This window comes from Pseudomonas sp. B21-059 (genome assembly GCF_026016285.1).
GTDB classification, from domain to species: Bacteria; Pseudomonadota; Gammaproteobacteria; order Pseudomonadales; family Pseudomonadaceae; genus Aquipseudomonas; species Aquipseudomonas danubii.
The window spans coordinates 636,263-693,933 of sequence record NZ_CP087201.1; the positions used below are offsets into that span (position 1 = coordinate 636,263).

The 57,671-nt window shown below is 63.0% G+C and carries 44 protein-coding genes and 2 tRNA genes (1 of these 46 cut by a window edge); 29 read left to right on the forward strand and 17 right to left on the reverse strand.

Annotated features, from left to right (window positions below; genetic code table 11):
* Positions 1–142: 142 nt before the first annotated feature.
* Positions 143–229: transfer RNA gene (locus LOY69_RS02840), tRNA-Leu, on the reverse strand.
* 165 nt (positions 230–394) lie between these two features.
* Positions 395–481: transfer RNA gene (locus tag LOY69_RS02845), tRNA-Leu, on the reverse strand.
* Positions 482–707: 226 nt separating this feature from the next.
* Between LOY69_RS02845 and rnr the strand changes: the two genes are divergently transcribed.
* The 11 genes from rnr to LOY69_RS02900 all read left to right on the forward strand — a co-directional run bounded on the left by rnr (position 708) and on the right by LOY69_RS02900 (position 17,481).
* The gene (rnr, locus tag LOY69_RS02850) at positions 708–3,335 is read left to right on the forward strand and encodes a ribonuclease R (protein ID WP_110595444.1); all 2,628 of its coding nucleotides are present in this window, start codon (positions 708–710) and stop codon (positions 3,333–3,335) included.
* Entirely contained in the window at positions 3,332–4,099 is a 768-nt protein-coding gene (rlmB, locus tag LOY69_RS02855) for a 23S rRNA (guanosine(2251)-2'-O)-methyltransferase RlmB (protein WP_016964328.1), read from the forward strand. Before rnr ends, rlmB begins: the two co-directional genes overlap by 4 nt.
* A gap of 249 nt (positions 4,100–4,348) precedes the next feature.
* On the forward strand, positions 4,349–4,774 hold the full coding sequence (gene rpsF / locus LOY69_RS02860) for a 30S ribosomal protein S6 (RefSeq protein ID WP_011058949.1): 426 nt from the start codon (positions 4,349–4,351) through the stop codon (positions 4,772–4,774).
* 28 nt (positions 4,775–4,802) lie between these two features.
* The gene (gene rpsR / locus LOY69_RS02865) at positions 4,803–5,033 is read left to right on the forward strand and encodes a 30S ribosomal protein S18 (RefSeq protein WP_002551829.1); all 231 of its coding nucleotides are present in this window, start codon (positions 4,803–4,805) and stop codon (positions 5,031–5,033) included.
* Between the two features lie 36 nt (positions 5,034–5,069).
* Positions 5,070–5,963: a hypothetical protein gene (locus LOY69_RS02870; protein WP_102862918.1), complete on the forward strand. Its 894-nt coding sequence runs from the start codon at positions 5,070–5,072 to the stop codon at positions 5,961–5,963.
* A 19-nt stretch (positions 5,964–5,982) separates the two neighbouring features.
* Positions 5,983–6,429, forward strand: a complete 447-nt coding sequence (rplI, locus tag LOY69_RS02875) for a 50S ribosomal protein L9 (protein WP_020299422.1) — start codon at positions 5,983–5,985, stop codon at positions 6,427–6,429.
* Between the two features lie 123 nt (positions 6,430–6,552).
* On the forward strand, positions 6,553–7,950 hold the full coding sequence (dnaB, locus tag LOY69_RS02880) for a replicative DNA helicase (RefSeq protein WP_007921486.1): 1,398 nt from the start codon (positions 6,553–6,555) through the stop codon (positions 7,948–7,950).
* 185 nt (positions 7,951–8,135) lie between these two features.
* Positions 8,136–10,433: a YgiQ family radical SAM protein gene (locus LOY69_RS02885; RefSeq protein WP_102862919.1), complete on the forward strand. Its 2,298-nt coding sequence runs from the start codon at positions 8,136–8,138 to the stop codon at positions 10,431–10,433.
* A gap of 308 nt (positions 10,434–10,741) precedes the next feature.
* The gene (locus LOY69_RS02890; RefSeq protein WP_265074111.1) at positions 10,742–14,017 is read left to right on the forward strand and encodes a DUF2126 domain-containing protein; all 3,276 of its coding nucleotides are present in this window, start codon (positions 10,742–10,744) and stop codon (positions 14,015–14,017) included.
* 87 nt (positions 14,018–14,104) lie between these two features.
* Positions 14,105–16,591 carry a circularly permuted type 2 ATP-grasp protein gene (locus tag LOY69_RS02895; protein ID WP_265074112.1) on the forward strand — a complete coding sequence of 829 codons (2,487 nt, stop codon included), beginning with the start codon at positions 14,105–14,107 and terminating at the stop codon, positions 16,589–16,591.
* A complete protein-coding gene (locus LOY69_RS02900; protein WP_123391295.1) occupies positions 16,591–17,481 on the forward strand; it encodes a transglutaminase family protein in 891 nt (296 codons plus the stop codon). Before LOY69_RS02895 ends, LOY69_RS02900 begins: the two co-directional genes overlap by 1 nt.
* Before the next feature lie 101 nt (positions 17,482–17,582).
* On the opposite strand, the gene LOY69_RS02905 is transcribed toward LOY69_RS02900, so the two are convergent.
* Both LOY69_RS02905 and LOY69_RS02910 read right to left on the reverse strand, forming a co-directional pair.
* Positions 17,583–17,759, reverse strand: coding sequence for a hypothetical protein (locus LOY69_RS02905; RefSeq protein ID WP_162884106.1), 177 nt, complete (start codon positions 17,757–17,759; stop codon positions 17,583–17,585).
* A 68-nt stretch (positions 17,760–17,827) separates the two neighbouring features.
* Positions 17,828–18,415 carry a TIGR00730 family Rossman fold protein gene (locus tag LOY69_RS02910; RefSeq protein WP_110650930.1) on the reverse strand — a complete coding sequence of 196 codons (588 nt, stop codon included), beginning with the start codon at positions 18,413–18,415 and terminating at the stop codon, positions 17,828–17,830.
* A 352-nt stretch (positions 18,416–18,767) separates the two neighbouring features.
* On the opposite strand from LOY69_RS02910, the gene azu reads away from it, so the two are divergent.
* Complete coding sequence (gene azu, locus LOY69_RS02915) at positions 18,768–19,214, forward strand: azurin (RefSeq protein ID WP_102862924.1); 447 nt, start codon at positions 18,768–18,770, stop codon at positions 19,212–19,214.
* 165 nt (positions 19,215–19,379) lie between these two features.
* Here azu and nadE read toward each other — a convergent pair whose 3' ends face one another.
* The 3 genes from nadE to LOY69_RS02930 form a co-directional block, all read right to left on the reverse strand.
* A complete protein-coding gene (gene nadE / locus LOY69_RS02920) occupies positions 19,380–20,207 on the reverse strand; it encodes an ammonia-dependent NAD(+) synthetase (protein WP_102862925.1) in 828 nt (275 codons plus the stop codon).
* 3 nt (positions 20,208–20,210) lie between these two features.
* On the reverse strand, positions 20,211–21,425 hold the full coding sequence (gene pncB, locus LOY69_RS02925; RefSeq protein WP_102882000.1) for a nicotinate phosphoribosyltransferase: 1,215 nt from the start codon (positions 21,423–21,425) through the stop codon (positions 20,211–20,213).
* Positions 21,426–21,618: 193 nt separating this feature from the next.
* Positions 21,619–22,521, reverse strand: a complete 903-nt coding sequence (locus LOY69_RS02930; RefSeq protein WP_102862927.1) for a LysR family transcriptional regulator — start codon at positions 22,519–22,521, stop codon at positions 21,619–21,621.
* Positions 22,522–22,692: 171 nt separating this feature from the next.
* On the opposite strand from LOY69_RS02930, the gene LOY69_RS02935 reads away from it, so the two are divergent.
* The 9 genes from LOY69_RS02935 (at position 22,693) to LOY69_RS02975 (ending at position 33,837) form a co-directional block, all read left to right on the forward strand.
* Entirely contained in the window at positions 22,693–24,183 is a 1,491-nt protein-coding gene (locus tag LOY69_RS02935) for an aldehyde dehydrogenase family protein (protein WP_110595448.1), read from the forward strand.
* A gap of 113 nt (positions 24,184–24,296) precedes the next feature.
* Positions 24,297–25,580, forward strand: a complete 1,284-nt coding sequence (locus tag LOY69_RS02940) for an NAD(P)/FAD-dependent oxidoreductase (protein WP_102862929.1) — start codon at positions 24,297–24,299, stop codon at positions 25,578–25,580.
* A gap of 365 nt (positions 25,581–25,945) precedes the next feature.
* Positions 25,946–27,082: a branched-chain amino acid ABC transporter substrate-binding protein gene (locus LOY69_RS02945; protein ID WP_102881998.1), complete on the forward strand. Its 1,137-nt coding sequence runs from the start codon at positions 25,946–25,948 to the stop codon at positions 27,080–27,082.
* Between the two features lie 161 nt (positions 27,083–27,243).
* Complete coding sequence (locus LOY69_RS02950; protein WP_102862931.1) at positions 27,244–28,158, forward strand: ABC transporter permease subunit; 915 nt, start codon at positions 27,244–27,246, stop codon at positions 28,156–28,158.
* A 2-nt stretch (positions 28,159–28,160) separates the two neighbouring features.
* Positions 28,161–29,456: a high-affinity branched-chain amino acid ABC transporter permease LivM gene (gene livM / locus LOY69_RS02955; protein WP_102862932.1), complete on the forward strand. Its 1,296-nt coding sequence runs from the start codon at positions 28,161–28,163 to the stop codon at positions 29,454–29,456.
* On the forward strand, positions 29,453–30,325 hold the full coding sequence (locus LOY69_RS02960; RefSeq protein WP_102862933.1) for an ATP-binding cassette domain-containing protein: 873 nt from the start codon (positions 29,453–29,455) through the stop codon (positions 30,323–30,325). Before livM ends, LOY69_RS02960 begins: the two co-directional genes overlap by 4 nt.
* Positions 30,322–31,038: an ABC transporter ATP-binding protein gene (locus LOY69_RS02965; protein WP_170001574.1), complete on the forward strand. Its 717-nt coding sequence runs from the start codon at positions 30,322–30,324 to the stop codon at positions 31,036–31,038. Before LOY69_RS02960 ends, LOY69_RS02965 begins: the two co-directional genes overlap by 4 nt.
* Positions 31,039–31,933: 895 nt before the next feature.
* Positions 31,934–32,695, forward strand: coding sequence for an SDR family oxidoreductase (locus LOY69_RS02970; protein ID WP_123391289.1), 762 nt, complete (start codon positions 31,934–31,936; stop codon positions 32,693–32,695).
* 236 nt (positions 32,696–32,931) lie between these two features.
* Positions 32,932–33,837, forward strand: coding sequence for a cation diffusion facilitator family transporter (locus LOY69_RS02975; RefSeq protein WP_102862935.1), 906 nt, complete (start codon positions 32,932–32,934; stop codon positions 33,835–33,837).
* 73 nt (positions 33,838–33,910) lie between these two features.
* Here the strand turns inward: LOY69_RS02975 and LOY69_RS02980 are convergent, their stop codons facing one another.
* From LOY69_RS02980 to LOY69_RS03010, 7 genes are all read right to left on the reverse strand, one after another.
* Positions 33,911–35,050, reverse strand: a complete 1,140-nt coding sequence (locus LOY69_RS02980) for an AGE family epimerase/isomerase (RefSeq protein WP_265074113.1) — start codon at positions 35,048–35,050, stop codon at positions 33,911–33,913.
* Positions 35,051–35,268: 218 nt separating this feature from the next.
* Entirely contained in the window at positions 35,269–35,841 is a 573-nt protein-coding gene (locus LOY69_RS02985; RefSeq protein ID WP_102862937.1) for a HupE/UreJ family protein, read from the reverse strand.
* Between the two features lie 37 nt (positions 35,842–35,878).
* Positions 35,879–36,493 carry an urease accessory protein UreG gene (ureG, locus tag LOY69_RS02990; RefSeq protein ID WP_047301379.1) on the reverse strand — a complete coding sequence of 205 codons (615 nt, stop codon included), beginning with the start codon at positions 36,491–36,493 and terminating at the stop codon, positions 35,879–35,881.
* A 9-nt stretch (positions 36,494–36,502) separates the two neighbouring features.
* Entirely contained in the window at positions 36,503–37,177 is a 675-nt protein-coding gene (locus LOY69_RS02995; RefSeq protein ID WP_213664648.1) for an urease accessory protein UreF, read from the reverse strand.
* On the reverse strand, positions 37,174–37,674 hold the full coding sequence (gene ureE / locus LOY69_RS03000) for an urease accessory protein UreE (RefSeq protein ID WP_170001570.1): 501 nt from the start codon (positions 37,672–37,674) through the stop codon (positions 37,174–37,176). Before ureE ends, LOY69_RS02995 begins: the two co-directional genes overlap by 4 nt.
* Before the next feature lie 283 nt (positions 37,675–37,957).
* Positions 37,958–38,590: a TetR family transcriptional regulator gene (locus LOY69_RS03005; protein WP_102862940.1), complete on the reverse strand. Its 633-nt coding sequence runs from the start codon at positions 38,588–38,590 to the stop codon at positions 37,958–37,960.
* Positions 38,591–38,758: 168 nt separating this feature from the next.
* Positions 38,759–39,226 (reverse strand): hypothetical protein, encoded by a 468-nt coding sequence (locus LOY69_RS03010; RefSeq protein ID WP_102881991.1) that lies wholly within the window; start codon positions 39,224–39,226, stop codon positions 38,759–38,761.
* A 384-nt stretch (positions 39,227–39,610) separates the two neighbouring features.
* Here LOY69_RS03010 and LOY69_RS03015 point away from each other — a divergent pair, with 384 nt between their 5' ends.
* Complete coding sequence (locus tag LOY69_RS03015) at positions 39,611–41,686, forward strand: AsmA family protein (protein ID WP_265074114.1); 2,076 nt, start codon at positions 39,611–39,613, stop codon at positions 41,684–41,686.
* A 66-nt stretch (positions 41,687–41,752) separates the two neighbouring features.
* Here the strand turns inward: LOY69_RS03015 and LOY69_RS03020 are convergent, their stop codons facing one another.
* Positions 41,753–42,283 carry a ferritin-like domain-containing protein gene (locus LOY69_RS03020; RefSeq protein WP_102881989.1) on the reverse strand — a complete coding sequence of 177 codons (531 nt, stop codon included), beginning with the start codon at positions 42,281–42,283 and terminating at the stop codon, positions 41,753–41,755.
* Positions 42,284–42,404: 121 nt separating this feature from the next.
* Positions 42,405–43,328 (reverse strand): LysR substrate-binding domain-containing protein, encoded by a 924-nt coding sequence (locus LOY69_RS03025; protein ID WP_185021119.1) that lies wholly within the window; start codon positions 43,326–43,328, stop codon positions 42,405–42,407.
* A gap of 125 nt (positions 43,329–43,453) precedes the next feature.
* Between LOY69_RS03025 and LOY69_RS03030 the strand changes: the two genes are divergently transcribed.
* The 3 genes from LOY69_RS03030 to LOY69_RS03040 all read left to right on the forward strand — a co-directional run bounded on the left by LOY69_RS03030 (position 43,454) and on the right by LOY69_RS03040 (position 45,419).
* Positions 43,454–44,092, forward strand: a complete 639-nt coding sequence (locus LOY69_RS03030; RefSeq protein ID WP_102881987.1) for an FMN-dependent NADH-azoreductase — start codon at positions 43,454–43,456, stop codon at positions 44,090–44,092.
* A gap of 12 nt (positions 44,093–44,104) precedes the next feature.
* The gene (locus tag LOY69_RS03035) at positions 44,105–44,410 is read left to right on the forward strand and encodes a DMT family transporter (RefSeq protein WP_265074115.1); all 306 of its coding nucleotides are present in this window, start codon (positions 44,105–44,107) and stop codon (positions 44,408–44,410) included.
* A 118-nt stretch (positions 44,411–44,528) separates the two neighbouring features.
* Positions 44,529–45,419, forward strand: a complete 891-nt coding sequence (locus LOY69_RS03040) for an esterase/lipase family protein (RefSeq protein ID WP_102881985.1) — start codon at positions 44,529–44,531, stop codon at positions 45,417–45,419.
* A 3-nt stretch (positions 45,420–45,422) separates the two neighbouring features.
* On the opposite strand, the gene LOY69_RS03045 is transcribed toward LOY69_RS03040, so the two are convergent.
* Positions 45,423–46,328 (reverse strand): DMT family transporter, encoded by a 906-nt coding sequence (locus LOY69_RS03045; protein WP_110595456.1) that lies wholly within the window; start codon positions 46,326–46,328, stop codon positions 45,423–45,425.
* 96 nt (positions 46,329–46,424) lie between these two features.
* Between LOY69_RS03045 and LOY69_RS03050 the strand changes: the two genes are divergently transcribed.
* The 4 genes from LOY69_RS03050 to LOY69_RS03065 form a co-directional block, all read left to right on the forward strand.
* Positions 46,425–47,213, forward strand: a complete 789-nt coding sequence (locus tag LOY69_RS03050; protein ID WP_102862949.1) for an AraC family transcriptional regulator — start codon at positions 46,425–46,427, stop codon at positions 47,211–47,213.
* A gap of 71 nt (positions 47,214–47,284) precedes the next feature.
* Entirely contained in the window at positions 47,285–47,584 is a 300-nt protein-coding gene (locus tag LOY69_RS03055; protein WP_102862950.1) for a PsiF family protein, read from the forward strand.
* Positions 47,585–47,828: 244 nt separating this feature from the next.
* Complete coding sequence (locus tag LOY69_RS03060; RefSeq protein ID WP_110595458.1) at positions 47,829–49,532, forward strand: ShlB/FhaC/HecB family hemolysin secretion/activation protein; 1,704 nt, start codon at positions 47,829–47,831, stop codon at positions 49,530–49,532.
* 35 nt (positions 49,533–49,567) lie between these two features.
* Positions 49,568–57,671 carry the 5' portion of a hemagglutinin repeat-containing protein gene (locus tag LOY69_RS03065; protein WP_265074116.1) on the forward strand. Its footprint extends 1,532 nt past the window's final position, so the window shows 8,104 of its 9,636 coding nt (coding positions 1–8,104); it begins with the start codon at positions 49,568–49,570; its stop codon lies beyond the right edge, outside the window.

Below are 57,671 nucleotides of genomic sequence, written 5' to 3' on the forward strand. Positions count from 1 at the left end.
CATAAACGATATCGTTTCTCATGTGCGCTTTGCGGGTACGACGGCGGGGCGATGAGGCGAGGGAATGCCTGGAGGCAGAAACGCAAAAACCCGCTTTCGCGGGTTTTTGAGAGGCTTGAAAGCGATGCTCTCAAGTTTGAATTGGTGCCCAGAAGAAGACTCGAACTTCCACGACCTTGCGGTCACCAGCACCTGAAGCTGGCGTGTCTACCAATTTCACCATCTGGGCAGTATCGACGTCGTCGCCGTGTCGATGGAGCGCACTATACGGACCGTGTTTTGATCTGTAAACCCCTGTTTTGGTTTTATTAAATCAAACACTTAGAATGCAAAAACCCGCTTTCGCGGGTTTTTGTTTGAGTCTTGAAATTGATCTAATCTCAAGCTCTTGAATTGGTGCCCAGAAGAAGACTCGAACTTCCACGACCTTGCGGTCACCAGCACCTGAAGCTGGCGTGTCTACCAATTTCACCATCTGGGCAGTATCGCTGACGTCTCCGTCGTCGATGGCGCGCACTATACGGAGGCTCTTTTAAGCTGTAAACCCCCGATTTCAAAAAAGTTTGAAAAAAGTCTCCGGTGGCAGGCGTGAGGATGTTTCTGAGGCGGCGATGAGGATTTTTCCAGCGTTGTCTGAGCCTGAAATTTCCCGTTTCAATACGCGTATGCCAAACTAACCCGCATATAGACAAGGTGAAATTTATCTAATGGCCGATTGGCAGTCCCTCGATCCCGAGGCCGCTCGTGAAGCGGAAAAATACGAAAACCCTATTCCTAGCCGCGAACTCATCCTCCAGCACCTTGCTGATCGGGGTTCGCCTGCTAGTCGCGAGCAGTTGGTAGAAGAGTTCGGTCTGACCACAGAGGACCAACTTGAAGCTTTGCGCCGCCGCCTACGCGCCATGGAGCGCGACGCTCAACTGATCTACACCCGCCGCGGCACTTATGCGCCGGTGGACAAGCTCGACCTGATCCTCGGTCGTATCAGCGGCCACCGCGACGGCTTCGGCTTTCTGGTGCCGGATGATGGCAGCGACGACCTGTTCATGAGCCCGGCGCAAATGCGCCTGGTATTCGATGGTGACCGCGCCTTGGCCAGAGTTTCCGGCCTGGATCGTCGTGGTCGCCGCGAAGGCGTGATCGTCGAAGTGGTATCTCGTGCCCATGAAAGCATCGTGGGGCGTTACTTTGAAGAGGGCGGTATTGGCTTTGTGGTAGCGGATAACCCGAAGATCCAGCAGGAAGTGCTGGTGACGCCGGGGCGTAATGCCAATGCCAAGGTCGGTCAGTTCGTTGAAGTGAAGATTACTCACTGGCCGACGCCGCGCTTCCAGCCACAAGGCGACGTAGTTGAAGTGGTAGGCAACTACATGGCGCCAGGCATGGAAATCGACGTTGCCCTGCGCACCTACGATATTCCCCATGTCTGGCCCGAGGCCGTGCTCAAGGAAGCTGCCAAGCTCAAGCCGGAAGTGGAGGAGAAGGACAAAGAGAAGCGCATCGATCTGCGCGACCTGCCTTTCGTCACTATCGACGGTGAAGACGCTCGCGACTTCGACGACGCGGTGTACTGCGAAGCCAAGCCCGGTAAGCTGCGCCTGTTCGGCGGCGGCTGGAAACTGTACGTGGCCATTGCCGACGTCTCCAGCTACGTGAAGATTGGTTCGGCTCTGGATGCTGAAGCCCAGGTGCGTGGCAACTCGGTGTATTTCCCCGAGCGGGTTATCCCGATGCTGCCTGAGCAGCTTTCCAATGGCCTGTGCTCGCTGAACCCGAAAGTTGATCGCCTGGCCATGGTTTGTGAGATGACCATCTCCAAGTCCGGCGAAATGACCGATTACCAGTTCTATGAAGCGGTGATCCACTCCAAGGCGCGACTGACCTACAACAAGGTCAGCGCCATGCTCGAGCAGCCGAAAACCACCGAAGCCAAGCAACTGCGCGGTGAGTACGCGGATGTCGTACCGCACCTTAAGCAATTGTATGCGCTGTACAAGGTCCTGCTCGGTGCTCGCCATACCCGTGGCGCCATCGACTTTGAAACCCAGGAAACCCGGATCATCTTCGGTTCCGAGCGCAAGATCGCCGAAATTCGTCCAACCACGCGCAACGATGCTCACAAACTGATTGAGGAGTGCATGCTGGCGGCCAACGTGGCCACCGCCGAGTTCCTCAAGAAGCACGAGATTCCGGCCCTGTACCGGGTGCACGACGGTCCGCCGCCGGAGCGTCTGGAGAAGCTGCGTGCCTTCCTTGGCGAGCTGGGCCTGTCCCTGCATAAAGGCAAGGATGGTCCTACGCCGAAGGACTACCAGGCGCTGCTGGAAACCATCAAGGATCGTCCGGATTACCACCTGATCCAGACCGTGATGCTGCGCTCGCTGAGCCAGGCGGTGTACAGCGCTGATAATCAGGGCCACTTCGGCCTGAATTACGAAGCCTATACCCACTTCACTTCGCCGATCCGTCGTTACCCGGACCTGCTGACCCACCGGGCCATTCGCAGTGTCATCCACTCCAAGCAAGACACGCCGCACGTGCGTCGAGCCGGAGCGATGAGTATTCCGAAAGCGCGTATCTATCCGTACGACGAGGCCATCCTCGAGCAGCTCGGCGAGCAGTGCTCGATGAGTGAGCGTCGCGCCGACGAAGCCACTCGTGACGTGGTGAACTGGCTCAAGTGCGAGTTCATGAAGGATCGCGTCGGCGAATCCTTCCCTGGCGTGATCACCGCGGTCACCGGTTTTGGTCTGTTCGTCGAACTCACCGATATCTACGTCGAAGGCCTGGTGCATGTGACTGCGCTGCCAGGTGACTACTACCACTTCGATCCTGTGCATCACCGCTTGGCGGGCGAGCGCACCGGTCGCAGCTTCCGCTTGGGCGACACCGTGGAAGTGCGAGTCATGCGCGTAGATCTGGACGAGCGCAAAATCGATTTCGAGATGGCCGAAAAGACCATTGCTGCACCTATTGGTCGCAAAAAGCGGGGGGCTGCGGACGTGCCGGCGAGCAAGGCAGTCGAAGAGCCAGCTCCAGCGAAGGCGGGGCGTCGCAGCTCTGCCAAGGAGAAAGCGGTCGAGGCTTACCGTCCGAGCGATGCGGCGGCAAAAAACGCCGAAGTACGCAAAAGTCGTGAAATGAAACAGGCGCTGCTGGCGGGAGCCAAAGGCGGTGGTAAAGCGGCGTCTGGGGGAAAGTCCGGCAAATCGGCTCCGGCCAGAGACAGCGACCGGCCAGCCAAACCGAGCAAACATCGTAAAGGTCCGCCCAAGGCGGGCTCCGCTTCCGGCGCGAAAAGCGGCGGCGCGCGCAAACCTAAGGCCAAGTCATGAGTCAGTTGGAAAAGATCTACGGCGTGCATGCTGTAGAAGCGTTGCTGCGTCACCATCCCAAGCGGGTCAAGCAGATCTGGTTGGCTGAAGGGCGCAGTGACCCACGGGTTCAGGTGCTGGTTGATCTGGCTGCGCAGAACCGTGTGTCGGTCGGCCAGGCCGAGCGTCGTGAGATGGACGCCTGGGTTGAAGGCGTGCATCAGGGGGTGGTGGCGGAAGTCAGCCCAAGCCAGGTGTGGGGCGAAGCCATGCTCGACGAACTGCTGGATCGCACCGAGGGCGCGCCGCTGTTGCTGGTGTTGGATGGCGTGACCGATCCACACAACCTCGGCGCCTGCCTGCGTACCGCCGATGCGGCGGGTGCCCTGGCGGTGCTGGTGCCCAAGGACAAGTCGGCCACTCTGACCCCGACCGTACGTAAGGTGGCTTGCGGCGCTGCCGAAGTGATTCCGCTGGTGGCGGTGACCAATCTGGCCCGTACCCTGGAAAAGCTTCAGCAGCGCGGCCTGTGGATCGTCGGTACCGCCGGCGAGGCCGAGCAGGAGTTGTACGATCAGGACCTGACCGGCCCGACCATCATCATCATGGGGGCCGAAGGCAAGGGCATGCGTCGCCTGACTCGCGAGCACTGCGACTATCTGGTGCGCCTGCCAATGGCCGGCAGCGTCAGCAGCCTCAACGTCTCCGTGGCCACGGGCGTCTGCCTGTTCGAAGCCATGCGCCAGCGCGGCGCCAAGGCCAAGGCCGTCGCCAAGAAAGCCTGATCTATCCCGTAGGAGCCGGCTTGCCGGCGAACCACGCCCTGCCGTCCATTGCCGGCTCGTTGGCTCCTGCAGGTGATTGTTCAAATAATCACCAATTGCCTTGCGCCGCTGTTCCCCCTTCTCTACAATTGCGCCCCTTGCCGTGACGGCAGGCGCATATGTGCCTACTAACAGGCAAGACACACCAGTGTCATTCACTCCTTGTCTGACCGCTTATAGGCGGCAGGCTACAACCCGTAAGGAGCATTCATGCGTCATTACGAAATCATCTTTTTGGTCCACCCGGATCAAAGCGAGCAAGTCGGCGGCATGGTTGAGCGTTACACCAAGCTGATCGAAGAAGACGGCGGCAAAATCCACCGTCTGGAAGACTGGGGCCGTCGTCAACTGGCCTACGCAATCAACAATGTTCACAAGGCTCACTACGTGATGCTGAACGTTGAGTGCACCGGTAAAGCCCTGGCTGAGCTGGAAGACAACTTCCGTTACAACGATGCTGTGATCCGTAACCTGGTCATCCGTCGCGAAGAAGCCATCACTGGCCAATCCGAGATGCTCAAGGCTGAAGAAAACCGCAGTGAGCGCCGTGAGCGTCGTGACCGTCCTGAGCATGCTGACAGCGCCGATGGCGATGACAGCGACAACAGCGACGCCAGCGATAACGCTGACGAGTAATCCACGGACCTTTTGAGGAGCCAATTACATGGCACGTTTCTTCCGTCGTCGTAAATTCTGCCGCTTCACCGCTGAAGACGTGAAAGAGATCGATTACAAAGATCTCAACACTCTGAAAGCCTACGTATCCGAGACCGGCAAAATCGTTCCAAGCCGCATCACCGGTACCAAAGCTCGTTATCAGCGTCAGCTGGCCACCGCTATCAAGCGCGCCCGCTTCCTGGCCCTGCTGGCCTACACCGACAGCCACGGCCGCTGAGACCGGGCAGTCGACAAGTAGTAAGGGATTGAATGCATGCGCGCCTTAGCTGAGTTCATCATGCGCGGTCGTATGCAGGCCACTCTGGTAGTGGCTGGCTGTTCGGCATTGCCGTTGTTGTATTGGTTGGGTGCTGCCGCGGGGAGCCTGGTGCTTCTGCGGCGCGGGTTGAAGGATGCCCTTGGTGTCCTCGCTCTGGGAATGCTGCCGGCTTTGTTCTGGTGGCTGGCGTTCGATGACCCGCGAGCATTTCTGGTGCTGGTGGGGTCTTCGAGTCTTGCGTTGGTTTTGCGCGCAGGCGAGTCCTGGAGCCGCGTGCTGCTGGTCAGCATAGCGATGGGATTGGTGTTTGCTGGAGTCCTGGGTGCGGCTTTCCGCCCTCAGATCGAAGCGTTGTCGCAGGAATTGATAAAGATCCTGCCGATGGCCTTGGGTGAGGTCTACCAGCAGTTATCGGTTGAAGAGCGAGCTCGTCTTGCCACACTGATTGCACCGATCCTGACCGGCCTGATAGCGGCCTTGTTGCAAGCCATCAGCGTGCTGAGCCTGATTCTTGGGCGTTACTGGCAGGCTGTGTTGTATAACCCGGGTGGTTTTGGTCGCGAGTTTCGCGCCATCAGAATCCCTCTTGGGCCAGCGATGTTGCTGCTGGCGTGCATGTTGGTGGGACCGAACTTCGGACCTCAACTGGCCATGCTCACGCCGATGTGCAGTGTCCCGCTGGCTTTTGCCGGGCTGGCCCTGATTCACGGGCTGGTGGCGCAAGGGCGACTGGCCAGATTCTGGCTGGTGGGGTTGTACGTCACGCTGTTGCCATTCATGCAGCTGATCTATCCGTTGCTAGTGGTCCTGGCCATTGTCGACAGTCTGGTTGATTTTCGCGGTCGTTTGGCGCCGAAAGACGCCGATAACGCGAACGGTGAAGGTTAAAAGTTAAGAGGATTTTCACATGCAACTGATCCTTCTGGAAAAAGTCGCCAACCTGGGCAACCTGGGCGACAAAGTGAACGTTAAGGCTGGTTACGGCCGTAACTACCTGCTGCCTTACGGCAAAGCCACCGCTGCTACCGCTGCCAACCTGGCTGCGTTCGAAGAGCGTCGTGCTGAGCTGGAAAAACTGGCTGCAGACCGTAAAGCTTCGGCTGAAAGCCGCGCTGCCCAACTGGCCGAGCTGGAAGTGACCATCACTGCCACCGCCGGTGACGAAGGCAAGCTGTTCGGTTCGATCGGCACCCACGACATCGCTGATGCACTGACCGCCTCCGGCGTTGAAGTTGCAAAAAGCGAAGTTCGTCTGCCGAACGGCACCATCCGCAACGTAGGTGAATTCGACGTAGCCGTGCACCTGCACGCTGAAGTTGAAGCAACCGTACGCGTTGTCGTGGTGGCTGCTTAAGCAGTACCAAATCGTCTGGCACCTTGTGTGGCTGACGGTTAACATCGGGCACGATCCTGTTTACAGGTCGTGCCCTTTGTCTTTCTGCTGATCCTGATTTTCACCCCCGAATTCCAAGTGGCCATGAACGATATTTCCGCTCCCGAGCAATACGATCTGCAAACCGCTGCCCTGAAGGTGCCGCCGCATTCCATCGAGGCCGAACAGGCCGTGCTCGGTGGTCTGATGCTGGACAACAACGCCTGGGAACGCGTGTTGGATCAAGTGTCCGACGGCGATTTCTATCGGCATGACCACCGTTTGATCTTCCGCGCCATCGCCAAGCTGGCCGATCAGAACATGCCCATCGACGTGGTCACGCTGTCCGAGCAGTTGGACAAGGAAGGCCAGACCTCCCAGGTCGGCGGCCTGGGCTATCTCGGCGAGCTGGCCAAGAACACCCCGTCGGTGGCCAACATCAAGGCCTATGCGCAGATCGTTCGCCAGCGGGCGACCCTGCGCCAACTGATCGGCATCAGTACCGAGATCGCTGACAGCGCCTTCAACCCTGAAGGTCGTACCGCTGAAGAGATCCTCGACGAGGCCGAACGGCAGATCTTCCAGATTGCCGAGGCGCGGCCCAAGACCGGCGGTCCGGTGGGCGTCAACGAGTTGCTGACCAAGGCCATCGACCGCATCGATACCCTGTTCAACACCGACAACGCCATCACTGGCCTGTCCACCGGCTACACCGACCTCGACGAGAAGACCAGCGGCCTGCAACCGGCCGACTTGATCATCGTCGCCGGCCGTCCGTCCATGGGTAAGACCACCTTCGCCATGAACCTGGTGGAGAACGCGGTGCTGCGCAGCGACAAGGCGGTGCTGGTGTACTCCCTGGAGATGCCAGGCGAATCGCTGATCATGCGTATGCTGTCCTCCCTGGGCCGCATCGACCAGACCAAGGTCCGTTCCGGCCAGCTGGAAGACGACGACTGGCCGCGCCTGACCTCGGCGGTCAACCTGCTCAACGACCGCAAGCTGTTCATCGACGACACCGCGGGTATCAGCCCTTCGGAGATGCGTGCGCGGACCCGTCGCCTGGTGCGTGAGCATGGCGACATCGCGCTGATCATGATCGACTACCTGCAGCTGATGCAGATCCCCGGTTCCAGCGGTGACAACCGGACCAACGAGATTTCCGAGATCTCCCGGTCCCTCAAAGCCCTGGCCAAGGAATTCAACTGCCCGGTGGTGGCCCTGTCCCAGCTCAACCGCTCTCTGGAACAACGCCCCAACAAGCGCCCGGTGAACTCCGACTTGCGGGAATCCGGAGCGATCGAGCAGGACGCCGACGTGATCATGTTCGTGTACCGGGATGAGGTGTATCACCCCGAGACCGAGCACAAGGGCATTGCCGAGATCATCATCGGCAAGCAGCGGAACGGCCCCATCGGCTTTATCCGCCTGGCGTTCATCGGCAAGTACACCCGCTTCGAGAACCTCGCGCCGGGCAGTTACAACTTCGACGACGACGAATAACCCGCCCGTTCGCAGGCAATTCGCTTGCCGGCGCCCAGCTGTAGGTGCCGGCTCGCCGGCGAATCGGGCTGCACCGAATTCCGACCATAATGGTCGGAATTGGTTATTTTTTGTGCTATATTCCGCGCCCGCGAATTTCCCTGTGAATCAACGCGTCCCTATCCAAGCCAACACCGGTCATCGACATGCAAGCAGCCAAGCCGTTATTTGACTATCCAAAGTACTGGGCCGAATGTTTCGGGCCAGCACCATTCCTGCCCATGAGCAGGGAGGAGATGGATCAGCTCGGCTGGGATTCCTGCGACATCATCATCGTCACCGGTGATGCCTACGTCGATCACCCCTCGTTCGGCATGGCGATCATCGGCCGGCTGCTGGAGTCCCAGGGCTTTCGCGTGGGGATCATCGCCCAACCCAACTGGCAGTCCAAAGACGACTTCATGAAGCTCGGCGAGCCGAACCTGTTCTTCGGTGTCGCCGCCGGCAACATGGACTCGATGATCAACCGCTACACCGCCGACAAGAAAGTCCGCTCCGACGACGCCTACACCCCGGGCGGCCTGGCGGGCAAGCGTCCGGACCGCGCCAGCCTGGTGTACAGCCAGCGCTGCAAGGAAGCCTACAAGCATGTGCCAATCGTCCTGGGCGGCATCGAGGCTTCCCTGCGCCGTATTGCTCACTACGACTACTGGCAGGATCGGGTGCGCAACTCGATCCTGATCGACGCCAGCGCCGACATCCTGCTGTACGGCAACGCCGAGCGGGCCATCGTTGAAGTGGCCCAGCGCCTGTCCTATGGCCACAAGATCGAAGACATCACCGACGTGCGCGGCACCGCCTTCATCCGCCGCGATACGCCCAAAGACTGGTACGAAGTGGACTCCACCCGTATCGACCGCCCGGGCAAGATCGACAAGATCATCAACCCCTACGTCAATACCCAGGACACCCAGGCCTGCGCCATCGAGCAGGAGAAGGGCCCGGTTGAAGATCCGAGCGAAGCCAAGGTGGTGCAGATCCTTGCCAGCCCGCGGATGACCCGGGACAAGACCGTGATCCGCCTGCCGTCCATGGAGAAGGTGCGCAACGACCCGGTCCTGTACGCCCACGCCAACCGCGTGCTGCACTTGGAAACCAACCCCGGTAACGCCCGTGCCCTGGTGCAGAAACATGGCGAAGTGGACGTGTGGTTCAACCCGCCGCCCATTCCCATGACCACCGAGGAAATGGACTACGTGTTCGGCATGCCTTACCAGCGCGTTCCGCACCCGGCCTATGGCAAGGAAAAAATTCCGGCCTACGACATGATCCGCTTCTCGGTGAACATCATGCGCGGCTGCTTCGGTGGCTGTACTTTCTGCTCCATCACCGAGCACGAAGGGCGGATCATCCAGAACCGTTCCGAAGAGTCGATCATTCGCGAGATCGAAGAAATCCGCGACAAGGTTCCCGGTTTTACCGGAGTGATCTCCGACCTTGGCGGCCCGACCGCGAACATGTACCGCATTGCCTGCAAGAGCCCGGAGATCGAATCCGCGTGCCGCAAGCCGTCCTGCGTGTTCCCCGGCATCTGCCCGAACCTGAACACCGACCATTCGTCGTTGATCCAGCTGTATCGCAGTGCTCGCGCCTTGCCCGGGGTGAAGAAGATCCTCATCGCTTCCGGCCTGCGCTATGACCTGGCGGTGGAATCGCCGGAGTACGTCAAGGAGCTGGTGACCCACCACGTGGGTGGCTACCTGAAGATTGCCCCGGAACACACCGAGGAAGGTCCGCTCAATCAGATGATGAAGCCGGGCATCGGTACCTACGACCGCTTCAAGCGGATGTTCGAGAAGTACTCCAAGGAAGCGGGCAAGGAGCAGTACCTGATTCCGTACTTCATCGCCGCCCACCCGGGGACCACCGACGAAGACATGATGAACCTGGCCCTGTGGCTCAAGGGCAACGGTTTCCGCGCCGACCAGGTGCAGGCGTTCTATCCGTCGCCGATGGCCACCGCCACCGCCATGTACCACTCGGGCAAGAACCCGCTGCGCAAGGTCACCTACAAGAGCGACGGCGTGACCATCGTCAAGAGCGAGGAGCAGCGTCGCCTGCACAAGGCATTCCTGCGCTACCACGATCCCAAGGGCTGGCCGATGCTGCGCGAGGCCCTGCTGCGCATGGGGCGTGGCGACCTGATCGGCCCGGGCAAGCACCAGCTGATTCCGACCCATCAGCCGGCCACCGACAGCTACCAGAGCGCCCGCCGCAAGAACTCGACACCGGCCGGCAGCCACAAGGTGGCCAAGGAAACCAAGATCCTGACCCAGCACACCGGCCTGCCGCCGCGTGGCAGTGACGGTGGCAATGCCTGGGACAAGCGTGAGCAGGCCAAGGCCGCCGCCTTCGCCCGCAACAAGCAGGCCGCCAAGGAGCGTGCCGATGCGGCCAAGGGCAAAGGCAAGAAGCCAACCCGCAAGCCGGTGGTACCGCGCTAGACAACAGAACGCCAGCTCCTCGGAGCTGGCGTTTTTGTTTTGGCTGCCGATCGCGGCGCAAGCCGGTCTTGTTGGCGATCCGCTGTCAGCGTTGGCGCATTGAGCTGGCGCTGCATTAACAGTGCGAGCGCAGCCGCTTCGGGTCATGCCGTCTGGCACATTTCTGTGCAGTGAGCTGCACAGGGATGCACCGGTTGCGCGGTTTTGGTGCTGTACTGCCCCGAGTCGTTGAACAACCCCCCGGACTTGGGCCCTGGCACAAGTCTTGCGCGGGTTCATCCACCGCTCAGGCTCGCAGGAGGCACGCCGTGTCGATTCATGTCGCATTGCACCATGTCACGCACTATCGCTACGACCGCGCCGTCGAACTTGGCCCGCAGATCGTCCGCCTGCGCCCGGCTGCCCACAGCCGCACGCGAATCCTCGCCTATGCGCTGAAGGTCCAGCCCGAGCAGCATTTCATCAACTGGCAGCAGGACCCCCAGGGCAATTATCTGGCGCGCCTGGTCTTTGCGGAGAAAACCACCGAGCTGCGGATCGAAGTGGATCTGCTGGCGGAGATGGCGGTGTTCAATCCGTTCGACTTCTTCCTTGAGCCCTACGCGCAGCAGATCCCTTTCGCCTACGCCGCCGATGAGCAGCGCGAGCTGGCGCCCTACCTGGAAACCCTGCCCCTGACGCCCAAGTTCCAGGCCTACCTGGACGGTATCTCACGTACGCCGTTGCCTGCGGTGGACTTCCTGGTGGCGTTGAATCAGCGGCTCAGCGCAGACATCGCCTACCTGATTCGCCTGGAACCGGGGGTGCAGAGCCCGGAGCAGACACTGGTCAATGCCTCCGGCTCCTGTCGCGATTCGGCCTGGCTGCTGGTGCAGCTGTTACGCCACCTGGGACTGGCGGCGCGTTTCGTCTCCGGCTACCTGATCCAGCTCACGGCCGACGTCAAATCCCTAGACGGTCCTTCGGGTACTGAGGTGGACTTCACCGACCTGCACGCCTGGTGCGAGGTCTACCTCCCCGGAGCCGGCTGGATCGGCCTGGACGCCACCTCAGGGCTGTTTGCCGGAGAAGGTCACATTCCCCTGGCCTGCAGCCCCGATCCCTCTTCAGCGGCGCCCATCACGGGTCTTGTGGAACCTTGCGAGTGTCAGTTCAGCCATGAAATGACTGTGGAGCGGATCTGGGAAGCGCCCCGGGTCACCAAGCCTTACACCGACGAGCAGTGGCTGGCCATCCAGGCCCTGGGCCGGCAGATCGATGTGGACCTGTCGCAGAACGATGTGCGCCTGACCATGGGCGGCGAACCGACCTTCGTGGCCATCGACGATCCCGACGGCGCCGAGTGGAACACCGCCGCCCTGGGCGCGAACAAGCGGCGTTTGGCCGCTGAGCTGTTCCAGCGCCTGCGCCAGCGCTACGGGCCTCAGGGGCTGGTGCATTTCGGCCAGGGCAAGTGGTACCCGGGGGAGCAATTGCCGCGCTGGTCGCTGAACTGCTATTGGCGAGTTGACGGTGTGCCGATCTGGCACAACAGCGCCTTGATTGCCGATGAGCACGAGGACTATGGCGCTGACGCATCATTGGCCGGGCGCTTTCTCGCCAGTGTCGCCGAGCGCCTGAAGCTGCCCGGGCGCTTTGTGTTTCCCGCCTACGAAGACCACTTCTATTACCTGTGGCGCGAGGGCCGCCTGCCCCCCAATGTCAGTGCCGAGGACTCGCGGCTGGAGGATGCCCTGGAGCGCCAGCGGTTGCGCAAGGTGTTCAGCCAGGGCCTGGATAAAGTCATTGGCCAGGTGCTGCCCCTGGCCCGCAGCGCCAAGGGTGATCAATGGCAGAGCGGCCGCTGGTACCTGCGAGACAGTCATTGCCGGCTGGTGCCCGGGGATTCCCCCCTGGGCTATCGCCTGCCCCTGGCGTCCCAACCCTGGGTGACAGCGGCGGAGTACCCCTTTATTCACCCCAACGATCCGAACCAGGATTTCCCTGAGCTGCCGGACCGGGCGCAGCTCGCAGAAGTCCCTGAGTCGGCGGTTGCGGATGAGCGCGTGCCAGAGATTGATCAGTCCGCGGATTGGCTGACCCGCACCGCGCTCTGCGCCGAGGCGCGAGAAGGGCGGCTGTACCTGTTCATGCCGCCCCTGGAGCGACTCGAGGATTACCTGCAACTGGTCAGCGTGATCGAAGCCACTGCGGCAGAGCTGCATTGCCCGGTGCTGCTGGAAGGCTACGAGCCGCCCGCCGACCCGCGCTTGAGCAACTTCCGGGTGACGCCGGACCCGGGCGTGATCGAGGTCAACGTGCAGCCTTCGGTCAGTTGGGATGAGCTGGTGGAGCGCACCGAGTTCCTGTACGAACAGGCCCGGCAGACCCGCCTGACCAGTGAGAAATTCATGATCGACGGGCGCCACACCGGTACTGGCGGCGGCAACCATTTCGTCCTCGGTGGCGCGACGCCGGCGGATTCGCCGTTCCTGCGCCGCCCCGACCTGCTGCGTAGCCTGATCAGCTATTGGCACAATCATCCGTCGTTGTCCTACCTGTTTTCCGGGTTGTTCATCGGCCCCACCTCCCAGGCACCCAGGGTCGATGAGGCGCGCAACGACTCGCTTTATGAACTGGAAATTGCCTTTGCACAGATGCCCGCGCCGGGCGAGGAGTGCCCGCCGTGGCGGGTGGATCGCCTGCTGCGCAACCTGCTGATCGATGTCACCGGCAATACCCATCGCGCCGAGTTCTGCATCGACAAGCTCTATGCGCCGGACGGCGCCACCGGGCGTCTCGGCCTGCTGGAACTGCGGGCCTTTGAAATGCCGCCCCATGGGCGCATGAGCCTGGTCCAGCAGTTGCTGCTGCGGGCGCTGGTGGCGCGGTTCTGGCGCGAGCCATATGCCCCGGCCAAGCTGGCGCGTTGGGGCACCGAGCTGCACGATCGTTTCCTGCTGCCGCATTTCATCGAGCAGGATTTTGCCGATGTGCTGGTGGAGCTCAATGCCGCCGGATATCCGCTGCGGGCCGAGTGGTTTGCCCCTCATCTGGAGTTTCGCTTTCCCAAGGTCGGCGATTACGCGGTCAGCGGTATCGAGCTGGAGTTGCGTCAGGCCCTGGAGCCCTGGCATGTGCTGGGGGAAGAGGGCGGGGCCGGGGGCACGGTGCGTTATGTCGACTCTTCTCTGGAGCGTTTGCAGGTCAAGGTCAGTGGGCTGACGCCGCAGCGCCATGTGCTGACCTGCAACGGTGTGGCGGTTCCTTTGCAGCCCACGGGGCGGGTAGGGGAGTTTGTCGCCGGAGTGCGCTATCGCGCCTGGCAGCCGGCCAACTGCCTGCAACCCGGGATCCCGGTACACGCACCGCTGGTGTTCGATCTGCTGGACAGCTGGATGCAGCGCTCCCTGGGGGGCTGCCAATACCATGTGGCCCATCCTGGGGGACGCAACTACGACAGTCTGCCGGTCAATGCCAATGAAGCGGAAAGCCGGCGCATGGCGCGTTTCTTTCGCCTCGGACACAGCCCCGGGAGCCTCGCGGTGCCGCCTTTGATCATCAATGACGAGCTGCCCATGACCCTGGATTTGCGACGCTTCTAATCCACCTGCGACGCCCGCGATATAGCCATATCCGGGCGTCGGGGCTGTGGGTTAATCTGACTTTCCCTGCCGTCTGCCGAGTGTTCCATGCCTGACTTGCTAGACCGTTACCCGCTGACGGCGGGTACCTACCACGAGCTGCTGGATGACCAGGGTGCGGTCCGGGCGCACTGGCAGCGCCTGCTTGAACAACTGCAACGCAGCAGCCCCGCGCAACTGGCCCAGCGCCAGGCGCTGCTGACCCGGCAGATCCACGAGAACGGTGTCACCTACAACGTCTATGCCGACCCCAAGGGCGCGGACCGGCCCTGGGAGCTGGATTTGCTGCCCCATGTGATCCCGGTGGAGGAGTGGCAACTGTTGTCCGCCGGGATCGCCCAGCGGGCGCGCCTGCTCAATGCCGTACTGGCGGACCTGTACGGCCCGCAGCGACTGATCAGCGAAGGGCTGTTGCCTGCTGAACTGGTGTTCGGGCACAACAACTTTCTCTGGCCATGCCAGGGCATCCAGCCGCCCGAGCAGACCTTTCTGCACCTCTATGCAGTAGACCTGGCGCGCACCCCCGATGGTCGCTGGTGGGTCACTGCCGATCGTACCCAGGCGCCGTCCGGGGCCGGCTATGCCCTGGAAAATCGCATGATCGTGTCCCGGGCCTTTCCGGATCTGTACCGCGACCTGCACGTGCAGCATCTGGCTGGCTTCTTCCGTGCCCTGCAGGAAACCCTGGCCCGGCAGGCGCCCCGGGATGCCGAAGCGCCGCTGATCGTGCTGCTGACTCCGGGGCGTTTCAACGAGAGTTATTTCGAGCATCTGTACCTGGCGCGCCAGCTGGGTTACCCGCTGGTTGAGGGCGGCGACCTGACGGTGCGCGATGCCACGGTCTATCTCAAGACCCTCAGTGGCCTGCGTCGGGTGCACGCCATTATGCGTCGCCTGGATGATGATTTCTGTGATCCTCTGGAGCTGCGTACCGATTCCGCTCTGGGGGTGCCCGGCCTGCTGGATGCGGTGCGTCAGGGCCGGGTGCTGGTGGCCAATGCCCTGGGCAGCGGGGTGCTGGAGTCTCCAGGGCTGCTGGGCTTCTTGCCGAAAATCAGCCAGTTCCTGTTGGGGGAGCCATTGCTCCTGCCTTCCATCGCCACCTGGTGGTGTGGCGAGGCGCCCGTGCTGCAACAGGCCCTGGAGAAACTCCCAGAGCTGCTGATCAAACCGGCGTTTCCATCCCAGAGTTTCACCCCGGTGCTGGGGCGCGACCTGAGTCCCGAACAGCGCGCCAGCCTCGCCGAGCGTATGCGTGCGCGGCCCTACGCTTATGTCGCCCAGGAGTTGCCGCAACTGTCCCAGGCGCCGGTCTGGCAGGCCGAGGACGGTCGCTTGCAGCCACGGGCCATCGGCATGCGGGTGTACGCGGTGGCCAGCGACGACGGCTATCGGGTGCTGCCCGGCGGCCTGACCCGGGTCGCCGCCGACGCCGACGCCGAAGTGGTGTCGATGCAGCGCGGTGGCGCCAGCAAGGACACTTGGGTGCTGGGGGAGCGCGCTCCCAGCGGCGAGCAATGGAAAACCCAGCGCACCATTGGTGTTTATGACTTGGTCCGTCGTGATCCCTACTTGCCGTCGCGGGTGGTGGAGAACCTGTTCTGGTTCGGTCGTTATTGTGAGCGCTGTGACGACAGCGCACGGCTGTTGCGGATCATGCTGGCCCGTTACGTCGATGGCGACGATCCGCGAGCTTTGCTGGCCGCAGTGGACCTGGGGGAAAGCCTGATGCTGCTGCCGGATGAGGGCGAGTTGCCCGAGCGTCTGCTGGCGGCCCTGTTGGGGGAGGACTGGTCGTTCAGCCTGCGCTCCAACCTACAGCGTCTGCAGTGGGCCGCCTCCCAGGTGCGCGGCAAGCTGTCCCGGGAAAACTGGCAGGCCCTGGTGGAGTTGCAGCGCGAAGCCCAGGAGCTGGACACCGCAGAGCCGGACTTCGGCGAGCTGCTGGATTTTCTCAACCGTCTGGTGATGTCCCTGGCAGCGCTCTCGGGATTCGCCCTGGACGACATGACCCGCGACGAAGGATGGCGCTTCCTGATGATTGGCCGGCGCATCGAGCGCCTGCAATTTCTCAGCAGCAGCCTGGCCGCCTTCCTGCGGGGCACTGCGGTGTTCGATCAGGCGGGCCTGGAGTGGCTGCTGGAGCTGGGCAACAGCAGCATCACCTATCGCTCCCGCTACCTGGCGGTGGCGCAGTTGATCCCGGTCCTCGACCTGTTGCTGCTGGATGAGCAGAACCCCCACGCGGTGCTGTTCCAGCTCAAGCTGGTGACCCGCACCCTCAAGCGCCTCAACGATGACTTCGGCGTGCCCCGCGAGGTGGCGTTGCCGAGGCTGGTGGAGCGCCTGGCCCATGTCGACCTGGGCTGCCTGGAGAACTCCCTGTTTGGTGAGGCCAGCGTGAGAGCCGCCGTGGCCGGGCTGGCGGACCTGTTGCAAGAGATCGCCGAGGTCAGCGGCCAGGTGTCCGATCGCCTGGCCTTGCGGCATTTCGCCCACGTGGATGATGTCAGCCAGCAAACGGTGTCGGTGTAATGAGCGCGCGCTACCAGATTTTCCATGACACCCATTATCGCTACGACAGCCCGGTGTCCCTGGCCCAGCAGTTGGCGCACCTGTGGCCCCGGGTTTGCGCCTGGCAACAGTGCAGCGAGCGGCAGTTGCTGATCAGTCCCGAGCCCACCTCCCGCCGTGACGAGCAGGATGTGTTTGGTAACCCTTTGACCCGTCTGGCCTTCGAGCGGCCCCATGATGAATTGCAGGTCAACGCCCAGCTTAGCGTCGAGGTGCTGGATCGGCCGCGTTTGGACTTTGCCGCGTCCATGGCGTGGGATGTCGCCCGCGGAGCCCTGACCTACAGCGGTCGGCCGTTGCCGGTGGATTTGCTGGAGGCCAGTCGTTATCGCTTCGAGTCACCCTATGTGCATCTCAAGCAGCGCTTCGTCGAGTTTTCCGCAAGCTGCTTTGCTTCGGGGCGGCCTCTGTTGCAGGGCGTCCAGGCCTTGATGGAGAAGATCTTCAGCGAGTTCACCTTCGATGCCGAAGCGACCCAAGTGGCGACACCTTTGGTGGAAGTCCTGGAGCGTCGACGGGGTGTGTGCCAGGACTTTGCCCACCTGATGCTGGCGTGCCTGCGTTCGCGAGGGTTGGCGGCGCGCTACATCAGCGGCTACCTGCTGACCCAGCCACCGCCGGGGCAGCCGCGGCTGATCGGTGCCGACGCTTCCCATGCCTGGGTTTCGGTGTTTTGCCCGGTGCTGGGCTGGGTGGATTTCGATCCGACCAACAACGTGCAGCCGGCACTGGAACACATCACCCTGGCCTGGGGCCGTGATTTTTCCGATGTCTCGCCGTTGCGTGGAGTGATTCTTGGCGGGGGCAGCCATGACCCGGAGGTCCGGGTCACCGTCATGCCTCTGGAATAAAGCTGGAGTCGGCTTGCCGGCGAAGAGGCCGGCGGATGCTGCGTGGGGCTTGGGGAAGCCTTCGCAGGCCCGCCAGCCCCTACTGTGCCAGGTCGGGTGTTTCAGGCTTGGGGGGCTTGAGGCTCGGCGTCATCGACGCTCACTTCACCTTCAGTATCCGGGGTCAGTGTGCTGGCTTCTTCTGCAGCAGCTTTCTTGCGTTGCAGCTTTTCCTCTTTCTTCTGTTCCTTGGCCAAGTCTCGTTGACGTTTGGCGAAGGAGTAGTTGGGTTTAGCCATGGGCGATCCTCTGGGGTCGAAGGTGAGGTTGAGCGGCGCGTATTCTGCCTGTTATCGGGTGCTGACGGTTAATTGGGTTTGCTCTCGGCCCACTTGTCCGCTACCGAAGGCTTCCAGGCGTCCAGGGCATCCAGCAGGCTGGCTGGCGATTCGCTCATTTGCAGCATGTCACGGTGCGGGGCCCGGACGAAGCCTTCGCCGACGATATGGTCGAGAAATCCGCTGAGTTTTTCGTAGAAGCCGTTCACTTCCAGCAGGCCCAGAGGCTTGTGGTGATAGCCCAGTTGGCCCCAGGTCCAGACTTCGAACAACTCTTCCAGGGTGCCCAGGCCCCCAGGCAGGGCAATGAAGGCATCGCTGAGTTCAGCCATGCGCGCCTTGCGCGCGTGCATGCCGTCCACCACTTCCAGGCGGGTCAGGCCGTTGTGGCCGATTTCCTTGTCTTTCAGGCTTTGCGGGATGATCCCGATGACTTCACCGCCGGCTGCCAGGGCCGCGTCGGCCACTATGCCCATCAGGCCCACCGCGCCGCCGCCATAGACTAGGGTCAGCTTGCGCTCGGCCAGGGCCCGGCCCAGGGCCTGGGCTGCTTCACGATAGAGGGGATGGCTGCCGGTACTGGCGCCACAAAATACACAGACAGAAGTTAACGACATGCCTTACTCCGCGGTCATTGATGACCTCAGAGTAAAGGCTGAAAGATCTGGCTCCAAGCATTAAACCTCGCGTTGAGGGGTTTCATGGGTGCCGCTGGCACCGCAGGCGTAGGCGGCGAGCAAGCTGCGAAACAGGCTGTTGAGAGGCATGGCCAAGGCTCCTAAAAGATGTTGATGGGCAGATCTTAGAGGGCGGTTTCGCAGGGGGCTGTTTGATTGTCTTGATCGGCCCGATAGCAGAGAGTTGTATACAGTTTTTTGATGCAAATCATAGGAACTTGGCAGAAATTCAGGCAGTCTTCGGTCCCATGGATTCAGATGGATTTTGTTAACCCTGCCTTGGAGATTCACCATGTTTGCCAAACTCGTTGCGGTATCCCTGTTGACACTGGCCAGCAGCCAACTGATGGCTGCCGAATGCAAGGTCGATGTCGACTCTACCGACCAGATGTCCTTCAACACTAAGGAAATCACCATCGACAAGAGCTGCAAGACCTTCACCGTGAACCTGACTCACTCCGGCAGCCTGCCGAAGAACGTCATGGGTCATAACTGGGTCCTGAGCAAAACCGCAGACATGGCTGGCATCGCCGCCGACGGCATGGCCGCTGGCATCGACAAGAGCTACCTGAAAGAAGGCGACACCCGCGTCATCGCCCACACCAAGATCATCGGTGCTGGCGAGAAAGACTCGGTGACCTTCGACGTATCGAAGCTGACTGCTGGCGAAAGCTACCAGTTCTTCTGCTCGTTCCCAGGCCACAACTCGATGATGAAAGGCGCTGTGATCCTGAAGTAAGCATCAGGTCCGGCTGCAACAAGAAAGCGCCCCGCGGGGCGCTTTTTTGTGCCTGACGTTTCACCCTCTGGTCGGAGCGGGCCTGCCCGCGAACAGGCCCTTGAACCTTGTGCAGCATCAAGCGGCCCTTTCGCCGGCAAGTCGGCTCCTACAGAACGTGGTGGGTCACGGGGCGAAGGGCATGACGCGTTTGTGATGGGTCTTGCGGTAGGTGTCGCAGATGATCTTGAAGGCTTCCTCGCGCACCGGCTGGCCATGCAGGAAGGCGTCGATCTCGGTGTAGGTGACGCCATGTGAGGCTTCATCCGGCTTGCCCGGGGACAGGTCCTCGAGGTCGGCGGTGGGCACCTTCTCTACCAGGGATTCCGGAGCGCCGAAGTAGCGGGCAATCGAACGCACCTGATTCTTCACCAGGCCGCTCAGTGGCGCCAGGTCGCAGGCGCCATCACCGAACTTGGTGAAGAAACCCATCACCGCTTCGGCGGCGTGGTCGGTGCCGATCACCAGGCCCTGGGCGGCGCCGGCGATGGTGTACTGGGCCACCATGCGCATCCGCGCCTTGGTGTTGCCCAGGACAAAGTCCCGGGACACCGCGTGCTGCCCCTCAAAGGCCGCCACTTCATTGGCCAGGGCCTTGACCGCCGGGCCGATGTTCACGGTGTGGCGTTCGTCGGGGTTGATGAAGTCCACCGAAGCCTGGGCGTCGTGTTCGTCGAACTGGGTCTCGTAGGGCAGGCGCACGGCGATGAAGCGGTAGCTGTCGTCACCGCTGCGCTCGCGCAGCTCACGCATGGCGCGTTGGGCCAGCAGGCCGGCGGTCAGCGAGTCGACACCGCCGCTGATACCCAGGACCAGGGACTTGAGACCGGAATTGACCAGGCAATCCTGGATGAAACGGACGCGCCGGGCGATTTCCGCCTCCAGGGCAGCTTGGTCGGGAAAAGGTGCTTGGACCTTCAGCTGCTGCGCAATCTCACGCTGTGCGGCTTGCATGATTCACTCCTTGCCAGGTTGGGCAGGTACTTGGAAAACGTGGCGCAAGTAAGCGACGAAGTTGGGATCCTTGCAATGGGTCTTGCCCGCTTCATCGGAGATCTTGGCGACGGGCTGGCCATTGCAGGCGGCCATTTTAAGCACGATGCTCATCGGCTCGACACCGGGAATATCACAGGTCAGGTTGGTGCCGATGCCAAAGCTGACGTTGATCCGCCCCCGCAGCGCACGGAATATTTCCAGGGAGCGCGGCAGGGTCAGGCTGTCGGAGAACACCAGGGTCTTGCTCATCGGGTCGATGCCCAGCTTGTGGTAATGGGCGATGGCTTTCTCCGCCCAGAGGATCGGGTCCCCGGAGTCGTGGCGCAGGCCGTCGAACAGCTTGGCGAAGAACAGATCGAAGTCACCGAGGAAGGCGTCGGTGGTGATGCAGTCGGTCAGGGCAATGCCCAACAGGCCGCGGTATTCGCGGACCCAGCAGTCGAGGGCGGCGATCTGGCTGTCGATCAGCCGCGGCCCCAACTGCTGGTGGGCCATGATCCATTCGTGGGCCATGGTGCCCAGGGGTTTCATGTTCAGCTCCCGGGACAGGTGCACGTTGCTGGTGCCGACAAAACGCCCGGGGAAGTCGTGCTTGAGCACGTTCACCACTTCTTCCTGGACCCGGTAGGAAAAGCGTCGGCGGGTGCCGAAATCCGCCACCTGCAGTTCAGACAACTCTTCGCTGCTGGCGTTGGCGCTGAGCCAGTCGAACTTGCGGTACAGCTGCTCCCGGGCCTGCACCAGCTGTATCTCGCGGTAGCGGTAGCGGTTACGCACTTCGCTGATGATGGCCAGCATCGGCACTTCGAACAGAATCACGTGCAGCCAGGGACCGCGCAGGCGGATGAACAGCTCGCCGTTCTCGATGCCGGTGTGCACGTAGCGCAGGTTGAAGCGAAACAGCCCGAGAAAGCGCAGGAAGTCCGGCTTGAGGAAGCTGATGCGTTCGAGAAAGCCCAGTTGGTCGGCGCTCAGGCTCAGTTCCGCCAGGCGCTCGAACTGATAGCGGATCTCCGCCAGGTACGGCTGCAGATCCTCGCTGTTACGGCAACGAAACTCCCATTCCACTTCCACGTTAGGGTAGTTGTGCAGCACCGCCTGCATCATGGTCAGTTTGTAGAAGTCGGTGTCGAGCAGGTTCTGCACGATGCGATCGGCAAACACACTCTCGCTCATAACGGGAATCTCCATGCTGGCCGCGACGGACAGCGGCGGCTTCAGCTCTTTCAATGAAGGCGCTAGTGGCGCATAGACGTCCTGCGCTTGACCAGCGATTTTTGCGGCGGGCCATTCTCCTGCGATAGGCGCTGGCTGGCCAGCGAATGGGGCTTCGGCCGTGCCTGGGCCCCATTCGCCGGCAAGCTGGCTCCTACGCGAGGGGAGCATCGTTGTGTTCGAGCATCCAGCGCACGAAGTCGCGGACCTTGGGCACTTCCGCTGAGTGTTCGGGGTAGGCCAGGTAGTAGGCATCCTGGCTGGGCATGGCGTACTTCCAGGCGATCACCAGCTTGCCCTCGGCCAGTTCCTCTTCCACCAGGAAGCGTGGCAGCAGCGCCACGCCACAACCGACCTGGGCGGCGCGGATGCACATATAGAAGGTTTCGAAGCGCGGGCCGTGATAGCTGTGTTCGGTCTGATAACCCTGCTGTTCGAACCATTCGTGCCAGCCCTGGGGGCGTGAGGCGTTTTGCAGCAATACCAGATCGGTCAGTTGCCTGGGGTCGGTCAAGGGTTCGGCGGGCAGGCTATCCGGGGCGCAGACCGCCACCAGTTCTTCGCTGAACAGTTTCAGGCTCTCGGTGCCGGGGCGCGAACCCTGGCCGAAGTAGAACGCCAGGTCGGCGTGGCCCTGGAGCAGTTCGTCCGGCTCCTGCTCGTTGCACAGGTCCAGGTGGATATGCGGATGGCGCAGGCGCCAGCCCTTGAGGCGCGGCACCAGCCAGCGGGCGCCGAAGGTGTAGGGCGTGGACACCCGCAGCACTTCGGTCTCGCCGCCGTAGGAGCGCAGGTAGTGGGTGGACATCTCCACCTGGGTAAGGATCTTGCGCACTTCCACCAGATACAGGTCGCCGGCCGGGGTCAGTTGCAGGCGGCGGCGGACCCGACGGAACAACAGGTGCTGCAGCAGCTCTTCCAGCTGCGCCACCTGCTTGCTGACCGCGCTCTGGGTCAGATTGAGTTCCTCGGCGGCGCGGGTGAAGCTCAGGTGCCGGGTCACGGCCTCGAAGCACTGCAGGGCAGTGATTGACGGCAGGTAGCGTTTGTTGAGCATGGGTGGTCCTTGTTCTTATCGGTGCTGGATGCCGGCTCAGCATGAATAAACGGAATGATATCTCGCTTAAAGGTCGTTTGTTGGCAAGTCTCAGGCCAGCTACAACTACAGGCCTTGATGGCCGTCGCAGCGGTCGGTTTTTTGGCTATTCATCTGTAAGGAGTGACCCCCATGGTTGCCGCATTGCTTGATCGTCTGGGTGTGAACCCGGCCCTGTACCAGTCGGGCACCCAGCCTGTGCATTCGCCGATCGACGGCAGCCGGATCGCCGCCGTGAACTGGCAGGGCGCCGCCGAAGTGGAGCAGCAGGTCAGTCGCGCAGAGCATGCATTCGCGCTATGGCGCAAAGTCCCGGCCCCCCGTCGTGGCGAGCTGGTACGGCAATTCGGTGAGGTGCTGCGCGAGTACAAGGCCGATCTGGGCGAACTGGTTTCCTGGGAAGCCGGCAAGATCACCCAGGAAGGGTTGGGGGAAGTGCAGGAGATGATCGATATCTGCGACTTCGCCGTCGGTCTGTCGCGCCAGCTCTATGGCTTGACCATCGCCTCCGAGCGTCCCGGTCACCACATGCGTGAAACCTGGCATCCGCTGGGTGTGGTGGGGGTGATCAGTGCCTTCAACTTCCCGGTGGCGGTCTGGGCCTGGAACACCGCCCTGGCGCTGGTCTGCGGCAACCCGGTGATCTGGAAACCCTCGGAGAAGACCCCGCTTACCGCCCTGGCTTGCCAGGCGTTGCTGGAGCGGGTGCTGAAGAATTTCCAGGACGCTCCCGAGTACCTGAGCCAGGTGATCATCGGTGGTCGCGACGCTGGCGCCGCCCTGGTGGACGATCCACGAGTGGCCCTGATCAGCGCCACCGGCAGCACCCGCATGGGCCGTGAAGTGGCGCCGAAAGTGGCCGCACGCTTTGCCCGCAGCATTCTCGAACTGGGTGGCAACAACGCCATGATCCTCGGCCCGAGCGCCGACCTGGACATGGCTGTGCGCGCCATCCTGTTCAGCGCCGTCGGCACCGCCGGCCAGCGTTGCACCACCTTGCGCCGGTTGATTGCCCACGAGTCGGTGAAGGAGGAAATCGTCACCCGTCTCAAGGCCGCCTACTCCAAAGTGCGCATCGGCCACCCCCTGCAGGGCAACCTGATCGGCCCGCTGATCGACAAGCACAGCTTCGACGCCATGCAGGATGCACTGGAACAGGCCCTGAGCGAGGGCGGCCGGGTGTTCGGTGGCCAACGCCAGTTGCAGGACCAGTTCCCCAATGCCTATTACGTGTCGCCGGCGATTGTCGAAATGCCGGAGCAGAGCGATGTGGTGTGCAGCGAAACCTTCGCCCCGATCCTCTATGTCATTGGCTACAACGACTTCGAAGAGGCCCTGCGCTTGAACAACGCCGTGCCCCAGGGCCTGTCGTCCTGCATCTTTACCACTGACGTGCGTGAAGCCGAGCAGTTCATGTCGGCGGTGGGCAGCGACTGCGGGATTGCCAACGTCAACATCGGTCCGAGTGGCGCGGAGATTGGCGGGGCCTTTGGTGGCGAGAAGGAAACCGGCGGCGGCCGCGAGTCCGGCTCCGATGCCTGGCGCGGTTACATGCGGCGCCAGACCAACACCGTCAACTACTCTCAGGAACTGCCGCTGGCCCAGGGCATTACCTTCGATTGAGTCTTTTCGCGAGCAGGCTCGCTCCTACGGGGAGGTTTGTAGGAGCCAGCTTGCTGGCGAACAGCGGTCAATGCGTTTCAGCGTCTGTGGTGGGTTGATTTCGGAGTCTGGCAATGGCGCTACAAGAACAATGTCTATGGGAAAAACTGACCCCACAAAGGCCTGACAATGCGCCGCTCAAGGGCGAGCTGACGGCGGATGTGTGCATCATCGGCGCCGGCTTCACCGGCTTGTCGGCGGCCGTGCATCTGCTGGAGCAAGGCAAACGAGTCTGTGTCGTCGAGGCCCACCGCGCCGGGCAGGGCGGTTCGGGGCGCAACGTCGGGCTGGTCAACGCCGGCCTGTGGATTCCACCGGACGAGATCGAGGCCGGTTTCGGCGAGCAGGTGGGCAGCCAGCTCAACCGCATGCTCGGGGCCGCGCCGTCCCTGGTGTTCAGCCTGGTGGACAAATACCAGATTGATTGCCAGTTACGCCGCGAAGGCACGTTGCACATGGCCCACAACGCGCGTGGTGAAGCTGACTTGCGCAGCCGCGAGGAGCAATGGAAGCGCCGTGGTGCGCCGGTGGAACTGTTGACCGGTGCCGCCTGTGAAACCGCCACCGGCACCCGGAAGATCGCCGCCGCCTTGCTCGACCGGCGCGCTGGTACCCTCAACCCGATGGCCTACACCACTGGGCTGGCCAAGGCCGCGATCAAGCTCGGCGGCCAGTTGTTCGATCATTCCCCCGTCACTCGCCTGGAACGCCAAGGCCAGCGCTGGTCGGTGCAGACCGATCAGGGTTCGGTGCTGGCCGAGCAGGTGGTGATCGCCTCCAACGCCTACACCGAAGGCGACTGGACCGAGCTGCGGCGCAACTTCTTCCCCGGCTACTACTACCAGGTGGCCTCGGCGCCGCTCACCGAAGAGGCCGCCCGGCAGATCCTGCCCGGAGGCCAGGGCTCCTGGGATACCCGCCAGGTGCTGAGCAGCATTCGCCGGGATGCCGATGGCCGCTTGTTGCTGGGCAGCCTGGGCAACGGCAACCAGAAACCCCTGTGGTTCCTCAAGGCCTGGGCCGATCGGGTGCAGCAGCATTACTTCCCCTACCTCAAACCGGTGGAGTGGGAATCCACCTGGACCGGCTGCATTGCCTTTACCCCCGATCACCTGATGCGCCTGTTTGAACCGGCGCCCGGCCTGGTGGCGGTCACCGGTTACAACGGCCGTGGCGTCACCACCGGCACCGTGGTCGGCAAGGCGTTCGCCGACTACCTGTGTAACGGCAATCCCCAGGCCCTGCCGATTCCTTTTGCCCCCATGCAGCCCTTGGTCGGAGTGGGGTTGCGCAGTTGTCTGTACGAGGCCGGATTCTCCCTCTACCACGCGGGCCAGTGCCTGCGGATCGTCATCTGAACAAGGAAATAAACAGTCGGGGACGACGCTTTTCGATGCAGCGACTAGCCTGTAATGGTGCGGCTCGTAGCAGTCTCGCACCAGCAGTGTGCAGTTCGGTGACGCGGGCTGTTACAGCAGGGTTGCACGTTGAATTGTGTCGCGGTTGCAATGATGGCACGCATGGGTTGCGCCCATTAAAAAGCAGGGTTTTACCTTCCGCGGTTTAGACGGTTGCACGCCCAATAAAAATGGGCTCGAAACAGTCGAAATAACAATAAGACAGCGACTTTTTTCAGAATAAAAAACCACTGGCACGGCGCTTGCTCTGAGCAATTCTAGTGAAGTCGCAGTGCCAACTAAAAAAAACCTTGGAGCACCACCTCATGTCCCAGACGTTTTACAAGAAAGGCTTTCTGGCCCTCGCAGTGGCAACTGCGCTGGGTGTTTCTGCGTTTGCTCAAGCCGACCTGAAGATCGGCGTAGCGGGTCCCATGACAGGCGCCAATGCGGCATTTGGCGAGCAGTACATGAAGGGTGCACAGGCAGCGGCTGACGAGATCAACGCCAAGGGCGGGGTCAACGGCGAGAAGATCGTCCTGGTCAAGGGCGACGACGCCTGCGAACCGAAGCAGGCCGTGGCCGTGGCCAACCGCCTGGTGGACCAGGACAAGGTGGCGGGCGTCGTGGGGCACTTCTGCTCCTCGTCGACCATTCCGGCTTCCGAGGTGTACAGCGACGCCGGTGTGATTGCCATCACCCCGGGCTCCACCAACCCCCAGGTCACCGAGCGTGGCCTGTCCGCGATGTTCCGTATGTGCGGGCGTGACGATCAGCAGGGCATCGTCGCTGGCGACTACATCGTTGACGTGCTCAAGGGCAAGAAAGTCGTGGTGCTGCACGACAAGGACACTTACGGCCAGGGCCTGGCGGACGCCACCAAGGCACAGCTGACCAAGCGCGGCGTGACCCCCGTGCTGTACGAGGGCCTGACCCGTGGCGAGAAGGACTTCAGCGCCGTGGTGACCAAGATCCGCGCTGCCGGTGCCGACGTGGTGTACTTCGGCGGCCTGCACCCGGAAGCCGGTCCGTTGGTACGCCAGCTGCGTGAGCAGGGCCTGAAGGACGTCAAGTTCATGTCCGACGACGGCATCGTTACCGACGAGCTGGTGACCACCGCCGGCGGCCCGCAATACGTCGACGGTGTGTACATGACCTTCGGCGCCGACCCACGCCTGCTGCCGGACAGCAAGGCCGTGGTGGATGCCTTCCGCAAGGCCGGCACCGAGCCTGAAGGCTACACCCTGTACGCCTACGCGTCGGTCCAGGCCCTGGCCGCCGGCTTCAATGGCGCCAAATCCAACAAAGGCGAAGACGCCGCCAAGTGGCTCAAGGCCAACCCGGTGAAAACCGTGATGGGCGAGAAGTCCTGGGATGGCAAGGGCGACCTGAAGATCTCCGACTACGTGGTCTATCAGTGGGACAAGGACGGCAAGTACCACCAGCTGGAAAAACAGAAGTGACATGAGTCCGAACGAACCGGTACTACCCCCTGGTACCGGTTCGTACTCGTGCAGTACTTGCCTTTTCTCGTAGAGCTGCACAACGGACGTGTTGCGCGGACCGGTGATCCCTGTCCGTCGCTGACGCCCTGTGCCGTCTCTCAAGTCCGTGAGATTGCGTTATGGATGGTATTTTCCTGCAGCAACTGATCAATGGACTGACCCTCGGGTCTGTCTATGGTCTGATCGCCATCGGCTACACAATGGTCTATGGCATCATCGGCATGATCAACTTCGCCCACGGCGAGGTTTACATGATTTCCGCTTACCTCGCGGCAATCAGTCTGGCTCTGCTGGCCTACTTCGGCATTGAATCCTTCCCGCTACTCATTCTCGGCACCCTGGTCTTCACCGTGGTGGTGACGGGGATCTATGGCTGGGTCATCGAGCGCGTGGCCTACAAACCCCTGCGCAACTCCACCCGCCTGGCACCGCTGATCAGCGCCATCGGTATCTCGCTGATCCTGCAGAACTACGCGCAGATCAGCCAGGGCGCCAAGCAGCAAGGGGTTCCGACCCTGTTGGCCGGCGCCTGGAAAGTCGATATCGGCACCGGCTTCGTGCAGCTCACCTACACCAAGATCTTCATCCTGGTGGCGGCGTTCGCCGGCATGGCGCTGCTCACCTACATCATCAAGTACACCAAGCTGGGGCGCATGTGCCGGGCCACCCAGCAAGACCGCAAGATGGCCTCGATTCTCGGCATCAACACTGATCGGGTGATCTCCTACGTGTTCGTCATCGGCGCGGCCATGGCGGCCCTGGCCGGTGTGCTGATCACCATGAACTACGGCACCTTCGACTTCTACGCCGGCTTCGTCATCGGCATCAAGGCGTTCACCGCAGCCGTGCTCGGCGGCATTGGCTCGCTGCCCGGAGCGATGCTCGGCGGGATCATCCTCGGGATCTCCGAGTCGCTGTTCTCCGGCTTGATCAACTCCGACTACAAAGACGTGTTCAGTTTCTCGCTGCTGGTGCTGATCCTGATTTTCCGTCCCCAAGGCCTGCTGGGTCGCCCACTCGTGGCGAAGGTATAAGTATGTCTGCTGCCAATAAACCGATTGATATCAAGAAGAGCGTCATCGACGCCGTACTGGCCGGGCTGATCTCGCTGATCGTGTTCGGCCCCATCGTGGGCGTGGTCCTGGATGGCTACAGCTTCAACCTGGAACCGACCCGGGTCGCCTGGCTGGTGGCGATCGTCATGGCCGGCCGCCTGGCCCTGAGCCTGTTCCTGCAAACCCCCAAGGGCCTGAAGATTCTCCAGGGCTTCGAGACCACAGGCTCCGGGGTGCATGTGCTGGCGCCGGACTACAAGTCGCGGTTGCGCTGGATCATTCCGGCGCTGATCGTGATCGCCATCGTGTTCCCGTTCTTCGCCAACAAGTACCTGCTGACCGTGGTCATCCTCGGCCTGATCTACGTGCTGCTGGGCCTGGGGCTGAACATCGTGGTGGGCCTGGCGGGGCTGTTGGACCTGGGCTACGTGGCGTTCTACGCCATCGGTGCCTACGGCCTGGCCCTGGGTTACCAGTACCTGGGCCTGGGCTTCTGGAGCGTGCTGCCCCTGGCGGCGATTGCCGCCGCGCTGGCGGGGTGCATATTGGGCTTCCCGGTGCTGCGAATGCATGGCGACTACCTGGCCATCGTGACCCTGGGCTTCGGCGAGATCATCCGCCTGGTGCTTAACAACTGGCTGTCCTTCACTGGCGGCCCCAACGGTATGCCGGTGCCATCGCCGACGTTCCTGGGCCTGGAGTTCGGTCGCAGGGCCAAGGACGGTGGGGTGCCGTTCCACGAGTTCTTCGGCCTGGAATACAACCCCAACCTGAAGTTCCTGTTCATCTACATCGTGCTGTTCCTGGTGGTGTTGCTGGTGCTCTACATCAAGCACCGGTTGACCCGCATGCCGGTGGGCCGGGCCTGGGAAGCCCTGCGTGAAGACGAGATCGCCTGCCGCGCCATGGGCTTGAACCACGTGCTGGTGAAACTCTCGGCCTTTACCATTGGTGCCTCCACCGCCGGTCTGGCCGGGGTGTTCTTCGCCAGCTATCAGGGCTTCGTCAACCCGTCCTCGTTCACCTTCTTCGAGTCGGCGCTGATCCTCGCCATCGTGGTGCTGGGGGGCATGGGCTCCACGGTGGGCGTGGTGATCGCGGCCTTCGTGCTGACCGTGGCGCCGGAGCTGCTGCGCAGCTTCTCCGAGTACCGGGTGCTGCTGTTCGGCATCCTCATGGTGTTGATGATGATCTGGCGACCGCGGGGGCTGATCCGCATCAGCCGTACCGGGGTGACGCCACGCAAAGGTGCTCTGACTGAGGGGAACGCGCCATGAGCGAATACATTCTTTCGGTCGAGAACCTGATGATGCACTTCGGTGGCATCAAGGCCCTCAGCGACGTCAGCCTCAAGGTCAAGCGCAACTCGATCTTCGCCCTGATCGGCCCCAACGGCGCCGGCAAGACCACGGTGTTCAACTGCCTGACCGGCTTCTACAAGGCCTCCGGCGGGCGCATCGAGCTCAATACCCGGGGCCAGCAGACCAATGTCATCAAGCTCTTGGGCGAGCCATTTCGTGCCACCGATTTGGTGTCACCGAAAAGCTTCGCCAGTCGCCTGTACTACAAGATGTTTGGCGGCACCCACCTGGTGAACCGCGCCGGGTTGGCGCGGACCTTCCAGAACATTCGCCTGTTCAAGGAAATGTCCGTGGTGGAAAACCTGCTGGTGGCCCAGCACATGTGGGTCAACCGCAACCTGCTGGCGGGCATCCTCAACACCAAGGGCTACCGCCAGGCGGAAAGCGCCGCCCTGGACCACGCCTTCTACTGGCTGGAAGTGGTGGACCTGGTGGACTGTGCCAACCGCCTGGCCGGCGAGCTGTCCTACGGCCAGCAGCGGCGCCTGGAGATCGCCCGCGCCATGTGCACCCGGCCGCAGATCATCTGCCTCGACGAACCGGCCGCCGGCCTCAACCCCCAGGAAACCGAAGCGCTGAGCGCGATGATCCGGCTGCTGCGCGACGAGCACGATCTGACCGTGGTGCTGATTGAACACGACATGGGCATGGTGATGAGTATTTCCGACCACATCGTGGTGCTCGACCACGGCAACGTGATCGCCGAAGGCGGACCGGAGGCCATCCGCAACGATCCGAAGGTGATCGCCGCCTACCTGGGTGCCGACGAAGAGGAGCTGGTATGAGTCAACCCATACTCGAACTCAAGGATCTAGATGTGTACTACGGCCCGATCCAGGCCCTGAAGAAAGTCTCGCTGTACATCAACGAAGGGGAAACCGTGAGCCTGATCGGCTCCAACGGTGCCGGCAAATCGACCCTGCTGATGTCGATCTTCGGCCAGCCCCGGGCGGAGTCCGGGCAGATCCTCTATCGCGGCGTGGACATCACCCACAAGTCGTCCCACTACATTGCCTCCAACGGCATCGCCCAGTCGCCGGAAGGGCGCCGGGTGTTCCCCGACATGACCGTGGAAGAGAACCTGCTGATGGGCACCATCCCGATTGGCGACAAGTACGCTAGCGAGGACATGCAGCGTATGTTCGAACTCTTTCCACGGCTCAAGGAGCGGCGTACCCAGCGGGCCATGACCATGTCTGGCGGTGAGCAGCAGATGCTGGCCATCGCTCGGGCGCTGATGAGCCGGCCCAAGCTGCTGTTGCTGGATGAACCGAGCCTGGGGCTGGCGCCGATCGTGGTGAAGCAGATATTCGCCACCCTGCGGGAGCTGGCGGCCACCGGCATGACCATCTTCCTGGTGGAGCAAAACGCCAACCATGCGCTGAAGCTGTCGGACCGCGCCTACGTGATGGTCAACGGCGAGATCCGCCTGAGCGGCACCGGCAAGGAGCTGCTGGTCAACGAGGAAGTGCGCAACGCTTACCTGGGCGGTCACTGACGGCCCGGTCTGTGGATAAACCATGCCCCGTCGGTTCACGCCGCCGGGGCATTTTTTATCCACAGTCCCCACCCGCCCCATAGGCGCTGGCTTGCCAGCGAAACGCCCCCTGCCTATGGCAGCTGTTCAGATTCCGTTGTGCGTCCGGGATTTGCCGGCAAGCCGGTTCCTGCGGACTGAGTGCGGGCATTGGCAACCGCGGGTGCGCAGAAGGGCAGTCGGCGTCCGACAATTGTGGAAAACATTATTCCCAAGCTGGCAAAGCGCGGCATAAAGACGCTGCAAACAGTTGTTTTTCCACCGTTTTGACTTGTCCCCGTTTGCTGTGGAGCGGGCTGTGGGTAACGTGGGAGTAGCTGGCTGGAAGCCTTTGTTTACGTGGTCTGCAAGCAATTGATTGTTTTTTGATCATGGCTTTTTGAGCAACTCGAAGACGCGCTTGTCAACCTTTTTATTGTCGCAGCCGTACCCGCAAAAGACTCTGGATAAGCCTGTGGATAAGTCTGTGACTAAACTCTGGAAAGACTGCTCTGGGCGGCGTAGTTACTGGCCTCTGGCCTTATACACTTTGACCGCTCGGTCATCTTTTTTGCGGCCACCTGCATGGACAGCCTCTGCGGGTCAAGCAAAAAACTTCCCATGATCCGCTGCAAGCCCTGTGTACAGCGGCTTTGCGCGATTTGCACTTGCCCCCAAAGACTGTGGACCGGCCTGTGGATAAGGTGCGGGCATGTGGCTGCAGGCCTTGTCGGCCATAGGTTTCAGCCATGTGAGCGTTTTTTGTACAGTGATAGCGGATATCCAGCGCTTCTGTTGCCGCCCAGAGCCGGGCCGGGCATGCTGCGAAACGCTTTTTTATCGTAACGGCGGCTCGCCACCCAGCAAGGAGAACACCATGACTTCCACACTGTTCATTACGGGCGCGACGTCCGGTTTTGGCGAAGCCTGCGCCCGGCGTTTTGCCGAGGCCGGCTGGTCGCTGGTGCTCACCGGCCGCCGCGAGGAGCGCCTCAACGCGCTGTGCGCAGAGCTCTCCAAGCAGACCGAAGTGCACGGCCTGGTACTTGATGTGCGGGACCGCAAGGCCATGGAAGCGGCCATCACCAACCTGCCGCCGTCCTTTGGCAAGTTGCGCGGCCTGATCAACAATGCCGGCCTGGCCCTGGGCGTCGACCCGGCGCCCAAGTGCGACCTGGATGACTGGGACACCATGGTCGACACCAACATCAAGGGCTTGATGTACAGCACCCGTCTGCTGCTGCCGCGGCTGATCGCCCATGGCCGGGGCGCCGGGATCGTCAACCTGGGCTCCATTGCCGGCAACTACCCGTACCCGGGCAGTCACGTTTATGGCGCGAGCAAGGCCTTCGTCAAACAGTTCTCCCTGAACCTGCGCTGCGACCTGCAGGGCACTGGCGTGCGGGTCACCAACATTGAGCCGGGCTTGTGCGAAAGCGAGTTCTCCCTGGTGCGTTTCGCCGGCGATCAGGCGCGCTACGACGCCACCTACGCCGGGGCCGAGCCGATCCAGCCCGAGGACATTGCCGATACCATCTTCTGGGTTCTCAACACGCCTGCCCACGTCAACATCAATAGCCTGGAGCTGATGCCGGTGAGTCAGACCTGGGCCGGCTTCGCCATCGAGCGCAAGGTGTAGCCGCTGCCGCAGGCTGCGACAGGGCCGCCAGACCCTCCAGCGGTTGCAAGACCTGGGCCTGCTACGCAGTTAGTCGCAGCCTCCGCCATGGCTCGGCAGTGACTACAGTTGTACTTGGAAACACATAAGCTGATTCGTTTCAGCTGAAGGTCAGCCTTGGCAGGGTAGAATTCCGCCCCGAAATTTCACTGCCGCCTCACTCAAGGCGGTGTTTTTGAAGTTCGATAGGAGGAGTTGTGAGTAACCGAGGTGAGCAGGTTCTGCTCAAACAATCGACTGTACTGATGTTCGCCGTGGCGATCGCCGGTATCGTCACGGGTTTTGTTTCTGGCGCCCAATCCATTTTGTTCGATGGGTTTTTTTCCCTGATCGCGACCTTCATCAAGGTCCTGATGCTGATCACTGCCAAGCTGATTGCCAAGGAAAGCAACCACCGTTTCCAGTTCGGCTTCTGGCACCTGGAACCCATGGTGCTGCTGATCGAAGGCAGCTTCCTGCTGTTGATCGCCATCTACGCCTTTCTTAACGGTGTGTTCGGCATCATCAATGGCGGCCGGGAGGTCGAGCTGGGGATGGTGATCTTCTACGCCGGGTTCTTTGCGGTAACGGAGTTTGCCTACTTCTTCTATGTGCGCCGGCGTAACCGCAAGCTCAAATCGTCGCTGATCCAGTTCGACAACATCAGCTGGCTGGTGGACGCAATGCTCTCGGTGGGGCTGCTGGTGAGTTTCATCATCGCCTTGCTGCTCAAGCAGTACGGGCATGGACAGTGGGCGGTGTATGTCGACCCGGCGATCCTGATCCTGCTGGCCCTGAGCATGCTGCCGCCGGCCTTGAAGATCCTGCGGCCGGCGTTGCGTGATGTGCTGGGCATCGCTCCGGACCAGCTGGATGAAAAGGTGCGCAGCGTGATGGAAGAGGCCATGGTTGCCTATGGCTTCCAGGAATACATTTCCTACGTGCAGAAGCACGGCCGGGCGCGTTTCATCGAGATCCATATCGTGCTGCCGGCGGACTATCCGCTGCAGGATGTGGCGACTTTGGACCGCTTGCGCGAGGAGATTTCCAGTGAGTTGGGAGAGGCCGACGCAGCGCGCTGGCTGACCATCAGCTTTACCGGGGATCGCAAGTGGATCGTTTGATGGGCGGTGCGCTTTTCGCCGACCAGCCGTCTCCTACAGGGGGCTTGCAGGAGCCGGCTGGCCGGCAGAGGCTTCAGGCAAAATATTCCGCCAGCCCGCGATAACAGGTCGCCAGGTGATAAGGCGTGGTCGATGGCATATCCCGCCGGCTGACCGCGCCACTGGCATCCAGGCATTCATTCCAGCCCCCGGCATGCAGGAAATGCGCGTGCAGCGCCTTGAGCTGACGCTGCAGGGGCGCCTGGCTGCCCGCACGCAAGGTCAGGGCACGCAAGTACTCGGCCTGGGCCCAGATGCGCTGGGTGGCGTCCTTGATGGGGGCACCCGGTTGCAGGTCGAGCATGGCGCACACCGCGCCGCTCTGCGGGTCGACACCAAGCTGCTCGGCAAACGCGAAGGCACGACTCAATGAGGCGTGCAGCGGGTTGCTGCGCAGCAAGGGCGAAGAGTCGAGGAGGAAGAACCACTCGAACTGATGCCCTGGCTCGAACCAGTTATCCACAGCCCCCAGGGGCTTCTCCAGCATCACTCCGTGCTGCGGGTCGATGAACTGCTGCTGCATGGCCTGGCACAGCTCCAGCAGTGCGGTTTGTACCGCGGCGTCTTCGCGCACTGCCAGGATTGCGAGAAAGGCTTCGGCCAGGTGCATCAGCGGATTCTGCAGGGGCCCGGAACCCAGTACGGACCAGTCCTCGGCGAGGCTGGCTTCGTAGAGTCCATCGCCCCGGGCAAAGCGCAGGGCTACCACTTCCAGGGCGGCATTGAGCACCGACTCCACCAGCGGCTCGCGGACCTTGGCCCAGTAATGAGCGCAGGCGAAGAGGATAAAGGCGTGGGTGTAGAGGTCCTTGCGCCGATCCAGCGGCGCGCCGTCGGCATCGATGCTGTAGAACCAGCCACCGTGCTCGGCATCGTGGAAGTGCCGCTGCAGCGAGCGGAACAGCGCGGCGGCCCGCTCCTCGGCAAAGGGGGCGGCGGCATCACCGATCAATTGGGAGAACAGGTACAGCTGCCGGGCGCAGGCCATGGCTCGATAGCGCTGCGGCGGCAATGGCCGCTGTTCGGCATCCAGCGCCTCATAGGGCAGTGCCAACTGCGGATTCCAGCCCGGACCTTGCCACAGCGGCACTATCACCTTGTGGAAATGCTGCTGCATGGCGTTGAACAGAGCGCTCGATTCAGGCGAGGTGGCGGAGCGGGATACATCGGGCATTGGCTGGCGTCGTCACGGCAGGTTTGAGTGCGCGACATGTTACCAGAGAAGCCCCACAAGGCGGCTGGCCCGCCGAGCAGGGCGTACTGATAGGAGCCGGCTTGCCAGCAAAGACGGCCGAAAGGTCACCTCAGCCTTGCAGGAGCTGGCTTGCCAGCGAATGAGGCCCGCAAGACCGCCTTCGCCGGCCAGCCGGCTCCTACAGAAGAGGGCAGGGATCAGCCTGCCAGCAACCACACGCCCGTTGCGGCCGAGGCGGCACCGGCCACGCGCACCAGCGGCGCTGCTGCCTGAGGCAGTACCCGCACCACGGCATAACCGGCGGCATGCAGGGCCGCGGTGGCTGCGACAAAACCGGCGGCATAGGCCCAAGGGCTGGACATGTCTGGCAGTTCCAGGCCATGGGCCACGCCATGGAACAGGGCAAACAGCGCAGTGGCGGCGAGCGCCAGGCTCAGTGGCGGGCGCACCGCCAGGGCCACGGCCAGGCCCAGGGCCAGTACCGAAGCGGCAATCCCGCTTTCCAGGGCCGGCAGGTTCAGCCCTTCGAAGCCCAGCAGGCCGCCAATCAGCATGGTGCCGACAAAGGTGCAGGGCAGTGCCCAGCGCGCCGCGCCTTGTTGCTGGGCGGCCCACAGGCCGACCGCAAGCATGGCCAGCAAGTGGTCGAGGCCACCGATGGGGTGGCTGATACCGGCCATCAGGCCGTTGTCGCCGTGGCCCGGGTGAGCGAAGGCCAGGGCCGGGGTCAGCAGCAGCGCCAGGGCGCCGAAGAGTGATTTCAGGGTCATGAGTGTCTTCCTTGTTGAGCGTTTTTCAGGTTCGGTTTCAGGCCGCGGTCAGCAGCCCTTGGCGTTCGATGAAGGCGATGATGTCTTCCAGGCCCTGGCCGGTCTTCTGGTTGCTGAAGACGAACGGCTTGCCGCCGCGCATGCGCTGGGTGTCGCTGTTCATCATCTCCAGAGAGGCGCCCACCAGCGGCGCCAGGTCGATCTTGTTGATCACCAGCAGGTCGGACTTACAGATGCCCGGGCCCCCTTTGCGCGGCAGCTTGTCGCCAGCGGAAACGTCGATCACATAGATCGTCAGGTCCGACAGTTCCGGACTGAAGGTGGCTGAAAGGTTGTCGCCGCCGGACTCCACCAGGATCAGATCGAGCCCCGGGAAGCGCCGGTTCAGCTGGTCCACCGCTTCCAGGTTGATCGAGGCGTCTTCGCGGATCGCGGTGTGCGGGCAGCCGCCGGTTTCCACGCCGATGATCCGCTCCGGCGCCAGGGCTTCATTGCGTACCAGGAAGTCGGCGTCTTCGCGGGTGTAGATATCGTTGGTCACCACTGCCAGGTTGTAGCGCTCGCGCAGGGCCAGGCACAGGGCCAGGGTCAGGGCGGTTTTTCCGGAGCCCACCGGGCCGCCGATGCCGACACGCAGAGGTTGTGCGTTCATGAGTTTCTCCTAGGAACGGAACAGGCGGCTGTACTGGCGCTCGTGGGCCATGCTCGCCAGGGACAGGCCGAAAGCGGCGCTGCCAAGGTGGTTGGGGTCAAGGTGGGTGGCGTGGCGCTGGGCCTCTTGCAGCAGCGGCAGCAGCTCGCTGGTCAGGCGCTGGGCCGCCTGTTGGCCCAGGGGCAGGGTTTTCATCAGCACCGCCAGCTGGTTTTCCAGCCAGCTCCAGAGCCAGGCCGCCAGGGCGTCTTCGGGGTTGATGTGCCAGGCGCGGGCGGCCAGGGCCCAGCCCAGGGCCAGGTGCGGTTCGTCCTGGTGCGCCAGCAGTTCCCGGGCGCCGCCGTCCAGTTCCGGCAGGCCTTCGAGCAATTGCTTGAGGGAATAGCCCATCTGCCGGCTTTCCTGGTACAGCTCGCGGGTTTCACGGCTGGCCCGATGTTCTTCGCAGAGTTGCTGCAGCCTGGCCCAGTCCTGATCTGCGGCGGCCTGGCAGTGGGCGAGCAGCAGCGGAGCCTCGAAGCGCGCCAGGTTGAGCAGCAACTGATCGCTGATCCAGCGCCTGGCACTGTCCGGGTCGTTCACCCGTTGTTGCTCCACTGCCATCTCCAGTCCCTGTGAATAGCTGTAGCCACCGATCGGCAGCTGTGGGCTGGCCAGGCGCAGCAGGGCCCAGGCTGGGTTCATTGACGCACGCCGAACTGGTGCAGGCGCGGCGGGTAGTTGAAGTCTTCATCGCCGTGGCGCGAATGATGGTGGCCGCCACCGTAGGCGCCGTGTTCGGGCTGGAACGGCGCCTCGATGGTTTCAGCGCTGGCGCCCAGTTGTTCAAGCATGGCCTTGAGCACGTAGTCATCGAGCAGGCGCAGCCAGCCATCGCCCACTTGCAGGGCCACGTGGCGGTTGCCCAGGTGATAGGCGGCGCGGGTCAGTTCGAAGGCATTGCGGCAGGTGACATGGAGCAGGGTTTCCGGGCGGGCGCAGACCTTGACGATGCGTCCGTCCTCAGCCGCCAGGAACTCACCGTCGTGCAGGGGCGGCTGGCCGCGCTCCAGAAACAGGCCGACGTCTTCGCCTGTGGCACTGAAACAGCGCAGACGGCTTTTGCTGCGAGCCTCATAGGTCAGGTGCAGCTCGGCGGACCAGGTGGCTTGGGGTTCGGTTCTGCGGTGGATCACCAGCATCGGAAAGCTTCCAGCTATGAGCGATACACAAGCCAGAGCAAGGGCCTTGCCAATCGCCCGGAGGAGAGGAAAAACCCTTTGTCGACACCGGAACTGCGCCTGAAAAAGGGGCAAAACCTTGTTTTATCTTGTTACAAAATGGCGCGCTGAGCTGATTTATAGCACTGAGTTGGTGCGCTGGAAATATTTTTGCTGCAATCCGGTGCCGGGCCGACGAGCAGGCGCAAACGCGCTACCCAGAGCGGGGCACGCCGATTGAAAAGGGGGAGAGGGGCAGGCTGTATTACTCGGTGCTGCCCAGGCCTTGCCAGTGCTTCAGGCCGATGAAGATGAAGCGCAGTTGCTGGGTGATCTTCGCCTGCGGCGTCAGGTGTTCAGGCAGGGCCTGGGCCGGGGGATCGATGATGTCCGGCAGAGTGGCGAACACGCTCTTGACGATCAGGTCGGCCATGACGCTCAGGTCGGCGGCATTCAGATGCTGCAGCTTGGGCATCAGGGTCAGGTCGGCAGCGAGGTCCGAGCTGATGTTCTCGCGCAGGGTGGCGATGGCCTGGCGCACCGGCAGCGAGCCGCCGTATTGCTCACGGGCCAGAAACAGGAATTGCGCGCGCTTGGCTTCCACGACATCAAGGAAGATGCGTACCGAGGCGTCGATGATGCCGCCCATGACGAATTCGTTGTGGCGTACCAGGCGGATGGTTTCGCGGAAGGTCTGGCCGACCTCGCTGACCAGTTCCAGGCCCAGTTGGTCCATGTCGCTGAAGTGCCGATAGAAGCCGGTGGGCACGATGCCGGCGGCTTTGGCCACTTCCCGCAGGCTCAGGCTGCCGAACCCACGACCACACTCCATCAGGTGCCGGGCGGCATCCATCAAGGCGTTGCGGGTCTGTTGCTTCTGTTCGGCGCGGGGCAGCATCGGCGGGGCGTTCTTTGCTCAATGGGAGCGGCGCACTCTAGCAAATCAACTTTGCCGGAGTCGAACTGGAGTCAGGCGAGAGCGGGGAAGGTCAGGGCTAAAATGCCTTGGCCATAAAAGCCAAAGCCCGATCCAGGGATCGGGCTTTTTTTAAGGGCCAGCATGGCCTCAGCTCGCTGCTTGATGACGTTCAGCCAGGCGATCAGCGCCGCCTTCGGCAACGGTCTGACCTTGAGGCGTGCGGCTATAGCCGTCTTCAACCAGGCCTTTCTCTTCCAGGCGATCACGGCCGCCTTCAGCTACGTTCTGGCCTTGTGGGGTGCGGTCGTAGCCATCTTCGGCAACGCTCTGGCCTTGTGGGGTACGGTCGTAGCCATCTTCAGCAACGCTCTGGCCTTGTGGGGTGCGATCATAGCCGTCTTCGGCAACGCTCTGACCTTGTGGAGTGCGTTCGTAACCGTCGGCAGCGACTTTGTTGCGTTCGATCAGACGGTCCGAACCGCCTTCGGCCAGGGTCTGGGTGAACACGCTGTGGCTGGCCTTGACCTGTGGAGTGGCTTGTTCAGCGGCTGGCAGGGCGAAGGCGTTGGCAGCCAGAACGGATAAGGTCAGGCTCAGTAAGAGGTGGCGTTTCATGATGGGTTGCTCCTTGGTAGGGCGATAAAGTGGGTACGGAGCTAATGTTACCGCCGCAAAATCGATATAAAAGTTCATAAACACAATGGTAATAATCAACGGAATTGATTGTTTGCCTCGAAGGCTCTAGCTCGGGCTTTAGCGCCGATGGCTTTTGCACCAGGGTGGGTATTTTCGACCCACTCCCGCTTCAGGAAGGGGCGGTTCGAGGTAACACAAAGCTGTCCAAGCGATCAGCAATTCAGGTTTTTTCGCCGCATCGAGCCGCCGGATTAAACCTGCGTGGGCTTTGTCAGTCGTAGTTTTCATGGCCGGTGATTTTCCATCGGCATTTCATCGATGCGTCGCAGTTTGGCGCTCAGTTGTCTTCAGGAGCCTCGTGCAATGACGCGCACTCGTAAAATCCTCGCCTGGTTCGTCGCCAGCCTGATCCTGCTACTGGCCGTGCTGGTGCTGGTGATCGCGTTCTTCGACTGGAACCGCATCAAGCCGACCCTCAACGCCAAGGTGTCCGAGGAGTTGCATCGGCCCTTCACGATCAATGGCGACTTGTCCGTGGCCTGGCAGCGCGAGCCCGACGAGGGTGGTTGGCGGGCCTGGGTGCCCTGGCCTCACGTAGTGGCCCAGGACCTGACCCTGGGCAACCCGGAGTGGTCCAAGGCGCCGCAGATGGTCAGCCTCAAGCGGGTCGAGTTGCGCATCTCGCCCCTGGCCCTGTTGGCCCAGCGGGTCAGCATCCCGCGTATCGATCTGACCGAGCCCGATGCTGCGCTGCAGCGGCTGGCGGACGGTCGCGCCAACTGGACCTTCAAGTTCGACCCGAAGGACCCCGAGGCCGAGCCTTCCAACTGGACGGTGGACATCGGCGCCATCGGTTTCGACAAGGGCCATGTGACCCTGGACGACCAGAGCCTGAAAACCCAGCTTGACCTGCAGGTAGAGCTGCTCGGCAAACCCATTCCCTTCAGCGACATAGTCGGTGAGAGCGAAGCGAAGAAAATCAGTGAAAAAGGCGCCGCGGCCCAAGCCTATGCCTTCGCCCTCAAGGTCAAGGGCCAGTACCACGGGCAGAAGCTCGCCGGCACCGGCAAGATCGGCGGCTTGCTGGCCCTGCAGGACGGGCGCAAGCCGTTTCCACTGCAGGCCCAGGCGCAGATCGGCGACACCAAGGTGGAGCTGCGGGGCAGCCTCACCGACCCGCTGAATCTGGGCGCCCTGGACCTGCGCCTGAAATTGGCGGGCACCAGCCTGGGCAATCTCTACCCGCTGACCGGGGTCACCCTGCCGGACTCGCCGCCCTATGCCACCGACGGCCATCTGACCGCCAAGCTCCGCGACCCGGCGGGTGCGACCTTCAGCTACCAGGATTTCAACGGCAAGATCGGCGACAGCGATATCCACGGCAACCTGACCTACGTGGCCAGCCAGCCGCGACCCAAGCTCAGCGGTGCATTGGTCTCCAACCAGTTGCTGATGAGCGATTTGGCGCCGCTGATTGGTGCCGACTCCAACGCCAAGCAGAAGGCCCGGGGCGGCGAGAGCAAGCAGCCGGCGGACAAGGTGCTGCCGGTGGAGGAGTTCCGCACCGAGCGCTGGCGTGACATGGACGCCGATGTGGAGTTCACCGGCAAGCGCATTGTCCACAGCGCCGAGTTGCCGTTCACCGATCTCTACACGCACCTGGTGCTCAACGACGGCCAGCTCAGCCTGGAGCCCCTGCGCTTCGGCGTGGCCGGGGGCAAGCTGGATGCCCAGGTGCGCCTCAATGGTCACACCACGCCGCTGGAAGGCCGGGCCAGGCTGACGGCGCGCAACTTCAAGCTCAAGCAGTTGTTTCCGACCTTCGAGCCGATGAAGACCAGCTTCGGCGAACTCAACGGCGATGCCGATATCACCGGACGCGGCAACTCGGTGGCAGCCTTGCTGGGCAGCGCCAACGGCGACCTGAAGATGTTGATCAACGATGGCGCCATCAGCCGCAGCCTCATGGAAATCGCCGGGCTCAACGTCGGCAACTATGTGGTCGGCAAGATGTTTGGCGACAAGGAAGTGAAGATCAATTGCGCCGCCGCCGACTTTGGCATCAAGAGCGGTCTGGCTACGTCACGGCTGTTCGTCTTCGATACCGAGAACGCCATCATCTACATCGATGGCACCGCCAATATGGCCTCCGAGCAACTGGACCTGACCATCACGCCGGAATCCAAGGGGCTGCGCCTGTTCTCCCTGCGTTCACCGCTTTATGTGCAGGGCAAGTTCATCAAGCCCAGTGCCGGGGTCAAGGCGGTGCCGCTGGTGCTGCGCGGTGCCGGGATGGTGGCGCTGGGGTTGATCGCCGGGCCGGCGGCAGGCTTGCTGGCGCTGGTGGCGCCCAGCGGTGACGAGCCCAATCAGTGCGCGCCGCTGCTGCAGCAGATGCGCTCGGGCAAGGCGCCGGTGACGGTCAAGCCGAGCCAGTAGGAAGAACTGGGGCTTCGCGGACAAGCCCGCTCCTACGTTAGGCAGGGGCGGGCTTGGAGGAGGGGATTACAGGTCGTTGAGGATGTCCGCCATGTCGTCGGCGTGTTCCTCTTCCTGGGCCAGGATCTCTTCGAACAGGCGGCGGGTAGTGGGGTCCTTGTCGCCGATGTACTGGATGATCTCGCGGTAGCTGTCGATGGCGATGCGTTCGGCCACCAGGTCCTCGTAGACCATTTCCTTCAGGGTGTTGCCGGCCACGTACTGGGCGTGGGAGTGCTTGGACAGCAGGTCCGGGTTGAACTCCGGTTCGCCGCCGAGCTGGACGATCCGCTCGGCCAGCTTGTCGGCGTGCTCGGCTTCCTGTGTCGCGTGTTCGAGGAACTCGTCGGCCGCCACGCTGGCCTTGAGGCCGTTGGCCATGAAGTAGTGGCGCTTGTAGCGCAAGACACACACCAGCTCGGTGGCCAGCGATTCGTTGAGCAGCCGCAGCACCTGCTCGCGGTCGGCGTTGTAGCCCTCGGTCACGGCTCCGTTCTCCACGTGTTGGCGGGCCCGTTCGCGCAGGGTGTTCACATCGGATAAATGCTTGTCGCTCATGTCTCTCTCCTGGGGCTAATCCGTTTTGCGCCAGGCTCTCTCGGCCTGATCACTGCCTGGGTTGTGAGTCCCGGGCGTGGCAAAAAGTTTTATCGGATGTGCCCGGTGGTCTGCGCCGGGGTCAACTGCGGGCCAGGGGCGGATGCCCGGCCAGCAGCGCTTCCTGTTGCAGCCACTGGAGGAAGGCCCGCACCGGAGGGTGCCGCTCCCGTCCCGGCACGCAAAGGGCGCTATAGCCCGCGCCGTCCACCTGGACCTCCGGCCGATAGGCTTGCAGCAGGCCGTTGGCCACGCTCTGGGACACCAGGATGTTGCTCGCCAGCACCAGGCCCTGACCGGCAATGGCGGCTTGCAGGGCGTACTGCTCCTCGTCGTAGGAACGGATCGGCAACTGAGCGTCGAGCCAGTTTTCCCCGGCCTGGGCACACCAGGCCTGCCAGCCATCGGCATACAACCTGGAATTGCGCCAATGCACGCTGATCAGGGACGGTGGCTGCTGCCGGGCCAGGGCCACCTGCTGCGGCGCGCCATAGACCGCAAAGCGCTCGTCGAACAGGCACAGGCCATGGAGATTCAGGTAGCCGTCCTGGCTGTAGCGGATCGCGACGTCGATGCTGGCGTCCTGTTGCAGGTCCACCACTTCGCACTGAGTGTCCAGGCGCAGGTTGATGCCAGGGTGCTGGGCGTAAAAGCGCCCCAGGCGCGGCACCAGCCACAGGGCGGCGAAGGCCGCAGTGGTGGAAACGGTCAACTGCGCGGCGCTGGGACTGGGGCGCAGGGTGTCGACGCTCTGGGCCACATCCAGCAGGGCGCCATGCAGGCTGTGGAACAGGCGGCGGCCAGCCTCCGTCAGGCGTACCTGGCGGGGCAGGCGTTCGAACAGTGGCACCCCCAGCCAGTGTTCCAGGCTGCGGATCTGGTGGGACACCGCGGTGGGTGTCACCGACAGGTCCTCGGCAGCGGCCTTGAAGCTCAGCAGGCGCGCGGCGGACTCGAAGGTACGCAGGGCGGTCAGGGGCAGGTGGGCGAACATGACGGGCTCCATGGATGAATTGAACTCATCCAAGTGAATGTTTACTCATTTGTGGGTGATTCGCGGTAGCTCTAGCTTTAACGCGGAAAATGGCCGGTTTCAAGGCCGTTACAGTCAATTCGTACACGAGAAAGCAGATGAGCACAGTTCTTGCGATTCACGGCAGCCCCCGAGGCGAGCGCTCCCACAGTCGGCGTCTGACCGATGACTTTCTACAAGCCTGGCAACAGGCCAATCCCGGGGCCATCCTGACCCGGCGCGAAGTCGGGCGGGGCTCCTTGCCTCATGTCAGCGAAGCCTTTATCGCCGCGGCGTTTTATCCACAGCCCGAAGCGCGGCCGCTGTCGATGCAGGCGGACCTGGCCTTGAGTGATGAGCTGGTCGGTGAGTTGCTCGGCCATCAGCGCCTGGTGATCTCGGCGCCGATGCACAACTTCAGCGTGCCCAGCGGGATCAAGGCCTGGGTCGATCACATCGTGCGCCTGGGGCTGACCTTCAACACCCAGCTGGACAACGGCGTGGCCCAGTACCAGCCCTTGGTGCAGGGCAAGAAGGTGTTGATCGTCACCAGCCGTGGCGGCGGTGGATTTGGGCCCGGGGGTGAGCATGAAGCGATGAATCACGCCGATCCATGGTTGCGCACGGCCCTGGGATTCATCGGGATCGAGGATGTGACGGTGGTTGCGGCGGAAGGCGAGGAGTCGGCGCCCGAGCGTTTCGCGGAGTCCTGTGGCGAAGCCCGGCAGCGCCTGTTGGCCCTGGCGCAGACCTTCTGAGGAGGCGGCGCCATGGCCTGGATGTTCCTGCTGCTGGCAGCGGCCTTCGAGGTCACGTTCGCCCTGGGCATGAAGTATGCCCAGGGCTTTACCCGGCCCTGGCCGTCGCTGCTGACGGTGGTCGCGGCGCTGGGCGGGATCTACTTCCTGAGCCTGGCCATGCGCGAGTTGCCGGTGAGCGTGGCCTACCCGATCTGGACCGCCATCGGTTCCCTGGGCACGGTGCTGCTGGGCTTCATGCTGCTGGGGGAAAGCCTGACGCCGGTCAAGCTGGTGTCGGTGGGGCTGATCGTGGCCGGGGTGGTGGGGCTGAAGTAGCAACTCGGGGCCGGCTTGTCATCGGTTTGTCGCCAAAGCGTCATAGGGGCTGACGACGGCCTTGGTTATGGTCTAGCTTTCAGCCAGCCCCGCCGCCTTCGCACAAGGATGTCCCCGCATGTCCCAAGAGCTTGCCACGCGTTACCCCCTGGTACTGGTGCCCGGCATGCTCGGTTTTGTCCGCCTGCTGCTGTATCCCTACTGGTACGGCATCATTCCGGCCTTGCGCCAAGGTGGCGCCCAGGTGTTTGCGATACAGGTGTCGCCGCTCAACTCCAGCGAGGTGCGCGGCGAACAACTGTTGGCCCAGGTCCAGCGGATCATGGCCGAGACTGGTGCGCCCCGAGTCAACCTGATCGGCCACAGCCAGGGCGCGCTTACCGCCCGTTACGCGGCGGCCAAACGCCCTGACTGGGTCGCCTCGGTGACTTCGGTAGCAGGTCCCAACCACGGTTCCGAACTGGCGGATTACCTGGCACGGCATTCCCCGGCCCACAGCCTCAAGGGGCGTGTCCTGAGCTGGCTGTTGCGGGGCGTCGCGGCCTTGATGACGCTGCTGGAAACCGGCTATCGCGGGCCGAAACTGCCGGTGGATATCCACGCTTCGCATCAGTCGCTGACCACCGAGGGCGTGGCCCTGTTCAACCGCCAATACCCTCAAGGGTTGCCGTCCACCTGGGGCGGCCAGGGCGCGGAAGAGGTCGGCGGCGTGCGCTACTACTCCTGGTCCGGCACCTTGCAGCCGGGCAAGACCAATCGCGGACGCAACCTGTTCGACGGCACCAACCGCAGTTGCCGCCTGTTCGCCCGCACCTTCGTCCGCGAGGCCGGCCAGTGCGACGGCATGGTCGGGCGCTACAGCTCGCACCTGGGGCAGGTCATCGGCGACGACTACCCCCTGGACCACTTCGATATCGTCAACCAATCCCTGGGGCTGGTGGGCAAGGGCGCCGAACCGATCCGCCTGTTCGTCGAACATGCCCGGCGCCTCAAGGCCGCCAACCTCTGACCCTCACTGTTGCCCTGTAGCCGCCGGCTTGCCGGCGACCGGCCCCAGCACCCTGGTCCAGCGTTCGGAAAGAACCACCCCGCCCAAGGTCAACAAGCCCCCCACCAGATGGAACCAGGCCAGTTGCTCATGCAGCACCACCGCGGCAATCAGCGCCGTGATCAACGGCAGCAGATTGAAAAACAGCGTGGTCCGGCTTGGCCCCAGGCGCACCACTGCCTGCATCCAGGCCAGGGGCGCGAGCATCGACGCCAGCAGGCAGGCATAGAGCACCAGCGGAATGTTCTGCAGGGTCGGGCCGACCTTGGGTGAGGCCAGGAACAACGGCAGCAGCACCAGCACCGCCACCAGCACCTGCAGGTACAGCAGCACCAGCGGCGGCAGGCGCAGTTGCCACTTCTTCAGCAAGGTGCTGTAGATCGCATAGGCCAGGGTGGCGATCAGCATCATCGCGTCACCCAGGTTGACCCCGTGTTGCAGCAGCGCAGCGAGGCTGCCGGAAGACACCACCACCAGCACCCCGGCAAAGGACAGCACGGCGCCTACCAGGGCCCCGGCGGTCAGGCGCTGGCCCAGGGCGGCAATGGCCATGGCCAGGGACATCAGCGGCATCAGGGAAAGAATGATGCCCATGTTGGTGGCCGAGGTCAGGGTCGCAGCGAAGTAGGCCAGGCTTTGATACACCGCCATGCCCAACACCCCGAGGATGAAGATCCGGCCCAGGTTGGGGCGGATCACCGGCCAGTGCCGCAGCACCGGCTTGAGCATGAACGGAGTGAATAGCAGGCCCGCCAGCAGCCAGCGGTAAAAGCCGATCTCTGCCGGGAAGATCGCACCCACTGCGAGTTTGTTGATCACGGTATTGCCGGCCCAGATAAAGATGGCCAGCAGTGGATAAGCGTATTGCATGGAAACAGCCAGACAGTTGATGAGGGCTGATTATCCTCCTGTCCGGATCAATGCCTATACTTCGAACCGGACAACCTGCCCCGACATCCGGACAGCATGAGCAAAAAACACATCGATCTCCTGGATTTCCACGGCCTGCCCGCGCCGGTGTACTTCCGCTATGCCGACTTCGCCGCCGACAGCCACGCCCTGGAGCACCGGCATCCCTGGGGCTGCCTGGAGTATTCGGCCCATGGTGTGATGCGCATGGACATCGCCGGCCGGCGCTTCATGTCGCCGCCACAGTACGCGGTCTGGGTGCCGCCGCAGACGCCCCACAGTTTCTACACTCCGCAACCGATCAACTACCGAGCGGTGCTGCTGGCGCCGGAACTGTGCACGGACTTGCCGAAGCAGGGCAGCACCCTGGCCATCAGCGAGATACTCAAGGCGATCCTCAAGGACTTCGCCGCCCGGGACGTGCAGATCCCCGAAGGCGAGGCCGACCAGCGTCTGGCCCAGGTGGCGCTGGACCAGTTGCGCCAGGCCCCGGTGCAAGACTGTTACCTGCCCTATGCCCGCAACCCCGAGCTGCTGCGGGTACTCCAGGCCCTGCAGGCCGAACCGGGCAACCACCAGCCCCTGGCCCACTGGGCGCAGCAGGCCCATGTCAGTGAACGGACCCTGGCCCGCCAGTTCGTTCGCGAGCTGGGCATGAGTTTCGGCGAATGGCGCCAACGCCAGCGCTTCCTCGCGGCCATCGAGGCCCTGGAAAGCACCCGCAGCGTCCAGGAAATCGCCTTCGACATGGGCTACAGCAGCGCCTCGGCGTTTATCGCGATGTTCCAGCGCCAGGCCGGCTGCACCCCCGAGCAGTACCGCCGGGCCAGCCTGCAGAACAGGTGAAGGTGTAACAGGCTTTGTCTACACTGCGCAGGAGGCCGTGCCCATCGGTGCGGTGACCAGGAGAAAACTCCATGAAGATGTTGCGTATCCCTTTGTTGATGGTGGGCCTGCTGCTTTGCTCCCAAGGTTTTGCCGCCACTGCCCAGCAAAACAAGATGACCACCTGTAATGCCGAGGCCACCGCCAAGGCCCTCAAGGGCGACGAGCGCAAGGCCTTCATGAGCACCTGCCTCAAGGCGGCTCCGGCGGCTGCAGCGACACCTTCCACGCCCCAGGAAAGAATGAAATCGTGCAACGCCACCGCCACTGCCCAGGCCCTCAAGGGCGATGCGCGCAAGGCGTTCATGAGTGATTGCCTGAAGAAAAAGTGAGCCTGAATCGATGGGACCAAGGTCACCGGGCTGGCACAGGGCCTTGGTTCGCATCGAGGTTTACGATTTCAAGATCACAAAAAATCTTTTATTTCAATGAGATAAATCAGAAAGATACCGCTCGTCGCTTTTTTTTAATGTAATAAATTTTACATTTAGACTTTATCCCCTTCGAAAACAGGTGCCGGGATGCACCGCGCGGCCGCTCTAGTACCGGCGTCTGCGACTCAAGGGAATGGAAGGCATGTCGCGTTTTGGCTGTTTCAGGCCTGTCGTAGCGTTTTGTGCTTTGTTTGGCTCGTTTGCCCTCACCGCCGCCCCGCTGCAGACGCCGGGTGACCGCGATCTGATCCGTGATCGCCAGCAGCAGTTGCTGCAAGAACAGCAAAAGCGCCTCGACGAACTGCAGCAACTGCCCGGCAAGACCCTGCCCCCCGAGCCTGCTCCGCAACCTGGCGAGCAGCGCTGTTTCACCATCAAGACCGTGGTCCTCAAAGGCGCCGAACACCTCTCGGCGGCGGATCAGGAGCGCCTGGTTGCGCCCTATCGCGACCAGTGCCTGTCGGTGGCGCAGATCAACACCCTGCTCAAGGCCATTACCCACCACTACCTGCAACAGGGCTATGTCACCACCCGCGCCTACCTGCCTGCCCAGGAGCTGGCGTCGGGGCAATTGATCATCGTCATCGTCGAAGGTCGCCTGGAAAGCCTGGACAGCTCGGCCCTGGCCAGTTCCCGGGAGCTGGCCATGGCCTTTCCCGGCACCACCGGCCAGGTGCTGAACCTGCGGGAACTGGAGCAGTTGGTGGACCAGCTCAGCCGCCTGCCTTCGCGCCAGGTCGAGCTGGAACTGTCACCGGGGGAGACACTGGGGGACAGCCATGTCGGGCTCAAGGGCCAGCGCCTGAAACCCTGGCGCGTCTCGGCCACCCGCAACAACAGCGGCGACAAAAGCACCGGCGAGCAGCAAATGGGCCTCGGCCTGGACTGGGACAGCCCCCTGGGGCTGGCGGATCAATTGAGCCTGCGGGCCAACCAGGACGCGGTCAGCGATCGCTGGCGCCATTCCGACAATCAGAGCCTGTTCTACAGCCTGCCCTGGGGCTGGTGGACTTTCAGCTACGCCTACAGCCAGAGCTACTACCGCACTCGCAATGACAGCACCGGCTTCGACTTCACCATGGACGGCGAAAGCAAGAACCAGCAGTTGCGCGCCGAGCGTGTGTTGCACCGCGACAACCTGAGCAAGACCGGGATGAGCCTGGGGCTGAGCCAGCTGCGCACGCGCAACTACATCGACGACAACCTGATCGACGTCTCCAGCAACCGCATCACCGAAAGCCAGTTGGGCTTCAACCACGGGCGGCGCATCGGCACTGCCCTGGTCAACGCCGACATCGGCTGGCAGCAGGGCATCGGCGCGCTGGACGCCCAGGGCAGCGGCAACCCTCACGGCAGCGAGCCGGTCTCGCGCTACAACAAGTACAGCCTGACCCTGAGCTACCTGCAGCCCTTTCGCCTGTGGAACGAGAACTTCAGTTTCGACAGCCTGGCCACCGGCCAGCGTAGCGAGGACGTGCTCTTCAGCCCTCAGCGCATCAGCCTCGGCGGACTCAATTCGGTGCGCGGCTTCCAGGACCAGACCCTCTCCGGCAACAGCGGCGGCTACTGGCGCAACCAGCTGCGCTGGCGCCGTGCCGTGACCTGGCAAGCGCTGCAACCCTTTGTCCAGGAATACGGCCTGGCCTTTGCTTATGACGTCGGGGTGATCAAGGGCGATCGCTACAACCATGACGCCAAGGGCCGCATGAGTGGCAACGCCATCGAACTCAACGCCCGTGGCCAGTACCTGGCCGCGTCAGTCAGCTTCGCCCGCTCCCTGGAGCGACCCGACATTATCGAGAGACGAGAGCATCCGGTGTACGTGCGAGTAGACCTGTTCTTCTGACCCGACCCAAACGCTAGTGGATGGATGATTCGTATATGGACGTACGCAAGCCCTTTGCCCAATGCATTGCCCTGTCGTTGTCGGGGATCCTGTTTCTCAATCCGATCGTCAGCGTCGCCGCCGGCCTGGCCCTGGACCCGGCCGCCGGGGGCAATGCCACCATCGGCGCGGCGGGCAACGGCGTCCCCATCGTCAACATCAATGCGGCCAATGGCAGCGGCTTGTCCCACAACAAGTTCAGCGAATACAACGTCGGCAGTAACGGCCTGATCCTCAACAACGCCACCGGCTCGACCCAGAGCACCCAGCTGGGCGGCTACATCATCGGCAACCCCAACCTCAAGGGGCAGGCGGCGCAGGTCATCCTCAACGAAGTCACCGGCAGCAACCGCAGCAAGCTGGCGGGGTACACCGAGGTGGCCGGTCAGGCTGCCCGAGTGATCGTCGCCAACCCCCATGGCATTACCTGCAACGGTTGCGGCTTCATCAACACCCCGCGCGCCACCCTGACCACCGGCAAGCCGATTATCGAGGGTCAGAAGCTCGATCGCTTCCAGGTCGATGGCGGCGATATCAGCATTGAAGGTGCCGGCCTCAACGCCAGCAATATCGATCAGTTCGACTTGATCACCCGCAGCACCAAGCTCAACGCCAACCTGTATGCCAAGAACCTCAACGTCATCACCGGGCGCAACGACGTCAAGGCCGATGACCTGAGCGTCACCGCCCGGGACGCCGATGCCAGTGCCAAGCCGGAACTGGCCATCGACAGTGCGGCCCTGGGAGGCATGTACGCCGGGGCCATCCGTCTGGTGGGCACGGAGAAGGGCGTGGGTGTGAACATGTCGGGGGAGATGGCGGCCAGCACCGGTGACATCCAGATCGATGCCAACGGCAAGGTCACGGTGGCCGGCATGGGCGCCAACCAGGCGATCGCGATCAAGGCCCAGAGCATCGACCTCAAGGGCAAGGCCTATGCCGGGACCGAAGCGACCCTGCAGGCCAAGGAGCAGATCGAGGTGGGCACCAGTCTGGCGGCCCGGGATCAGGTGCGGGTGGTGGACGCCGGGCAACTGGTCAACCACGGCATCATCGAGGCCGGGGTCAACAGCGACAACAGCCGCAACGATCAAGGCGTGGTCAAGCTGAACGCCGACAACCTGGAAAACCGCGGCGATGTGCTGGCCAGCCGCTCTCTGCAACTGACCGCGCGGCAGACCCTGAGCAACCAGAACGGCGTGATCCAGGGGCCCAGGGTCGAGGTCAAGGCCGCACGCCTGGTCAACCAGGGCGGGCAGGCCCGAGTGCTGGCGCACAATGAGCTGGTGCTTACCACCCCGGCCATTGCCAACCTGGAAGGCCTGATCCGCTTTGGCGACCGGCAGGCGGCAACCCTGACCCTCGACAGCCTGAACAACAACGGCGGACGCCTGGAAGTGGCGGGTGCCGACCTGACCCTCAACGCCCGTGAGGTCAGTAACCAGAAGGGTTCGATGGTCGCCGACCAGGTTGCGATCAGCGCCCAGCGGCTGGACAACCAGCAGGGCCTGATCGGGGCCAGCCAGGGCAGCGCCACCTTCAAGATCAGCGAGCAGTTGAACAACAATGGCGGCCGGCTCCAGGCTCAGACCCTGCTGGAAACCCAGGGTGGGGAGTTGCTCAATCAGGGCGGCAAGCTGCTGGCGGACCAGATCGAGGTGACCGGCAAGCGCCTGGACAACAGCCAGAAGGGCCTGATCAGCGCCGAGAAGGGCGCACTGCAAGTGAGCCTCGATCAGGACCTGGCCAATGCCGATGGCAAGTTGCAGGCCACTTCGCTGCTGAACCTCAAGGCCGGCAGTGTGGACAACCGCGGCGGTACCCTGATCGCCCCGCAACTGACCCTCAACAGCAGCGGCAAGCTCGGCAACCAGGGCGGCACCCTCACCGCCGACGCGCTGGAGCTGCACACCGCGGACATCGACAACCAGGGCGGCCTGCTGCAGGGCAAGGACAACCTGCTGCTGGACGCCCGGGACCTGGCGAACAACCAGGGCCAGGTCATCGGCAACGTGCTGAGCGCCAACCTCGACAGCCTCAGCCAGAACCAGGCCGGGGTGTTGAGCGCCGAGACCGGCAAGCTCACGCTGACGGTCAAGCAGCACCTGAACAATGCCCTGGGCCACCTGCAGGCCAAGACCGGTGACGTGCAGATCGTCTCGGGCAGCCTGAACAACCAGAGCGGTGTGGTGGTGGGCAATCACTTGCTGCTGACCAACACCGGCCTGCTGGATAACCGTGGTGGGCAATTGGCCGGTGATCAGTTGACCGTCAGCACCCAGCGTCTGGACAACCAGGCGTCGGGCCTGCTGGCGGCCGGCAGCGATGGCCTGCAGTTGACCTTGACGGCTGACGGCGCGGCACCGGGGCAACTGCTCAACAGCCAGGGGCGCCTGCAAAGCGATGGGCACCTGCAGATCAACGGCGGTCAACTGAACAACAGTGGCGGTGTGCTGCTGGGCCGCAGCGTCGGGCTCGATACCTCCGGCCTCGACAACAGCGCCAAGGGCGCGGTGGTGGCCAGCCAGGGGGCGCTGGATCTGAAACTCAACCACGGCGCACTGAACAACAACGCCGGGGTCATCGACGCCGGTGAACAGGCGCTGCGGGTGACCCAGGGCGGGCAATTGGACAACCAGGGCGGCACCCTCAAGGGCAAGCGCCTGGAGGTTGCGGGTACAGCCCTGGATAACCGCCAGGGACAACTGCTGGCCGGCAGCGACGGTTTGAACCTGGTGGCCGGCGGCCTGAACAACGCCCAAGGGATGATCCTGGCCAAGGACGGCCACGGCGAAGTGGCGCTGGGCCAAGGCACTCTGGACAACCGTGGAGGCACCCTGCAGGGCGCGACCCTGGGAGTCACTGCCGGGGCTGTGGATAACAGTGCCCTGAACGGCAAGGCCGGACTGATCAGCAGCCAGGCCGGAGCGCTCAAGCTGGTGGTCGATCGCCTCACCAACCAGGCGGGCAAGCTCTACGCCAATGGCCTGCTCAGCAGCACCGGGCAGACCCTGGACAACCGCTTTGGCGGCGAAGTCAGCGCCCGGCAGTTGGACTTGAACGTGGCGGCCAACCTCTACAACCAGGGCGGGCTGCTGGAGTCGGGCAACTCACTGCTGCTGGTGGGCGGCAACCTGGACAACAGCGCCGGGGGCCGGGTACGGGCACTGGCTGGCGAGCAAAGCCGGATTACCCTGGGCGGCGTGCTGAACAACCAGGGCGGCACCCTGGCCCTGGGCTCCAGCGCCTTTGCCCTGAATGCCGGACAGCTGAACAACATCGGCGGCAGCATCGAGCACGCCGGCAGCGGCTTGTTCAAACTGGACCTGGGGGCGCTGTCCGGCTTCCAGGGACGGATCACCGGCCTGGGCCGTGGCGACTGGGATGTGGCTGCGGTGGATCGCAGCGGCCTGATGCAACTCAACGGTACGCTGGACCTGAGCACCGGGGGCGACCTCAACCTGAATGCCGGCGACCGCATCGCCAGCGCCAGCGGCCTGCGAGTGGGCGCGGCGACCCTGAACAACGCCGGGGAGCTGGCCAGTGACGGTTACCTGACCCTGGACCTGGGGGGCAACCTGAACAACAGCGGCCTGCTGTCGTCCCGGGGCAAGCTCACGGTGGGGGCCGGCGACCTCAACCAGTACGGCGGTCGTATCGCCAGTGGCGGCGACAGCGAACTGAACCTGCGCGGCACCCTGGACAACCTGGGGCGCCTGATCGCCAGCCAGAATCTCTATGTGTCCGCGGCGCAGATCAACAACCGCGGCACCCTCGGGGCCCTGGGGCAGATGCAACTGCGCTCCGGCAACGGCATCACCACCTCGGCCGACACCCTGATCTACAGCGGCGGCGACATGCTCCTGCGGGGCAATACTCTGAGCAACAGCTATGGCGATCTCTACAGCGCCGGCAACCTCAGTTTTGCCGCCCTCGACGGTGGCCGCGCGGCCCTGCTGAGCAACCGCTCCGGGACCATCGAAAGCGAGGGCGACATGAACCTCAACGTGGCGTTGCTGCAAAACGCCATGGACAAGTACCAGGTCGGCGAAACCATCACCCAGCGCAACATCGTGATCAATTGCACCGACTGTTCCGGCGATCACCACACCGCCACTTACATCGTTAACACCACCTATGAAGGCACCATGGGCGAGCACTCCGCCGGTGCCCGCCTGGTGTCCAACCGTGACCTGACCATCAATGCCGACACGGTGGAGAACGACCAGAGCCTGATCGCCGCCAACCGCGATGTTTCCATTACGGCCAACAATCTCTACAACCGCGGCCTGACCCTGGACAAGCGGGTCGACAGCATCAGCTATTTCCTGCATGGGGTTTCCCAGGGCGCGTTCCGCGCCGCGGAGCGGGCGACCCTCGCCTGGAACGCTGCCAATGCCAATCGCGCGCCGGGCCAGCAGGACCCGTTGCCGACAGAGGTGACCCAGTACCCGATCTACGAACCCGCCAGCCACACGGTGATCACTCCGGGCACCCAGACTGCCTACGCTTCCACCTTGCAGGCCGGCCAGCGCCTGCACCTGCAGGTCAGCGGCACTATCGAGAACGGCGTGCAGACCGAACAGAGCCGCGCCCAGCTCACCGGGCAGACGCTCCAGAACAACCTGGCCCAGGTGGGCGGCCAGGTCATTACAGTCAACGCGCAAAGCTCCGCCGCTGCCAATCAGGTGGCCAAGGATGTGCAGCGCATCGAAAAGGTCGCCGCCGACGGCACTACCCAAGTCAGCTTCGTGCCGGTGGACTTCTCCGGCGTACCGTTCGCTGCCGTGGACCCGACTTCTCTGTCGAGTTTCCGCGTACCCCAGGGCGAGTACGGCCTGTTCGTCAAGAGCCAGAATCCCCAGGGCCGCTACCTGATCGAGACCAACCCGACCTTCACCGACCTGTCGCGCTTCATGAGTTCGGACTACATGCTCGGCCACCTCAACTACAACACCGACCAGACCTGGCGCCGCCTGGGCGACGGCCTGTATGAAACCCGCTTGATCCGCGATGCGGTGCTGGCCCAGACCGGGCAGCGTTTCCTCGCGGCGGGGCTGACCAGTGATTACGACCAGTATCGCTATCTGATGGACAACGCCATCGCTTCCAAGGACCAGTTGCAGCTCAGCGTCGGCGTGTCCCTGACCCCGGCCCAGGTGGCCTCGCTGACCCACGACATCGTGTGGATGGAAACCCGCGAAGTGCAGGGCGAGAAGGTGCTGGTGCCGGTGCTGTACCTGGCCCAGGCGGAAATCCGCAACCTGCGCGGCGGCAGCCTGGTGCAGGGGCGCGACATGACCCTGATCGCCGGTGGCGACCTGAGCAACGTCGGCACCCTGCGGGCCAGCAACGACCTGAGCGTGAATGCCGGCGGCAGCCTGTACCAGGGGGGGCTGATCGAAGCCAACGAGCGGGTCAGCCTGATGGCCCAGGACAGCGTGCGTAACGCCCTGGCTGGGGAAATTCGCGGCAATCAGGTCAGCGTCACTTCAATCAAGGGCGACATCATCAACGACCGCACCGCGGTGGCCGTCGGCTACGGCTCGGGCAGTCGCACCATCCTTGACCAGGGCAGCCAGATCACCGCGCGCCAGCAGCTCGACCTCAGCGCCGGCCGCGACCTGAGCAACCTCGGTCAGCTCGCCAGCGCCGGGGATGCCAAGCTCAGCGCTGGTCGTGACATCGATTTACTGGCGGTGCAGGACCATACCTTCACCCAGAGCGCGATCCGTCGCGGCCTGGTGACCCACGACACGGTGCAGACCCTGGGCTCCAGCGTGACCACCGGCGGCAACCTGCAACTCAATGCCGGGCGCGACCTGGCGGTGGTGGCGAGCAAGGTTGATGCCGGCCACGACCTGTCCCTCAACGCCAAGCGCGACATCGTCATCGCCTCGGCCCAGGACGAGCAGTCCTCGACTTCCTACCAGAAGAAAAAAGGTTCCTGGGGCAAGAGCAAGACCACCCAGAGCGCCGACTCCTCGACCACCAACGTGGCCTCCGAGATCAGCGCCGGGCACGACCTGATGGTCAACGTCAGCCAGGACCAGGACGGCCGCATCAGCCTCAACGGCGGGCGCGACGTCACCGTGGTCGGCAGCCAGCTCAAGGCCGGCAACGACCTGCTGGTGGGCGCCACCCGGGATGTCAGTGTGGTGTCGGCCCAGGAGCAGCAGGACAGCGCCTACAGCCAGAAGAAGAAAGGCAGCTTCGGCCTGAACAAAAGCGGCAACAGCCGCACCTCCAGCAGCACCACCCAGGTGGGCAGCGAGCTGAGTGCCGGCAATGACGCGGTGGTGATCGCAGGGACCAACGTCAACCTTTCGGCCAGCTCCATCGAGGCCAAGCGCGATGCCGAAGTGCGCGCCGGGCTGATCGACAAGAACGGCGACATCAACCTGATGGACGCGGCTAACACCTCCAGCAGCCAGAGCGAGAAGTACAAGAGCAAGGTGGGGCTTTCCAGTTCCGGCAGCTTCACTTCGATTGCCTCGGCGAAGAAGTCGGGGCAGGAAAACACCCAGTCCCAGAGCGTTGGCAGCGTGGTCAGCGGCGGGCGTGACACCATCCTGCAGGCGGCCCGCGACGTCAACATGATCGGCAGCACGGCGGCGGCCGAGCGCAATCTCAACGTGGGGGCGGGCCGCGACGTCAACGTGCTGGCCGGCAGCAACAGTTCGGACCAGAGCAACTGGAAATCCGAGAAGCATGTGGGGCTGTCCCTGGAGAGCGATCGTAACGGCGTCACCGCGTTCCTGGGCAGCGAAGCCCTCAAGCAGAAGTCGCGCAATGCCGAGCAGACAGTGGCCCCGAGCCAGTTGCTGGCCGGGCAGGATGCAACCATCAAGGCCGGGCGTGACCTGACCCTGGAAGGCTCGCGGGTGGATGCCGGGCGCGATATCAACCTGCAGGCCGGGCGCGATATCAGCATCGATGCCGGCAAGCAAACCTCGATCGAGGAACGCAGCAAGAGCCGTGACCGCAATGGCCTGACGGTCAACGTCAGCCACAACTACGGCAACACCATGGATGCGATCAAGGGCACCGGCAAAGGCGAGGACAACACCAGCAAGGCCTCCAGCGTGCTGAGCACCGTGGATGCGATCAACCAGTTCACCTCGGGCCCGACCACCGCGACCCACTTCGGCACGGCCAGCCAGTCCAGCAGTTCGCGCCAGGAAGTGCACAGCAACAGCCCAGCCAGCCTCGGTGCCGGACGGGATATCAGCGCCGTGGCCGGCAATGACATCAACATTCGTGGCGGTCAGTTCGACGCCGGGCGCGACATTACCCTGGTGGGGCGCGACATCAATGTGGATGTGGCCCGCGGCTCGATTTCCGAAGAGAGCAAGAGCGCCCGCAGTCAGGGCGGCATCAACGGCCAGAGCGGCGGCGGCAGCGCCCGTGCCGGTATCGGTGGCAGCAACGGTGTGGCCAGCGAGCAGATGAGCCAGGGCACCAATACTCCGTCGGTGTTCCTCGCCGGGCGCGACGTCAGCCTTGAGGCGCGCAACAACCTGACCCTGATCGGAACCCAGGTCCAGGCCGGGCGCGATATCGACCTGGGGGCCGGTAACGACCTGACCATCCGCGCTGCGCAGAACGATTCCAGCAGCGAGTCCAGCCGTCACAGCGGCGGTGGCGAAGTGGGCCTGGCGGTGGGTGGCAAGGACTTCATCTCGGTCTATGCCAGCGTCGACATGGGCAAGGGCCAGCTGGACCGGGACAACCAGCGGCAACAGAACGCCAACCTGGTGGCCGGCGACCAGCTGCGTTTCAGCAGCGGCAAGGACACCACCATTGCCGGCGCCACCCTGCGCGGTGGAGAAGTCATCGGCCGGGTGGGCGGTGACCTGACCGTGTCCTCGGTGCCGGACACCGGCAAGGTCAGCGGCAAGGAACTGGATGCCAGCGTCACCGTGAGCATCGGCCTGGGCGGCGGTGGCAGCGTCAGCGGTTCCCTGGGCATGGGCAAGACCACCGGCAAGACCAACTGGGTCCAGGAGCAGACCAGCATCACCGGCAAGAACGGGGTAGACATCCGCACCGAGAACCACACCCAGCTCGACGGCGCGCTGGTCGCCGCCGACAACGGCA

Bases quoted from the DNA above. Each gene is read 5' to 3' on its own strand.
- pncB (WP_102882000.1), bottom strand. From the start codon at position 21,425: ATGAGCGAGAGTGTGTTTGCCGATCGCATCGTGCAGAACCTGCTCGAC.
- LOY69_RS03005 (WP_102862940.1), bottom strand. From the start codon at position 38,590: ATGCTGCCCCGCGCCGAACAGAAGCAACAGACCCGCAACGCCTTGATG.
- LOY69_RS03040 (WP_102881985.1), top strand. From the start codon at position 44,529: ATGTCCCAAGAGCTTGCCACGCGTTACCCCCTGGTACTGGTGCCCGGC.
- LOY69_RS02930 (WP_102862927.1), bottom strand. From the start codon at position 22,521: ATGCTCAACAAACGCTACCTGCCGTCAATCACTGCCCTGCAGTGCTTC.
- LOY69_RS02905 (WP_162884106.1), bottom strand. From the start codon at position 17,759: ATGGCTAAACCCAACTACTCCTTCGCCAAACGTCAACGAGACTTGGCC.
- ureE (WP_170001570.1), bottom strand. From the start codon at position 37,674: ATGCTGGTGATCCACCGCAGAACCGAACCCCAAGCCACCTGGTCCGCC.
- LOY69_RS02935 (WP_110595448.1), top strand. From the start codon at position 22,693: ATGGTTGCCGCATTGCTTGATCGTCTGGGTGTGAACCCGGCCCTGTAC.
- LOY69_RS02895 (WP_265074112.1), top strand. From the start codon at position 14,105: ATGCCTGACTTGCTAGACCGTTACCCGCTGACGGCGGGTACCTACCAC.
- LOY69_RS03020 (WP_102881989.1), bottom strand. From the start codon at position 42,283: ATGAGCGACAAGCATTTATCCGATGTGAACACCCTGCGCGAACGGGCC.
- LOY69_RS02900 (WP_123391295.1), top strand. From the start codon at position 16,591: ATGAGCGCGCGCTACCAGATTTTCCATGACACCCATTATCGCTACGAC.
- LOY69_RS02950 (WP_102862931.1), top strand. From the start codon at position 27,244: ATGGATGGTATTTTCCTGCAGCAACTGATCAATGGACTGACCCTCGGG.
- LOY69_RS02980 (WP_265074113.1), bottom strand. From the start codon at position 35,050: ATGCCCGATGTATCCCGCTCCGCCACCTCGCCTGAATCGAGCGCTCTG.
- livM (WP_102862932.1), top strand. From the start codon at position 28,161: ATGTCTGCTGCCAATAAACCGATTGATATCAAGAAGAGCGTCATCGAC.
- LOY69_RS02995 (WP_213664648.1), bottom strand. From the start codon at position 37,177: ATGAACCCAGCCTGGGCCCTGCTGCGCCTGGCCAGCCCACAGCTGCCG.
- LOY69_RS03030 (WP_102881987.1), top strand. From the start codon at position 43,454: ATGAGCACAGTTCTTGCGATTCACGGCAGCCCCCGAGGCGAGCGCTCC.
- LOY69_RS02870 (WP_102862918.1), top strand. From the start codon at position 5,070: ATGCGCGCCTTAGCTGAGTTCATCATGCGCGGTCGTATGCAGGCCACT.
- LOY69_RS03025 (WP_185021119.1), bottom strand. From the start codon at position 43,328: ATGGAGCCCGTCATGTTCGCCCACCTGCCCCTGACCGCCCTGCGTACC.
- LOY69_RS03055 (WP_102862950.1), top strand. From the start codon at position 47,285: ATGAAGATGTTGCGTATCCCTTTGTTGATGGTGGGCCTGCTGCTTTGC.
- dnaB (WP_007921486.1), top strand. From the start codon at position 6,553: ATGAACGATATTTCCGCTCCCGAGCAATACGATCTGCAAACCGCTGCC.
- nadE (WP_102862925.1), bottom strand. From the start codon at position 20,207: ATGCAAGCCGCACAGCGTGAGATTGCGCAGCAGCTGAAGGTCCAAGCA.
- LOY69_RS03015 (WP_265074114.1), top strand. From the start codon at position 39,611: ATGACGCGCACTCGTAAAATCCTCGCCTGGTTCGTCGCCAGCCTGATC.
- LOY69_RS02965 (WP_170001574.1), top strand. From the start codon at position 30,322: ATGAGTCAACCCATACTCGAACTCAAGGATCTAGATGTGTACTACGGC.
- rpsF (WP_011058949.1), top strand. From the start codon at position 4,349: ATGCGTCATTACGAAATCATCTTTTTGGTCCACCCGGATCAAAGCGAG.
- rnr (WP_110595444.1), top strand. From the start codon at position 708: ATGGCCGATTGGCAGTCCCTCGATCCCGAGGCCGCTCGTGAAGCGGAA.
- LOY69_RS02960 (WP_102862933.1), top strand. From the start codon at position 29,453: ATGAGCGAATACATTCTTTCGGTCGAGAACCTGATGATGCACTTCGGT.
- rpsR (WP_002551829.1), top strand. From the start codon at position 4,803: ATGGCACGTTTCTTCCGTCGTCGTAAATTCTGCCGCTTCACCGCTGAA.
- LOY69_RS03010 (WP_102881991.1), bottom strand. From the start codon at position 39,226: ATGAAACGCCACCTCTTACTGAGCCTGACCTTATCCGTTCTGGCTGCC.
- rlmB (WP_016964328.1), top strand. From the start codon at position 3,332: ATGAGTCAGTTGGAAAAGATCTACGGCGTGCATGCTGTAGAAGCGTTG.
- LOY69_RS02940 (WP_102862929.1), top strand. From the start codon at position 24,297: ATGGCGCTACAAGAACAATGTCTATGGGAAAAACTGACCCCACAAAGG.
- azu (WP_102862924.1), top strand. From the start codon at position 18,768: ATGTTTGCCAAACTCGTTGCGGTATCCCTGTTGACACTGGCCAGCAGC.
- LOY69_RS02985 (WP_102862937.1), bottom strand. From the start codon at position 35,841: ATGACCCTGAAATCACTCTTCGGCGCCCTGGCGCTGCTGCTGACCCCG.
- LOY69_RS02910 (WP_110650930.1), bottom strand. From the start codon at position 18,415: ATGTCGTTAACTTCTGTCTGTGTATTTTGTGGCGCCAGTACCGGCAGC.
- ureG (WP_047301379.1), bottom strand. From the start codon at position 36,493: ATGAACGCACAACCTCTGCGTGTCGGCATCGGCGGCCCGGTGGGCTCC.
- LOY69_RS02945 (WP_102881998.1), top strand. From the start codon at position 25,946: ATGTCCCAGACGTTTTACAAGAAAGGCTTTCTGGCCCTCGCAGTGGCA.
- LOY69_RS03045 (WP_110595456.1), bottom strand. From the start codon at position 46,328: ATGCAATACGCTTATCCACTGCTGGCCATCTTTATCTGGGCCGGCAAT.
- LOY69_RS03035 (WP_265074115.1), top strand. From the start codon at position 44,105: ATGGCCTGGATGTTCCTGCTGCTGGCAGCGGCCTTCGAGGTCACGTTC.
- LOY69_RS03050 (WP_102862949.1), top strand. From the start codon at position 46,425: ATGAGCAAAAAACACATCGATCTCCTGGATTTCCACGGCCTGCCCGCG.
- LOY69_RS02970 (WP_123391289.1), top strand. From the start codon at position 31,934: ATGACTTCCACACTGTTCATTACGGGCGCGACGTCCGGTTTTGGCGAA.
- rplI (WP_020299422.1), top strand. From the start codon at position 5,983: ATGCAACTGATCCTTCTGGAAAAAGTCGCCAACCTGGGCAACCTGGGC.
- LOY69_RS02885 (WP_102862919.1), top strand. From the start codon at position 8,136: ATGCAAGCAGCCAAGCCGTTATTTGACTATCCAAAGTACTGGGCCGAA.
- LOY69_RS03060 (WP_110595458.1), top strand. From the start codon at position 47,829: ATGTCGCGTTTTGGCTGTTTCAGGCCTGTCGTAGCGTTTTGTGCTTTG.